The organism is Pseudomonas sp. ICMP 3272 (assembly GCF_001466905.1).
Classification (GTDB): domain Bacteria; phylum Pseudomonadota; class Gammaproteobacteria; order Pseudomonadales; family Pseudomonadaceae; genus Aquipseudomonas; species Aquipseudomonas amygdali.
This window is the reverse complement of the sequence record NZ_LKEK01000047.1, coordinates 56,467-97,760: the sequence shown is the minus strand read 5'-3', so window position 1 is coordinate 97,760 and position 41,294 is coordinate 56,467. Positions and strand designations below refer to the sequence as shown.

Here is a 41,294-nt window from a genome sequence, read left to right as displayed (position 1 = left end):
GCGGAGCGTCGCACGATAGTGAAATGCGCAAGCAGTCTGCTTTGATCCAGGCGTTGCGCAGAACATCACACGATAGTCGGGATTATCGTTCCCTACGCTCCAGCGTGGGAATGCAGTTCTAGACGCTCTGCGTCGCAAGTTACGCGGAGCTTCGGATCAGCTATCTTCCAGCCAGAAGCGCAACGGCTTGCCTTGGGCTGGCCACAGGCGCAGTTGCTCGATGGGCGAGATGTCCCAGCGTTGCACGCTGCTGATGGCTTTGATGAAGCGTTGTTCCTGCTCCATCAGCGCGGGGGCGCACATCTTGCGGGTTTTGCCCACCGGGCCGAAGCTGATGCTGTGGTCGTTCAGCGTATAGGGCGCGAACCAGTGGTTGCAGCCTGCATTGCCATACGCGCGGCCATCGGCACCCAGGGTCATGGTCAGGCGGCTGTTGTCGATCAGCGGACGTTCGCCGATCCACTCCGTTACATAACTGTGATCCTGCTGGATCGACAGCGGGTCAGCGGTACAACCGGCCAGCAGCGCGCCGCCGATCAGGCTCAGGAGCGCAAACTGTTTCATGCCGCTTTCTCCTGGCACTTCTTGCAGAGGTGCTTCTCGCCTTCGGTTTTCCAGCCCAGCTCCGCGATGCGCGCGATGGCGGCAGGTTTCTGCGCCTTGACGCCCAGCTTGCTCTCTACCATGAACTCGAAGTTCAGTTCGGCGGCGCAGCTGTCGCAATTCACTTTCCACTGATGAATCGCCAACTCATCGAACACCGGCCCTTTGGCCACTGCAATCCATTGGCCCGGCGGGTTGATCAGGTGCCGGACTTTTTCGACGGTCAGGCGCATGTGCAGGCTTTTGCTGCCTTTGATCGTCACCAGCAACTGGTCGTTGTCATGAATCGAGCCGCCGTTACCGGTGACTTGATAGCGACCGGGTGCCAAAGTGCGGCATTCGGTCAATGTGTGCTGCGGGTTGAGCATGCTGTAGCGAAAATCGTGTTCGACCATGGGTCCTCCAAAATTGCGCGCATCCTATCATGCTCCACGCCTTCAGGATCGGACGCAGGGCACCCGGAACGGCATTGCTGCGCTGGAGTGTGAGGAGCAAGCGGTGCCATCACGCTGTCACCCGTGCCTCGGCTTCCAGACGAATGATGGCTTTGTCCAGATCGTCCAGAGCCGCTTCGGTGTGCGCGGCGTTCTGCTTGAGCAGGGTCTCGGCGCGTTGACAGGCGGTGCGCAGTTGCGGGACGCCGCAGTAGCGCGTTGCGCCGTGCAGACGGTGAATGCGCTCGATCAACGCCTGTACATCCTGGTTGGCCCGCGCCACACGGATGGCCTCGCGGTCGGCGGCCAGCGAGGCCAGCAGCATGGCCAGCATGTCGGCGGCGAGGTCCGCCTTGCCCGCAGCCAAGCGCAGCCCTTCCTCATGATCGAGCACCAGCGGCCCGACGTGCACGTCAGGTGCTTCGTTCTGGCGTTCCGGCGCCGGGTTGCGCAGTGCCAGCCCCGTCCACTTGAGGACCACCTGCGCCAGCTGTCGCTCGCTGATCGGTTTGGTCAGGTAGTCATCCATGCCACTTTGCAGCAGCGAGCGTTTTTCATTGGCCATCGCGTGGGCGGTAAGTGCCACGATCGGCAGAGAGCTCTGGTTGCGTTCAGCTTCCCAGGCCCGAATCGCCTCGGTGGCCTGGCGCCCGTCCATACCAGGCATCTGCACGTCCATCAACACCAGATCGAACGCTTCCTGCTGCACTGCATTGACCGCTGCATAGCCGCCCTCGACAGCGACCACTTCTGCGCCCATGTCTTCGAGCAAGGTCTGCACCAGCAGCAGGTTGGCCGGGTTGTCATCCACGCACAGTACCCGCGGCGCGCGGCTCGACAGCGGCGGACCAATGTCGGCGCGGATCGCCCGCGGCGCGATCAGTTCGGACAGCGCTTTTTGCAGTTTTCGGGTGCAGGCGGGTTTGGCTTGTAACTGGGTATAGACATCGTGGACCGCCAACTGGAACAGCGCGTGCTCGGTGGTTGGGCACAGCACCATGACTTTGCAGTTGAGGTTTTCCAGGTCCCAGATGTGCTGGCGCAGCCGTTCCGGGGATATTTCCAGCGCGGTCACGCCGAGTACCGCCAGATCGATAGCCAGCGGGGTCTCGTGCGCCGCCGTCACCCCGTTGAGCAGGTTTTCCAGGTTGTTGAACACGATGGTTTGCAGGCCGCAGTCTTCCAGCTGATGCTCCAGCGCCTGCCGCGCCAGGTCATGGTGTTCAAGCACTGCTGCGCGTAGTCCTCCCAGCGGGATATTGAACGATTCTTCCTTGTCTTCGCGGGCCTTGGGCAGTTTCAGACTGATCCAGAATTCCGAACCTTCGCCCGGCGTGCTGTCGACACCTATTTCGCCGCCCATCTGTTCGATCAGGCGCTTGGAAATCACCAGGCCCAGACCCGTGCCGCCCGGCTGGCGGGAGAGCGAGTTGTCGGCCTGGCTGAAGGCCTGGAACAGCGCCCGAACATCCTGACTGGACAGGCCGATGCCGGTGTCCTGCACGCTGATGCGCAATTGCGCGTGCTCTTCGGTTTCGTCTTCAAGCATGGCGCGGGCGACGATGGTGCCTTCGCGGGTGAATTTGATCGCGTTGCTGACCAGGTTGGTCAGAATCTGCCGCAGGCGCAGCGGGTCGCCGGACAGCGCCAGTGGCGTATCGCGATACACCAGACTGACCAGTTCCAGCTGTTTGGCGTGCGCCGCCGGGGCGAGGATGGTCAAGGTGTCCTGCAACAGGTCGCGCAGGTTGAACGGGATGTTATCGAGCACCAGCTTGCCAGCCTCGATTTTCGAAAAGTCGAGAATCTCGTTGATGATGCTCAACAGGTTGTCGGCCGACTTCTCGATGGTGCCCAGGTAGTCGAACTGGCGCGGCGTGAGCTCGCTTTTTTGCAGCAAATGGGTGAAACCCAGAATGCCATTGAGCGGCGTGCGGATTTCGTGGCTCATGTTAGCCAGGAATTCGGACTTGATCCGGCTTGCTTCAAGGGCTTCCTTGCGCGCCAGGTCCAGCTCGATGTTCTGGATCTCGATGGTTTCCAGATTCTGCCGTACATCCTCGGTCGCCTGATCGATGCTCAGTTGCAGTTCTTCCTGCGCGTTCTGCAAGGTCGCCGCCATGCGATTGATGCCAGAGGCCAGCTCGTCCAGTTCCCGACTGCCCAGCGGCGGCAGGCGGGTTTCGAGATTGCCGTCTTTGAGCTGCGACACTGCCTGTTTGATCTGGCTCATCGGCCCGTTGATGGTGCGGCTCATGCGTACTGCAAGAGTCGCGGTGCAGGCCAGCCCGGTCAGGATCAGCAGCAGGCTGGCAAACAGGCTTCGATAGCCGCGCAACAGCGTGCCGTTATGGGATATTTCAAGTTCGACCCAGCCCAGCAGGGTGTCGGCTTCGGCCGGAATGATCGGGCTGGTCAGGTGGCGTTGATTGCCGAATACCGGGAGCAAATAACGCGTCGCGTCGGTGCCGGTCGAATTGAGCAACTGCGAGCCGCTGCCGATCGGCGACGGGCTGATCATGGTCGGCCCGGCATGGGCCAGTGGCGTGCGATCGGCATCGAGAAACGATACGGCGCGCACGTCGGTCTGCTCCAGGGTCTGGGTCGCGATGCGGCTCAGCAGGACCTTGTCCTTGCGACCCAATGCGTTGGCGGCCAATGGCGCCAGGTCCTGAGCGATCATTTCGCCGCGCTGCAGCAACTGGCTTTGCAGTTCGCTCAACTGCATCCAGGTGAAATAACCACCGAGCATTGCGGCCATCAGGCTGGCAGGCAAAATAGTCAGTAGCAGCACACGGCCTTTTATACCCAGCTTGGTCAGCACGCTCGTTCTCCGGCAACACGTATCAGTCCGTCGATAACAGGCATCGGCTGCCTGGCTGTATCGGCACAAGGGGTTGAGTTTAGCCATTTACCGTCAGCATGGGCACCTAACTCTCTGTGCAGGACGGGGGCGCAGTGGAAAAATCAGTGTTTATTCTTTTTGGGAATAAGCAGCGCACTTTGCGTGATATGGGCTTTGGCCGTTTGCCGTTATGATAGGCACCCCCCGCAGTCTGGATTGCGAAGACGCCATGACCCTGCAGTATCAAACCATTGCCGATTGCGTCGGCAACACTCCGCTGGTGCGTCTGCAACGCATGGCGGGTAATACCAGCAATACCCTCCTGTTGAAGCTTGAAGGTAATAACCCCGCTGGCTCGGTAAAAGACCGTCCGGCCCTGTCGATGATCACCCGTGCCGAGTTGCGCGGCCAGATCCATCCGGGTGACACGCTGATCGAAGCCACCTCCGGCAATACCGGGATCGCGCTGGCCATGGCCGCAGCGATAAAGGGTTACCGGATGATTCTGATCATGCCGGACAACTCCAGTGCCGAACGCAAGGCCGCAATGACCGCATACGGTGCCGAGCTGATTTCGGTCAGCAAGGACGAGGGCATGGAAGGTGCCCGTGATCTGGCCGAGCGCATGCAGGCCGAAGGCCGCGGCAAGGTGCTCGATCAATTCGCCAATGGCGACAACCCCGAGGCGCACTATACGTCCACCGGTCCGGAAATCTGGCAGCAGACGGCGGGCACCATCACCCATTTCGTCAGCTCGATGGGCACCACCGGCACCATCATGGGCACCTCGCGCTACCTCAAGGAGCAGAATCCCGAGGTGCAGATCGTCGGTCTGCAACCGATGGAGGGTGCTTCGATCCCCGGCATTCGCCGCTGGCCGCACGAATACCTGCCGAAGATTTACCAGTCGGACCGCGTCGATCGCATTATCGACATGAGCCAGACCGAGGCCGAAGACACCATGCGCCGACTGGCGCGCGAAGAAGGCATCTTCTGTGGCGTGTCGTCCGGTGGCTCGGTCGCCGGGGCGTTGCGTATTTCCCAGGAAGTCGAAAACGCCGTGATTGTGGCGATCATCTGTGACCGAGGCGACCGTTACCTGTCGACCGGCGTCTACGATTCGCCCAACTGATGGCCAAGCACGAAAGAGGTTTGCGCTTTCAGCCTGCGGGCGGCGTTAAAACCGTACAGATTCCTGCCGGTAAAAAGCAGCGGTTGACCATCGAGCGGCTGTCCGACGACGGTCGCGGTATCGCTTTTCTCGACGGCAAGACCTGGTTTGTCGCCGGCAGTCTGGCGGGCGAGGAGGTCGAGGCGCGCGTGCTCAACGCGCGCGGCAAGGTCGTCGAGGCGCGCACCGAGCGGGTCTTCACCGCCAGCACCATGCGTCGCGCTGCGGCCTGTGAGTATTTCGGCCGCTGCGGCGGCTGCAGTGTTCAGCATGTGCCCCACGAAGAACAGCTTGCCCTGAAACAGCGCATGCTTGCCGAGCAACTGTTGCGGGTGGCGAACGTGGTGCCGGATGAATGGGCTGCGCCGTTGAGCGGTGCCGAGCTGGCCTATCGCCGACGCGCGCGGGTCGCGGTTCGCTGGGATGCCAAGGCCAAAAGGCTGGACGTGGGGTTCCGCGCAGCCGCCAGTCAGGACATCGTCAGCATCGAACACTGTCCGGTGCTGGTACAGGCCTTGCAACCCATCATGAATGAGTTGCCTGGCATGCTGAAAAACTTCAGCAAACCGCAGGCGCTGGGTCACGTCGAGTTGTTCAGTGGGGTTGCGACTGCCGTGTTGTTGCGCCACACCGCGCCGCTTGCCGAGGCCGACCTGGCGATTCTGCAGGCGTTCTGCTCGAAGCACCGCGCGCAGCTGTGGCTGCACGGCGAGGGCGAGCCCCAACCGGCCAGCCCCGGCGATACGCTGGGTTACCGGCTGGAGCCGTGGAACCTGCAACTGGCCTGGCGACCGGGAGATTTCATTCAGGTCAACGCGGCGGTCAACACCGCGATGATCGAGCAGGCCCTGCAATGGCTGGCGCCTGCAAAAGACGAACGTGTCATGGACCTGTTCTGTGGTCTGGGCAATTTCGCCTTGCCGCTGGCGGGTCTGGCCAGGGAAGTGGTGGCGGTCGAAGGCGTTGCGACCATGGTCGAGCGTGCAGCCGTCAACGCAATGAGTAATGATCTGCACAATGTGCAGTTTTTTCAGGCGGATCTTTCCCAGCCGCTGACACATGCCGACTGGGCGGCAGAAGGGTTTTCTGCGGTACTCTTGGACCCACCGCGTGACGGGGCTTTTGAAGTGGTTCGCCAGATCAGAAAAACGGGTGCCCGGCGACTGCTTTATGTTTCATGCAACCCGGCAACTTTGGCTCGTGACACGGTCGAACTGATCAGTCAGGGCTACCGATTAAAACGTGCCGGAATCCTCGATATGTTTCCACAGACGGCGCATGTCGAGGCGATGGCTTTATTTGAAATGAGTAAGTGAGCAGCGTTCATTGGATCGAGGTCGCTGCTGACAAGGAACCTCATTTAATCCGACTGGCCCGCGAATGCCGGTCCTTGCTTGCCCGGCAAGTGGCATTCGCTCAGAAGGCTGGCGACTGATGGCGCTATTCATCGCGCCGTAGGGAAGGTAAGCAGCATGGTACAGGTGAGAGCGAACCAGCCGATAAACACAGACGGCAGTATCAATCTCGACGCGTGGCTCGATCATATTGTCAGCGTCGACCTGGTCCTGGACCGGGAAGTCATGAAACAGGCCTGTGAATTCGCCCGGCAAGCCGAGCAGAACGACAAGGTCCACAAGAATCATTGGGCAGAGGGCACCTCCAGTTTCCAGACCGGTCTGGAAATCGCGGAGATCCTGGCTGACCTCAAGCTGGATCAGGACTCGCTGGTTGCAGCGGTCATTTACCGCGGCGTGCGCGAAGGCGTCATCCCTTTGCCGGAGGTCGAGCAGCGTTTCGGCGCGACGGTCGCCAAACTGATCGACGGCGTGCTGCGCATGGCCGCGATCAGCGCCAGTCTCAGCCCTCGTCAATCTCTGGTGCTGGGCAGTCAGGCGCAGGTTGAAAACCTGCGCAAGATGCTCGTGGCGATGGTCGACGACGTTCGCGTTGCGCTGATCAAACTGGCCGAGCGTACCTGCGCGATTCGTGCGGTGAAGAACGCCGACGACGAGAAACGCAACCGTGTGGCACGGGAAGTATTCGATATCTACGCGCCGCTGGCCCACCGTCTGGGGATCGGGCACATCAAGTGGGAGCTGGAAGACCTGTCTTTCCGCTACCTGGAGCCTGATCAGTACAAGCAGATCGCCAAGCTGCTGCACGAGCGCCGGCTGGACCGCGAGCGCTTCATCAGCGACGTCATGTCCCAGCTCGACAACGAACTGCAAGCCACCGGCGTGACGGCTGACATCAGTGGCCGAGCCAAACATATCTATTCCATCTGGCGCAAAATGCAGCGCAAAGGCCTGGCATTCAGCCAGATCTATGACGTGCGCGCGTTGCGTGTACTGGTCCCGGAAATGCGCGATTGCTATACCGCTCTGGGCATTGTGCACACCTTGTGGCGACATATTCCCAAAGAGTTCGACGATTACATCGCCAACCCCAAGGAAAACGGCTATCGCTCGCTGCACACCGCCGTGATAGGGCCGGAAGGCAAGGTGCTGGAAGTGCAGATCCGCACCCACGCCATGCATGAAGAGGCCGAACTGGGTGTTTGCGCGCACTGGCGCTATAAGGGCACCGACGTCAAATCCGGCTCCAATCATTACGAAGAGAAGATTTCCTGGCTGCGTCAGGTGCTCGAATGGCATGAAGAGCTGGGTGACATCGGTGGGCTGGCAGACCAGCTGCGGGTTGATATCGAGCCTGACCGCGTCTACGTCTTCACCCCTGACGGCCACGCCATCGACCTGCCCAAGGGCGCGACACCGTTGGACTTTGCCTATCGGGTGCACACCGAAATCGGCCATAACTGCCGTGGTGCGAAGATCAACGGCCGCATCGTACCGCTCAACTACAGCCTGCAGACCGGTGAGCAGGTCGAGATCATCACCAGCAAGCACGGCACGCCGAGCCGCGACTGGCTGAACTCCAACCTGGGTTACATCACCACCTCGCGGGCGCGGGCGAAGATTGTTCACTGGTTCAAATTGCAGGCCCGCGACCAGAACGTTGCTGCCGGTAAAACCCTTATCGAGCGCGAACTGGCGCGTCTGGCATTGCCGCAGGTCGACTTCGACAAGCTGGCGGACAAGGCTAATCACAAGACCGCCGACGACATGTTTGCCGCCCTGGGCGCGGGTGATCTGCGTCTGGCGCAGCTGGTCAATCTGGCTCAGCAGCAGGTGGAACCTGATCGCGTCAATGAACAGCTGGAACTGATCCCGCGCAAGGCTACGGGCTACAAGCCTGGCAAGCGTGGCGATATTCAGATTCAGGGCGTCGGCAACCTGATGACACAGATGGCCGGTTGCTGCCAGCCGCTGCCGGGCGATGCGATCGTCGGTTACATCACCCAGGGCCGTGGCGTCAGCATTCACCGTCAGGATTGCGCTTCGGTGCTGCAACTGGGCGGTCGCGAGCCCGAGCGGATCATTCAGGTCAGTTGGGGGCCGGTGCCGGTGCTCACGTACCCGGTGGACATCATCATCCGCGCGTACGACCGTTCCGGCCTGCTGCGTGACGTCACCCAGGTGCTGCTCAACGAGCGTATCAACGTGCTGGCGGTCAACACCCGCTCGAACAAGGAAGACAACACAGCGCTCATGTCGCTGACCATCGAGATTCCGGGTCTGGACGCGCTGGGACGGTTGCTGGGGCGTATTTCCCAGTTGCCGAACATCATTGAAACGCGCAGGAACAGGACGCCATAAGCGTTGCCTGCGCTCACAGGGAGCCCCATGCATACAGTTCAAGACCTGCTGAACCTCATGGCGCGGCTGCGTGATCCGCAGTCTGGTTGCCCGTGGGATCTGAAGCAGACCTACGCCAGCATCGTGCCGCATACGCTGGAAGAAGCCTACGAGGTGGCCGATGCTATCGAGCAGGGCGACCTCGACCATCTGAAGGGTGAGCTGGGAGACCTGCTGTTTCAGGTGGTCTTCTATGCTCAGTTGGCCAAGGAAGAAGGCCGGTTTGAATTCGACGACGTCATCGACGGCATTACCCGCAAGTTGCTGCGTCGCCATCCGCACGTGTTTCCGACTGGCGAGCTGTATGCGCCGGCAGAAACGCCGCGCCTGACCGACGAGCAGGTCAACCAGCGTTGGGACGAAATCAAGGCCGAGGAGCGTGCCGAAAAGTCTGGCGCGCCCGAGCAGTTGTCGTTGCTCGATGACGTGCCGGTGGCCTTGCCTGCGTTGAGTCGTGCCGCCAAACTGCAGAAGCGTGCTTCGCAGGTCGGCTTCGACTGGCCTGCAGCGTTGCCGGTGGTCGACAAGGTGCGTGAAGAACTCGATGAAATTCTTGAAGCCATGGTCGACAATGACGCCGAAGGCATTGCCGAGGAAGTCGGCGATTTGCTGTTCAGCGTCGTCAACCTGGCCCGGCACCTTAAAGTCGACCCGGAAACTGCGCTACGCTCGGCTAATAGCAAGTTCGACAGACGCTTCCGATTCATTGAACAGGCATTGCGCCACATCCAGCGTCCTATCGAATCGTGCACGCTCGAAGAAATGGACGCATTGTGGGGCGAAGCCAAACGTCAGGAAAAGAGCACGCCCGGCTGCGGCTGAGTGTGCGGTAACGGTATAAGTGAGTAGACAATGAGCCTTTCCCTTCGCGATCAGTTGCTCAAGGCAGGTCTGGTCAACCAAAAGCAGGCCAAGCAGGTCGGCAAAGAAAAGCAGAAAGAGCAGCGTCTGGTGCACAAGGGTCAGGCTCAGGCCGACGACTCGCAAAAACGTGCGGCTCAGGAAGCCATGGCCGAGAAGGCCAAGCGTGACCAGGAGCTCAACCGCCAGCAGCAGGAGAAGGTCGAGCAGAAGGCCCGCGCCGCTCAGGTCAAACAACTGATCGAAGTGTCGCGCCTGCCCAAGCTGATTACCGAGGATTACTACAACTTCGTTGACGACAAGAAGGTCAAGCGGATCTCGGTCAACGCGCTGGTGCGCAACAAGCTCAGCAGCGGTTCGCTGGCCATTGTTCACCACGGCGGCGGTTACGAGATCATTCCGCGTGAGGCTGCGCTGAAGATCCAGGAGCGCGACCCGCGCCGTATCGTGTTGCTCAACACCCCGACCGAAGCGCCGGATGCTGACGATCCGTACGCTGCGTATCAGGTGCCTGACGACCTGATGTGGTAACTCGCTGACCGGTCAAAACAAAACCCGCATTCAGCGGGTTTTGTCGTTTATTGTTCTGGGGTTTTCTGGTTCAGGGAAGTTGCTTAGTGGTTGCCCTGGCTTTCCAGTGCTTCCAGCTCTTCCTTGTAGCGTAGAGCATCGGACTCTACGTGAAACATGCCTACAAGTTGGTCCTGTTGATGCACGTCCCAGATCTGGATGCCGTCGGCAACGGCTTCGTGAGAGAGGTGGGCGTCGTCGCGTTCAGTAACTCTGACAGTCATAGTAGTAAGCTCCTGACTTTGATGGCCTGAGTGGTTAGGCCTCTGGATACTGCGGCGATGTGTCGCAGGACTCTTTTATAGAATTTGTTAGCTCCCTAAGTAAATAGCCTGTTCAGGTTCCCGAGCGATCAAAAAATGGTCGTTCGCCTACAGCCCTTGCATGGCGAGGCCTGTAGCGTGGAAACGGCAAGGTGAAGGATTTTTCATGTGCCTTTAGCGGTGCAGAAAGATGACGCGGAGCGTCAAGAACGGCATTCCCACGCGGAGCGTAGGGAACGATAGGTGTCCTTATTGCGCGAGGTTCGGCGTCGGCATTCCCACGCGGAGTGAAGGGAGCGCTAGGTGTCCTGGAGAGCACCGCCACTATCGTGCGACGCTCTGCGTCGGCATGCCGTTCTGGACGCTCTGCGTCCTCTTGTTTGCAGCCAATAAAAAGCCCCGCTAATAAGCGGGGCTCGGTGCTACGGGCGGTCAGGGCAATCAGCTGCCTTTGACAGCCTTGCCGTTCACGGTGCCGTCGAGCAGCACGATGTTGTATTCCTTGCCGTCGGTTTCGACCTGTTGCAGGCGCACGAGCAGGTAATCCCAGTCCTTGGCGAACCACAGCACGGTGGTGCGCTTGCTTTGTGTCGGGTCACGTACGCGCTCGACCTTGATCGCATCGACCTGGCCAGTCTTGGTGGTGACCTTTTCCGAGCCCAGTACGCGGAAGTCGTAGGTGTCTACTTCATCACCGTCGACCACCTGGTAGCTCATGCTCTTCTTGCCATCAGCGATGTCGTGTTGCAACGCCAGCTGATACGTGGACTTGTCGAGGATGCCACGGTTGAGCGGCAGCTTGATCGCATCGCCACGGTCGGTGCCGGTGACGAACTTGGTGTTCCAGTCGAACGCCAGATCAACCTTCTTGGATTTGCCCAGGCCGCTTCGCTCGAAGCTGTAGGTCTGTGGCAGCAAGGTTTCCTTGTCGACCTTCAGCGTGCTGACTTCAGTCAGGCTGGCAATCATCATCGAGGCCTTGAAGCTCAGGGTCCAGGTGCCATTGGCACCGGCTTCCAGGCTGCGTTCAGCCGTGCCGCTCATGGGCAGCTGTTTCCAGTCGGCGGTGTAGCTGGCGGAGAAGGGTTGAAGTTCTGCGGCCTGTACGGCAGGCAATGCGAGCAGAGCGAAAGCGAAGAGCAGAGCGCGACGCATAATATCTCCTAATGTCGAATCAGATGGCCGCTGGCCGGGAGTAACTGGCTATCCAGTAACGCACCTTGTTCACCAAGGCTCAGTCGGCCCTCGGCAAACCAGCGAATGGCCAGTGGGTAAATACGGTGCTCTTGAACATGAACCCGTTGCGCGAGCGTTGTGGGCGTGTCGTGCAACTGTACCGAAATAACTGCCTGTACGACCAGTGGGCCGCCATCGAGTTCCTCGGTGACGAAATGCACGCTGCAGCCATGCTCGGTGTCACCAGCTTCCAGCGCACGCTTGTGCGTGTGCAAGCCTTTATACCGCGGCAGCAGGGAAGGGTGAATATTCAGAAGGCGGCCATGGAAGTGGCGCACGAAGCCTGCGCTGAGAATGCGCATGAATCCGGCCAGTACCACCAACTGTGGCTGGAAAGTGTCGATCAGTTCGATCAGCGCTGCATCGAAGGCTTCACGGCCTTCATAGGCAGTGTGATCCAGCACGCAGGCTTCGATGCCTGCGTCCCTGGCGCGTTGCAGACCGAACGCATCTGCGCGGTTGGAAATCACCGCGCGGATGCGGACCGGGCTGGACCCGTCCTTGAAACTGTCGATCATCGCTTGCAGGTTGCCGCCGGTGCCGGACAGCAGCACCACGACATCGCAGGTGGCTGGCATCAATGCGCCTTGAGGTTTTTCAGCTCGACTTGTGCTGCACCTTCGGCAGCGGTGGCGATCTGACCGATCACCCATGGCTGCTCGCCAGCTTCGCGCAGAACCTTCAGCGCGGCTTCAACGTGTTCCTGAGCAACGCAGATAACCATGCCGACGCCGCAGTTCAGCACGCGGTGCATTTCGTTTTCAGCGACGTTGCCTTGCTGCTGCAGCCAGTCGAAAACGGCCGGACGCTGCCAGCTGGCGACGTCGACAACGGCCTGAGCGCCTTGCGGCAGAACACGCGGGATGTTGTCGAGCAGGCCGCCACCGGTGATGTGGGCCATGGCCTTGACCGCGCCGGTTTCCTTGATCAGCTTGAGCAGCGGCTTGACGTAGATGCGGGTGGGCGCCATCAGCAGCTCGGTCAATGCCTTGCCGTCCAGCTGAATGCTTTCGATATCGGCACCGGCCACTTCGATGATCTTGCGGATCAGCGAATAACCGTTGGAGTGCGGGCCGGACGATGGCAGGGCGAGCAGGGCATCACCGGCAGCGACTTTCGAACCGTCGATGATCTCGGCCTTTTCCACGACGCCGACGCAGAAGCCAGCCAGATCGTAGTCTTCGCCTTCGTACATGCCCGGCATTTCAGCGGTTTCGCCGCCGACCAGCGAGCAGCCAGCCAGTTCGCAGCCAGCACCGATGCCGGTGACGACCTGAGCAGCGGTGTCGACGTTCAGCTTGCCGGTGGCGTAGTAATCGAGGAAGAACAGCGGCTCTGCACCGCAGACCACCAGGTCATTGACGCACATGGCGACCAGATCGATGCCGATGGTGTCGTGCTTGTTCAGGTTCAGGGCCAGACGCAGCTTGGTGCCCACGCCGTCGGTGCCGGAAACCAGGACCGGTTGCTTGTAGCCGGCCGGGATTTCGCAGAGGGCGCCGAAGCCTCCCAGGCCGCCCATGACTTCCGGACGCTTGGTGCGCTTGGCGACGCTCTTGATGCGTTCGACCAATGCTTCACCGGCGTCGATGTCTACACCGGCGTCTTTATAGCTCAGGGAGGGTTGCTTGCTCATAGAAAATCCAGGCCTTTAGGGGGGATTCGGAGGTATCGACCGCTGCGTTGGGACCCGTTCAGCACCGCGCTGTCATGCGGTGGTAATGTTGGGCCGTGGCGATTGCCGGTCTGCGAAGGCGCGCGATTTTATCAGGCTTGCTCCCCAGGGGCCATCCTTGCGCCGACAACAGGGCGGTGTTGCGCCAAATAAACCTGATCCGGCGCCTCCCGTCAGTGCGAGTGCCGCCGTTTAAGGTGTACTTTATGCGCAAATTGAATGATTGGTGGTTCAAGGCTGTCCCAGACTTGTACACCTCCTGAAACAGCTTCTTTTTACTTTTTTCCGTTCGGGAACTGTCCATGCGTTTTTCCAGAGTTCTTCTAGTCGGCTGTCTGTCCCTGATCAGCCTCCCCAGTCTTGCCGAAACGGTCAGCAACCTTTATCAGGTCCGCGAGCCGGTTGCTGGTCAGTCGCCCGATGAGCGCACACGGGCCACCCAGGCCGCGGTCGAAACGCTGGTGCTGCGCCTGACCGGTGACGCCAAGGCCGCGCAGGGTTCGGCCATCGCCGCGCTGCGCAAAGATCCGCAACAAATCATCAGCCAGTACGGCTATGAGGCCGGTCCGCCGGAAACCCTGCTGGTGGACTTCGATCCGGCGACCACAGACCGTGCGTTGCGTGATGCCGGCCTGTCGATCTGGGGCAGCAATCGCCCGTCGATCCTCGGCTGGTGGCTGAACGACTCGGTGGAAGGCTCGAATCTGGTCGGTGACGGTCAGGCTGCCGCCGAACCGCTACGCCGCGCTGCGCAACACCGTGGTTTACCGCTGCGTCTGCCGCTGGCGGATTTGAGCGAGCAGGGCATCGGTAACGCCAAGGCACTGGAAGGCACTGATGCCGCGCCGCTCAAGGAAGCTTCCGAGCGTTACGGTGCCGACGCGATACTGGCGGTGCACGCCAAGGAAGACGCAGGCCAGTGGCAGGGCAAATGGCGCTTGTGGCTGGGCGATCAGCGCGAGCAGGGCACCGCGACCGCGGCTAGTTCCGAAGCGTTGGCCGATGCGGTGCTGCTGTCGGTCAGCCAGCGTCTGGCCCCACGTTTTGTCGCCAAGCCCGGTGCCTCGACGGGCCTGTTGGTGCAGGTTCAGGGCATGACACTGGAGCGCTATGCACAACTGCTTCAGTTACTTGATCCGTTCGGCGTGCGTCTGAGTTCTGTCGACGGCGATAAAGTGGTGTTTGAGGTCAGTGGCAGCACCGATCAGCTACGCTCGCAGTTGTCGCTGGCCAAATTGCAGGAAGTGCCCGCAGCCGAGGCAGCCGCTGCCGCAACGCCGCCTGCTGCGCCTGTCGATGCGACTGCGCCGGTTGCGCCAGCCAATGGAGCTGCTGCTGTTCCGGCACCTGCGTCCGCACCGATGATTGTTCCGGCGTCCGCGCCACAGCTTTATTTCCGCTGGTAATCCGGCAAAGCGCTTTTCCATTGGGTTGAGGGATGTTGATGACTGATACACGGCGTTGGTTCTGGATCGGCGGCCTGGCCTTGCTGGTCGCATTCGTGGTGCTGTTGCACACGATCCTCACCCCTTTTCTGGTAGCGCTGCTGCTGGCCTACATGGGCGATCCGCTGGTGGATCGTCTGGAGCGCGCCGGGCTGTCCAGAACCTTGAGCGTGGTGGCGGTGTTCGGTCTGTTCACGCTGGTGCTGATGGCTTTGCTGCTGGTGCTGGTGCCGATGCTGGCCAAGCAGTTGTTTCGTCTCTATGAGCTGGCCCCGCAGATCCTCGACTGGCTGCAACACTCGGCGTTGCCGTGGGTGCAGGCCAAGTTCGGGCTGGCAGACGGGTTCTGGAAGTTCGACAAGATCAAGGCAGCCATCTCCGAACACATGGGGCAGGCCGGGGATATCGTCTCTGTGGTGCTGTCCCAGGCTACGGCGTCGAGCCTGGCGCTGATCGGCTGGCTGACCAATCTGGTGCTGATTCCGGTGGTGTGTTTCTACCTGTTGCGTGACTGGGACATCATGACCGGCAAGATCCGCGGTCTGCTGCCACGTCAGCGTGAAGGTCAAATCGTCAAGCTGGCGGGCGAGTGCCACGAGGTGCTGGGCGCGTTCATACGCGGGCAGTTGCTGGTCATGGTCGGTCTCGGGGTGATCTACGCGGCCGGTCTGATGCTGGTCGGGCTGGAACTGGGCCTGTTGATCGGGGTGATCGCCGGTCTGGCTGCCATCGTGCCTTATATGGGCTTTGTGATCGGCATTGGCTCGGCACTGGTCGCCGGGTTGTTCCAGTTTGGTGGTGACCTGTACCCGATGATGGGCATCGTTGCCGTATTCATGATCGGTCAGGCCCTCGAAGGGATGGTGCTCACGCCATTGCTGGTAGGGGATCGCATCGGTCTGCACCCGGTGGCGGTGATCTTCGCGATTCTGGCGGGTGGCGAGCTGTTCGGCTTCACCGGCATTCTGCTGGCGTTGCCGGTCGCTGCGGTGATCATGGTGCTGGTGCGCCACATGCATGACGTTTATAAAGACTCGGAAATCTATGCAGGTGCGGAAGATCCCGAGCTGTAAGGGCATCGCACGCCTCTTCACTGCCCGGTGAAGAGGCTTGTGCAGGCAATGCATGCATTACGTCAAAACGCCCTTTCTCGACCCGCGCTTTACGCACCCTGACGCAAACCTTTGATTTTGCTTGAGGTCTGTCGCATTGTGCGACCCGCTTCACGGGTATAAACTTTGCGCTCTTTACACAGAGGCCCTTGACGGTTTGCATGAGCCGTTAGTCAGCATGAAACCGATTCAGCTGCCCCTGAGTGTGCGTCTGCGTGATGACGCCACTTTCGTCAATTACTATCCAGGCGCCAATGCCGCTGCACTCGGCTATGTCGAGCGGCTGTGCGAAGCCGACGCTGGCTGGACGGAAAGCCTCATCTATCTATGGGGCAAGGATGGAGTAGGGCGCACGCACCTGCTTCAGGCTGCGTGCCTGCGTTTCGAGCAACTGGGCGAACCTGCGGTGTATCTGCCGCTTGCCGAAGTCATCGATGAAGGTATCGAGCTGTTCGACCATCTTGAACAGTACGAACTGGTATGTCTGGATGACCTGCAAGCCATTGTCGGCAAGCCGGAGTGGGAAGAAGCCCTGTTTCACCTGTTCAACCGTTTGCGTGACAGCGGGCGTCGTCTGCTCATTGCAGCGTCCAAATCGCCCCGCGAACTGCCGGTCAAACTCCCCGATCTGAAATCCCGTCTGACCATGGCCCTGGTATTCCAGATGCGCGGGCTGTCCGACGAAGACAAGCTGCGTGCGCTGCAACTGCGTGCATCACGCCGCGGCCTGCACCTGACCGATGAGGTAGGTCATTTCATTCTGACGCGTGGTACGCGCAGCATGAGCGCGCTGTTCGAATTGCTTGAGCGCCTTGATCAGGCATCACTCCAGGAAAAGCGCAAGCTGACCATTCCCTTCCTTAAAGAGACGCTGGGGTGGTAGATCAGGCGCTGTTGATGCAAACGGCGGCAGCCTTGCGCCATGCACAACGGATTCTGGTAATCACCGGGGCAGGCCTGTCGGCTGATTCGGGCTTGCCGACCTATCGCGGCGTCGGCGGTCTCTACAACGGCAAGACCGACGACGGCCTGCCTATAGAAATGGCCCTGTCCGGGCCCATGCTGCGCCGTGACCCCGAGCTGTGCTGGAAGTACATCGCCGAACTGGGCAGGGCGTGCCTGGGTGGCGAGCCGAATATCGCGCATTACGCCATCGCCCAGTTGCAGCGCATCAAGCCCGAGTGCTGGGTGCTGACCCAGAACGTCGACGGCTATCACCGCGCCGCTGGCAGCCCGCCGGAACGCCTGATCGAAATTCACGGGCAACTCTCGCCACTGTTTTGCCAATCCTGTGGTGCTGAAGATCCGCAATTGAGTGAGCACTTGCAGCGTCCTTTGCCCCCTTTATGCCCGGCATGTAGTGGCGTTATGCGACCGCCCGTCGTTCTTTTTCAGGAAATGCTCCCTGAAAGAGCACTGGAAACACTGTATGAACAACTGGCTAAAGGCTATGACGCAGTCCTGAGTATCGGTACCACGGCAAGCTTCCCCTACATTCATGAACCGGTCATTCGCACCAGAGTTTCCGGGGGTTTTACGGCGGAAATCAATCCGCAGCCGACCGATCACAGCGCGCAGATGGACGTCTTTTTGCAGTGCCGCGCAGCACATGTCATGGCGGAACTCATAAGTCACATCTAGTTCGATTGAATTTGCAAATCACCTTCATAAAAGGCATAGTCTCGCCATCTTAACTAGTCAGCCACGGTTGTGCCCATGCAGGTTGTTCGCTTCGCACCCCTCGTGCCTCTCGCACTCGTTACATTCCTCTTCGGTTGCTCGGCCAATATGCCGGTCGCACAGCAAGAACAGGCTCAGCCCGTTGCGCGTTATCAGAACGCAGCAAATGCTCAGTCCGCAGCCCGTCGCGCCGACGCCGCAGCCTTGCAGGACGAGATTGCCACCGAAGACGAACTCGCTCACTTCGCCGACAACAAGTCCTACCAGCTGCCGGTTCTGGCCGACAGCATCCTGGAACGTGGCAAATCCCTGATCGGCACGCGTTACAAGTTCGGCGGCACGTCGACTTCCTCGGGTTTCGATTGCAGCGGCTTCATTGGTTATCTGTTTCGCGAAGAGGCTGGCATGAGCCTGCCGCGCTCCACGCGTGAAATGATCAACGTTGACGCACCGCTGGTATCGCGCAAAAACCTTCAGCCTGGTGATGTACTGTTCTTCAGTACCCGTGGCCGTGGTCGCGTAAGCCATGCAGCGATCTACGCCGGTAATCAGCAGTTCATTCACTCCAGCAGCCGTCGCAGTGGCGGTGTACGCATCGACAGCCTCGATGACGCCTACTGGAGCAAGACGTTTATCGAGGCCAAGCGTCCTCTGGCAATGGCGCCAGGTACGGTCGCGGTAAAGTCGACGCCTGATGCCGCGCAGACAACAGCGATGACTTCGACTACAGTCAAGACCGCGCCAAAGCGGCGTAAATAAAATAGAACGCGCAGAACAAGACCTTCGGGTCTTTCTGCGTTTTTGAGCTTCTCGGCAGCGTAAGCCGCATCCGGATAGGTTGTTGTGGTTATGTCGATTGCGTTGCGCCTGATAGTCATCTCTGTTGCTGCGTTGCTGGGTGCTTGCGCCAGCGCGCCGCCACCGCCCAAAGCTCCCCGGATCGTTCAGCGTCCGGTGGTCACTGCTCCCCCTCAGATTCTTTCTCCGGCTGCCGAAGACGTGCTGTTTCGTGCGTTGGGGCTGGTTGGCACGCCTTATCGCTGGGGCGGCAACACGCCTGACTCCGGTTTTGATTGCAGCGGTCTTATAGGTTATGTCTATCGCGATGCAGCGGGCATTTCCCTGCCGCGTTCCACGCGCGAGATGATCGTGATGGGCGTGCCGAATATCCGTCGCGAGCAATTGCAATCAGGGGATCTGGTGTTCTTCGCCACCTCGGGCGGCTCGCAGGTGTCCCACGCGGGCATCTACGTCGGCGAAGGCCGCTTCGTGCATGCCCCGGCCTCCGGCGGCACGGTCAAGCTCGACAGCCTCGACAAGCCTTACTGGCAAAAAGCCTACCTCAACGCCAAGCGCGTCATTCAACCAGCAAATCTGGCGCAGATTCGGCCATAGCGCTTCGCCTGCTCGCGGTCTGCCTGGAACCAGCAGCACAAAACNCTTTGACGACAGTGAGCTTGAACTGCTCTGAATACTTACCCATTTGAACACCCCCATGAGGTCGGATTGGTGTCCAACTTCTTGGGGGCAGTTCACTGGAGCGTAGGGAACGATAATCTCAACTACCGTAAGGCGCNAGAACTGCATTCCCACGCTGGAGCGTGCGGAACGATCAACCCGACTATCGTGCGGCGCTCTGCGTCGCATGCCTTTCTGGACGCTCTGCGTCCTCTTGCGACGCAGAGCGTCGAGAACTGCATTCCCACGCTGGAGCGTAGGGAACGATCATCTCAACTGCCGTACGGCGCTCTGCGTTGACATATCGANGCGCTCCGCGTCGACATGCCGTTCCGGACGTGCGGAACGATAACTCAACTAACGTCCGACGATCCGCGTCAAACCTCTGCGCTCGGCGTTATTGAGCTGCCTTGGCCGAGGTCACGCGCCAGATCTTGTTGCCGACATCATCTGCCACCAGCAAGCCGCCGCGTTGATCATTGACCACGCCAACCGGGCGGCCCATGGCTTTTTCGTCTTTGTTGAGGAAACCGGTCAGCACATCGACCGGAGCGCCGTTGGGCTTGCCGCCGCTGAAGGGCACGAACACCACTTTATAGCCGCTGTGCGGTTTGCGGTTCCATGAGCCGTGCTGGCCAATGAACAGGCCTTCGTTGAACGGCGCCGCCAGCGTCTTGCCATCGGCGAATACCAACCCTAACGAGGCCGTATGCGGGCCGACTGCGTAATCCGGTGCGATGGCCTTGGCGACCAGTGCCGGGTTCTGCGGTTTGACGCGCTCGTCGACATGCTGGCCGTAGTAGCTGTAGGGCCAGCCGTAGAAAGCGCCATCCTGAACCGAGGTCACGTAGTCTGGCACCAGGTCGCTGCCGATTTCGTCACGCTCGTTGACCGCCGTCCACAGCTTGCCGGTTTTAGGCTCCCAGTCCATGCCGTTGGGGTTGCGCAGGCCCGAGGCGAAAATGCGGTGATTGCCGGTGGCAGCGTCGACTTCCCAAATGGCTGCACGACCTTCTTCCTTGTCCATGCCGTTCTCGGCCACATTGCTGTTGGAGCCTACTGTGACGTACAGCTTGCTGCCATCCTTGCTGGCAATGACGTTTTTGGTCCAGTGGTGGTTGAGCGTGCCGCCCGGCAGGTCGACCACTTTGGTCGGCTGCGCGCTGATCGAGGTCTGACCCGCTTCATACGGGAAGCTGATCAGGCGGTCGGTGTCGGCGACATACAGCTTGTTGCCCACCAGGGTCATGCCAAACGGCGAATTGAGGTTTTGCAGGAACACGGTGCGGGTCTCCGCGACGCCGTCCTTGTCCACGTCGCGCAGCAGAGTAATGCGGTTGGCGCTTGGCACGCCCGCACCGGCGCGGCCCATGACTTTTTCCATTACCCAGCCACGAATACCCTTGGAATCATCCGGTTTGGCCGGCGAATTGGTTTCCGCCACCAGCACGTCGCCATTGGGCAATACATACAGCCAGCGCGGGTGGTCCAGGTTTTCGGCGAACGCTGCCACCTGTGTGCCCGGCGCGGCGACCGGTTTTGCGCCTTTTTCCCAACCTACGGCGGGGGCGATGTTGACGGTCGGGATCAGCGTCTTGTTGGGCTCCGGCAGTTTGGGCGAGGGGCCTGTTCCATCCGAGACTTGCAGGGTCGAAGACTCGCCGCAGGCAGCAAGGCCACCGGCAACCAGAAGCAACACTGCGTAGTGGGGTCTGAGTCTGAACATGGTGAATCTCCATAAACAAGGGCGTGGTCCGATAATTGATAGAGGCACTGCGAACCGTCTGGGTTCAATCACGTTTCACAGCGTCGGTGTCGATTGACGCTCCCAGCCCAACCCTCTACCCTTCGCGGTTTGTTTCAGGTGCTCTGCAATCCTTGATTGGCAGGGTGAAACAGGGAAGCCGGTGTGGATCAATCGATCCGATCCCGGCGCTGCCCCCGCAACGGTAAATGAGTCAAGGCTGTGCCTGACGCCACTGTGTTTCGACATGGGAAGGCGCGCAGCCGGGGGTAACCCGCTCATGAGCCCGGAGACCGGCCTGAACCACTCAATGGCATCACGGAGGGTGATGCTCTGTGCAGGGCGTTGCCGTGCTGTCCAGTGCTGTCCTTCCGTCTGTTGTCGACTGCCACGAGCGGAGAACCCGGATGAACGAATCCCCCGAACGCGACGAACGCCATCTGGCGCGCATGCTGCGCAAGAAAGCCGTGATGGACGAGCGCATTGCCAACTCACCCAACGAGTGCGGCCTGCTGCTGGTCTTGACCGGCAATGGCAAAGGCAAGAGCAGCTCGGCATTCGGCATGCTTGCCAGGGCCATGGGCCACGACATGCAGTGCGGCGTGGTGCAGTTCATCAAGGGCCGCAACAGCACTGGCGAAGAAATGTTTTTCCGCCGTTTCCCCGAGCAGGTGCGCTATCACGTGATGGGCGAGGGCTTCACCTGGGAAACCCAGGATCGCCAGCGTGACATCGCCGCCGCCGAAGCCGCCTGGGCCGTGTCTCGGGAAATGCTTCGCGATCCGGCCATTGGTCTGGTGGTGCTCGACGAACTGAACATTGCCCTCAAGCATGGCTACCTCGACCTTGAACAGGTGTTGAGTGATCTGCAGGCCCGCCCGCCGATGCAGCATGTGCTGGTGACCGGCCGCGGTGCCAAACCCGAATTGATCGACCTGGCTGATACGGTTTCCGAAATCGGCGTGGTCAAGCATGCGTTTCAGGCCGGTATCCGGGCGCAGAAAGGTATCGAGCTTTGAACCCTTCATCATTGAGCGCACTGCAATGAGAGCTCCGCGCGATTGCCCGGCGGTTTTGATCGCCGCGCCTGCCTCCGGGCAAGGCAAGACCACCGTCACCGCGGCACTGGCACGTTTGCACCGCAATCAGGGCCGCAAGGTTCGGGTGTTCAAATGCGGGCCGGATTTTCTCGACCCGATGATTCTCGAGCGGGCCAGTGGCGCACCGGTCTACCAGCTGGACATGTGGATGGTCGGTGCCGACGAAAGCCGTCGCCTGTTGTGGGAAGCCGCAGATGAGGCGGACCTGATTCTGATCGAAGGGGTCATGGGGCTGTTCGACGGCATGCCGTCGAGCGCCGACCTGGCCCGGCATTTTGGCGTGCCGGTGTTGGGGGTGATCGACGGCACTGCGATGGCACAGACGTTTGGCGCGCTGGCGCTCGGGCTGGCGCGTTATCAGCCGGATCTGCCGTTTGCCGGCGTGCTGGCCAATCGGGTTGGTACGGTACGCCACGCGCAGTTGCTGGAAAACAGTCTGACCGAAGGCCTGCGCTGGTATGGCGCACTGTCCCGGGAAGTCGGTTTCGAATTGCCCAGCCGCCATCTGGGGCTGGTCCAGGCCAGCGAACTCAATGATCTGGATGTGCGGCTGGACATGGCTGCCGCCGCGCTGGCCAGCACCTGCGAAGTGGCCTTGCCGCCAGCCGTAACCTTTACCGCGCCTGACCCGGTTCAGGTCGAGCCGTTGCTCAGCGGTGTGCGCATCGCCATTGCCCGCGACGAGGCCTTTGCCTTTCTGTACGGCGCAAGCCTGGACTTGCTGCGAAACATGGGCGCAGAGCTGAGTTTCTTCTCGCCGATCCATGATCGTGAGCTGCCCGACGCCGACAGCCTGTACCTGCCGGGTGGCTACCCGGAGCTGCATCACGTTGCGCTGGCGGAAAACCTGACGATGCAGGCGTCGATCAGGGCGCACCATATTGCTGGCAAGCCGATTCTGGCCGAGTGCGGCGGCATGCTTTATTTACTCGAAGCGCTGACCGATGTGGAGGGTGTGCGCGCCGAACTGGTCGGCTTGCTGTCCGGTGAGGCGGTCATGCAGAAGCGTCTGGCGGCGCTGGCCTTGCAAGCGGTTGAATTGCCCGAGGGCACGCTGCACGGCCACACGTATCACCATTCGCTGACCAGCACCGAGTTGCAGCCGATTGCCCGTGGCGTCAGCCCCAACGGCGGGCGTGGCGCAGAGGCAGTCTATCGCCTGGGTCGTCTGACCGCGTCCTACGTGCATTTCTATTTCCCTTCCTGCCCTCAGGCGATTGCGGCGCTGTTCAAACCATGACCGAACAAGCGTTCAGCCCTGAAGAGCGGGCTGCGGTGTACCGGGCCATCGCCGAGCGTCGCGACATGCGCCACTTCGTCGGCGGCACGGTGGCCCCCGAGTTGCTGGCGCGCTTGCTGGAAGCCGCACACCAGGCGCCCAGTGTCGGGCTGATGCAGCCGTGGCGCTTCATTCGCATCAGCGATCCGGCGTTGCGCGGAAAAATGCAGGCGCAGGTAGAAGAAGAGCGTATCCGCACTGCCCAGGCGTTGGGTGAGCGCACCGACGAGTTCATGAAGCTCAAGGTCGAAGGCATCAACGACTGCGCAGAAGTGTTGGTCGCCGCACTGATGGAAGGCCGTGAACAGCATATTTTCGGCCGCCGCACCTTGCCGGAAATGGACATGGCCTCGTTGTCCTGCGCCATCCAGAACCTGTGGCTGGCGTCGCGTGCCGAGGGGCTGGGTATGGGCTGGGTGTCGCTGTTCGACCCGGAGGCGCTGGCCGAACTGCTGGGCATGCCTGACGGCGCCAAGCCGCTGGCGATCATTTGCCTGGGGCCGGTTAAGGAATTTTATCCTGCGCCCATGCTGGTCATGGAAGGCTGGGCGCAGGCGCGTCCGCTGCATGAGTTGCTGTATGAGAATCAATGGGGAGTGAGTCAATGAGTGTGGCGCTGTTGAGCGTCGCCGGGGTCGCGCTGGACGCGCTGCTCGGTGAGCCAAAACGATGGCATCCGCTGGTGGCGTTCGGCAACTTCGCCAGCCGGGTCGAGCAGCGTTTCAACAGTGGCGGCCGTGGCTGGCGCAGTCACGGCGTCACCGCCTGGGTCATCACCGTTGTGCCGCTGACGCTGCTGGCCACGCTACTGAGCTGGCTGCCCGGTATTGGCTGGCTGGTCGAGGTTCTGGCGCTGTATTGCGCGCTGGGCATGCGCAGCCTGGGTGAGCACGTTCAGCCGGTGGCGCAAGCGCTGCGCAGTGACGATCTGGTCGAGGCACGTCAGCGGGTCGGTTATCTGGTCAGTCGCCAGACCAGCGAACTGGATGCCACCGAAGTGGCTCGCGCGGCGACCGAGTCAGTGCTGGAGAACGGCAGTGATGCGGTGTTCGCCGCACTGTTCTGGTTTGTCGTGGCCGGTGCGCCCGGCGTGGTGCTGTACCGGCTGAGCAACACGCTGGACGCCATGTGGGGCTACCGTAACGAGCGCTTCGAGCGTTTCGGCTGGGCTGCGGCGAAGATCGACGATCTGCTCAACTACCTTCCTGCACGCCTTGTGGCGTTGACTTACGCCTTGCTGGGCAAGACCCGATTGGCGCTGCGTTGCTGGCGCACGCAGGCTCCGGCCTGGGACAGTCCGAATGCCGGTCCAGTGATGGCCGCTGGCGCAGGCGCGCTGGGTGTCGAACTGGGCGGGGCGGCGATCTATCACGGCGAGCTGCATCAGCGTCCGCAACTGGGTGAAGGTGCGCCTGCCGATGCGGATTCCATTGATCGCGGCTGGCAATTGGTGCAGCGCGGCGTCTGGTTGTGGTTGCTGGTCATATGCGTGGTAGCTGAATTCTATGCTTGAGCACGGCGGTCGGTTGCGCGCCGCAGCGCAGCATTACGGTATCGAACTGGCCGACTGGCTGGACCTGTCCACGGGCATTGCACCCTGGTCGTGGCCTGTGCCGCAGATCCCGATGCACGCCTGGGCGCGTTTGCCCGAGACCGATGATGGCCTGGAAGCAGCGGCCTGCCGTTATTACGGCGTGCCTCGCTTATTGCCGGTGTCCGGCTCGCAGGCCGCGATTCAAGCGTTGCCGCGGGTACGCAGCGGAGGTCGGGTTGGCGTGCTGTCGCCATGCTACGCCGAGCATGCACATGCATGGCGCAAGAACGGCTTCGTGGTCCGTGAGGTCAGCGAGCAGGAGGTCGAATACTTTCTCGACACTCTTGATGTGCTGGTGGTGGTAAACCCGAACAATCCGACCGGTCTGCACCTGAGCGCCGAACGCCTGCTGGAATGGCATGCGCGACTGGCCGAGCGCGGTGGCTGGCTGGTCGTCGATGAAGCGTTCATGGATAACACGCCGGGCCTGAGCCTGGCTGCCGAGACGTGGCGCACCGGGCTGATTGTGCTGCGCTCGTTCGGCAAGTTTTTTGGCCTGGCCGGTGTCAGGCTCGGTTTTGTCATGGCCGAACCGGTATTGCTGAGGATGCTGGCGCAGGAAATCGGCCCTTGGTCGGTCAGCGGGCCAACACGGATCATCGGTCAGGTGTGCCTCAATGATCAGGAAGGGCAGGCCCGTCAGCGTGAACGCAGCGAGCAGGCTCGCGAGCGTCTGGTGGCCTTGCTCGACCAGTACGGTCTGAGCCCGCAGGGCGGCTGTGCGCTGTTTCAGTGGCGCATGACCCCTGAAGCGCAAACGCTCTACGAGTTCTGTGCGCGACGTGGCGTATTGTTGCGTCTGTTCCAGGGCGGCACACCCGAGTCCGCCAGTCTGCGCTTCGGTCTGCCCCGCGACGAGGCCGACTGGCTGCGCCTGCACACTGTTCTGCTTGAATACCGCAAGGAATACCCATGAGCACGCTGATGGTACAAGGCACCACCTCCGACGCCGGCAAAAGCACACTGGTGACGGCACTGTGCCGCTGGCTGACTCGTCAGGGTGTCAAGGTCGTGCCATTCAAGCCGCAGAACATGGCGCTCAACAGCGCGGTGACGGCAGACGGCGGCGAGATCGGCCGCGCTCAGGCCGTGCAGGCGCAGGCGTGCTTTCTGGAGCCGCACACCGACATGAACCCGGTGCTGCTCAAGCCCAACAGTGATACCGGTGCGCAGGTGATCATTCACGGTCGCGCCGTCACCACTATGAACGCGGTGGCTTACCACGGCTATAAAGAGATCGCCATGCAGGCGGTGCTGGAGTCGCATCGGCGGCTGGGCCAGAGCTATCCGGTGATCATGGTAGAAGGCGCGGGCTCTCCGGCCGAGATCAACCTGCGCGCCAACGATATTGCCAACATGGGCTTTGCCGAGGCGGTCGACTGCCCGGTGCTGTTGATTGCCGACATCAATCGCGGCGGGGTCTTTGCCCATCTGGTCGGCACGCTGGAATTGCTGTCGCCCAGCGAACAGGCGCGGGTCAAGGGGTTCATCATCAACCGTTTTCGCGGCGACATCGCCTTGCTGCAACCGGGCCTGGACTGGCTGGAGGCGCGCACCGGCAAACCGGTGGTTGGCGTGTTGCCTTATGTAATGGACCTGCACCTGGAGGCCGAAGACGGTCTCGATCAGCGCCAGACCGACAAGGTCGAGCAGGTCCTGAACGTGGTGGTGCCAGTGCTGCCGCGCATCAGCAACCACACCGATTTCGACCCGTTGCGCCTGCATCCTCAGGTCAACCTGCAATTTGTCGGTCCCGGTCAGGACATTCCTCCTGCTGACCTGATCATTCTGCCCGGCTCGAAAAGCGTGCGCAGCGACCTGAAGTACCTGCGCAGCAACGGCTGGGAAACCGCCATCGAGCGGCATTTGCGCTACGGCGGCAAGCTGCTGGGTATCTGCGGCGGTCTGCAAATGCTCGGCGAGCAGGTGCACGACCCGCTGGGGCTGGAGGGCGCAGCCGGTTCCAGCCCCGGTCTTGGTCTGCTGGCGATGAGCACGGTGCTGGAGGCGGAAAAACAATTGCGCAATGTGCGCGGTCGTCTGACCCTGGAAGACGCCGAGGTCAGCGGCTACGAAATTCATGCCGGGGTAACGACAGGGCCGGCGCTGGAGCAGGCTGCCGTGCAACTGGACGACGGGCGTTGCGATGGCGCGCAGAGTGTCGACGGGCAGGTGCTCGGGACTTACCTGCACGGCCTGTTCGAATCACCTGCGGCCTGTAGCGCGTTACTGCGCTGGGCGGGGTTGGCGAACGTGCAGTCCGTCGACTATCACGCCCTGCGCGAGCGCGACATAGAACGTTTGGCGGACCTGGTGGAAAAACACCTGGACGGCCCATTGCTTCGCGAATTGTGCGGCCTGGAGGCAAACTGAAATGCTGCAACTGATCCTTGGCGGCGCACGTTCCGGCAAGAGCCGACTGGCTGAGAAACTGGCCGCCGACTCAGCGCTGAAGGTGATTTACATCGCCACCAGCCAGCCTCTCGATGGCGAAATGAACCAGCGCGTCGCCAGCCATCGCGCCCGTCGTCCCGAGCACTGGGGGTTGGTCGAAGAACCGCTCGAGCTGGTGCGGGTGTTGCGCGAAAATGCTGCGTCAGACCGCTGCCTGCTGGTCGATTGCCTGACCCTCTGGCTGACCAATCTGCTGATGCTCGACGACCCAGAGCATCTGCTCCAGGAGCGAGAAGCCCTGCTCGACAGCCTGGCCGGTTTGCCGGGCGAAATCATTTTTGTCAGCAACGAAACCGGGCTTGGCGTCGTGCCGCTGGGTGAGCTGACGCGCCGCTATGTCGACGAAGCCGGTCTGTTGCATCAGGCACTGGCCGAGCGTTGCCAGCGTGTCGTGTTGACCGTTGCCGGCTTGCCCCTGACTTTGAAAGGAACCGCGCTATGAGTAATTCCTGGTGGCTCAAGCCCGCACAGGCTATCGATGTACCAATGCGCGAGGCGGCACTGGCCCGTCAGCAACAGTTGACCAAGCCTGCGGGTTCGCTGGCGCAACTGGAACGGCTGGCGGTGCAGCTCGCCGGCCTGCAAGGGCGCGAGCGTCCGTCTGCCGACAAGCTGTGGATCGCGATCTTTGCCGGCGATCATGGTGTGGTGGCCGAAGGTGTATCGGCCTATCCACAGGAAGTCACCGGCCAGATGCTGCATAACTTCGTCAACGGCGGCGCAGCGATCAGCGTGCTGGCGCGTCAGCTCTCGGCGCAGCTGGACGTGGTGGATCTGGGTACCGTGTCGCCTCTGGATTTGCCGGGCGTGCGTCATTTGCGCATCGGCGCGGGCACCGCCAATTTCGCCCACGGGCCAGCCATGAGTGCTGAACAGGGGCTTGCTGCTCTGCAGGCCGGGCGCGACAGCGTGTTGCGCGCCAAGGCGGTCGGCACCGAGCTGTTTATCGGTGGCGAGATGGGCATCGGCAATACCACGGCGGCCAGCGCCGTCGCCTGCTCGGTGCTGGAATGTGCCGCGCCGTTGCTGGTCGGTCCCGGTACCGGGCTGAACGCCGAAGGTATCGAGCACAAGACCCGTGTCATCGAACGCGCACTGGTGCTGCATGCCGAGCACGCGGGCGACCCGCTGCATAGCCTGTTCTGCCTGGGTGGTTTCGAGATTGCCGCGCTGACCGGCGCTTATCTGGCCTGTGCGCAGGAAGGTATCGTGGCGCTGGTCGACGGTTTCATTTGCAGCGTGGCCGCGTTGGTGGCGGTGCGCCTGAATCCGTCTTGCCGCAACTGGCTGTTGTTCGGCCACCGTGGCGCCGAACCGGGCCACCGGCACTTGCTGGAAACGCTACAGGCCGAACCATTGCTCGACCTCGGCTTGCGTCTGGGTGAGGGCAGTGGCGCAGCGCTGGCGGTGCCGCTGGTGCGTCTGGCCTGCGAGCTGCATAACGGCATGGCAACGTTTGCCGAAGCGGCAGTGGCGGATCGCCCCGCATGACCTTGCGTCTGGACTTGCTGCGCCATGGCGAAACAGAGCTGGGCGGTGGTCTGCGCGGCAGCCTCGACGATGCTCTTACAGAACTCGGCTGGCAGCAGATGCGTGCGGCGGTGGTTGATGGCGGTCCCTGGGAACGAATTGTCAGCTCGCCCTTGCAGCGCTGTGCACGTTTTTCCGAAGAGCTGGCGCAGCGCCTGTCGCTGCCCATGCAACTGGAGCCGGGTTTGCAGGAGCTGCATTTCGGCGACTGGGAAGGCCACAGCCCTGCGCAGCTTATGGAGACCGATGCCGAAGGCCTTGGCCTGTTCTGGGCTGATCCCTACGCCTTCACGCCGCCCAATGGCGAGCCAGTGATCGACTTTTCGACACGGGTGCTGAATGCGGTGGAGCGTCTGCATCAGGCGTATGCCGGTGAACGCGTGTTGCTGGTCAGTCACGGCGGTGTGATGCGCCTGCTGCTGGCGCAGGCGCGTGGTCTGCCGCGCGAGCAATTGTTGCAGGTAGTGGTCGGCCATGGCGCACTGCTGTCGATTCAGGTCGCCGCTGATGGCGTACTCACGGAGGTCTGAGATGCTGCCGTTCTGGATCGCCCTGCAATTTCTCGGCAGCCTGCCGATTCGTCTGCCCGGCATGCCGCGCCCGGAAGAGCTTGGGCGTTCGTTATTGTTCTACCCACTGGTAGGGGTGGTATTCGGCACGCTGCTGCTGGGTTTCAGTGCGCTACTCAATGGTACGCCGCTCATGCTGCATGCCGCGCTGGTGCTCACTGCCTGGGTGCTGCTCAGCGGCGGGCTGCATCTGGACGGTCTGGCCGACAGTGCCGACGCCTGGCTGGGCGGTTTTGGTGATCGCGAACGCACCTTGCAGATCATGAAGGACCCGCGTAGTGGGCCGATTGCCGTTGTCACGCTGGTGCTGGTGCTGCTGCTCAAGTTTGCAGCGATTCTGGCGCTGATCGAAAGTCACAGCAGTATCGGGCTGTTGTTGGCGCCGCTGATCGGACGCGCGGCCATGCTTGGGCTTTTTCTGGGCACACCTTACGTGCGTTCCGGCGGACTGGGGCAGGCTCTTGCAGATCATCTGCCGCATGGTCCGGCGCGTAAGGTGTTGTTGGCCAGTGCGCTAGCGTGCGTGCTGCTGGCCGGTTGGTCAGGCGTCGCGGCGCTGCTGGTCTGTACGGCGTGTTTCTTGTGGTTGCGGCACATAATGATGCGCCGTCTGGGCGGTAGCACGGGCGACACCGCCGGGGCGCTGCTTGAACTGTTGGAGCTGGCAGTCCTGCTGACGCTGGCGCTGCTTTAACAGCCTTGCCAATGCTTTGTTGACAGCTTTTACCGGCAGCGCGTAGCTTCGCGATTCACAGGTAAAACCATGTAACAAAGTGCAGGGAGCTTAACCATGACATCGATCTGGCGTACCAGCGGCTGGGTTCTGCTGGGCAGTGCGTTGATCCTTGCGCTTTCGCTGGGCACGCGGCACGGTTTCGGCCTGTTTCTGGCGCCCATGAGCGCGGATTTTGGCTGGGGGCGTGAGGTGTTTGCCTTTGCCATCGCCTTGCAAAACCTGATGTGGGGCCTGGCGCAGCCGTTTGCCGGGGCGCTGGCAGATCGATTTGGCGCGGCCAAAGTCGTCTTCGTCGGCGGTGTGCTGTATGCCGTAGGGCTAATGTGCATGAGTATGGCTGACTCGTCTCTCAGCCTTTCCCTGAGTGCTGGTTTGCTGATCGGTATTGGTCTGTCCGGCACGTCTTTTTCGGTCATTCTGGGTGTCGTCGGGCGTGCGCTGCCTGCGGAAAAACGCAGCATGGGCATGGGTATCGCCAGCGCGGCGGGTTCATTCGGCCAGTTCGCCATGTTGCCCGGCACATTGGGCTTGATCAGCTGGTTGGGCTGGTCCGGTGCGTTGCTGGTGCTGGGCGTGATGGTGGCGTTGATCCTGCCCTTGGTGGGCATGCTCAAGGATACGCCGAGCGTGTCTACCGGTATCGAGCTGACGCTGGGCGAGGCGCTGCGTGAAGCCTGCTCGCATTCGGGGTTCTGGCTGCTGGCACTGGGTTTCTTCGTCTGTGGCTTTCAAGTGGTGTTCATCGGGGTGCACCTGCCAGCCTATCTGGTGGATCAACACTTGCCTGCCAAGGTCGGTACAACGGTGCTGGCCTTGATCGGGTTGTTCAATATCTTCGGTACCTACACCGCTGGCTGGCTGGGCGGGCGCATGTCCAAACCTCGATTGTTGACCGCGCTTTATCTGTTGCGCGCGGTGGTGATCGTGTTGTTTCTGTGGGTCCCGTTGAGCCAGACCACTGCCTATCTGTTCGGCGTAGCAATGGGCCTGCTGTGGCTGTCCACCGTGCCGCTGACCAACGGCACGGTTGCGACACTGTTTGGTGTGCGCAACCTGTCGATGCTGGGCGGTATCGTCTTCCTGTTTCACCAGTTAGGCGCATTCCTCGGCGGCTGGCTGGGCGGGCTGGTGTATGACCGCACCGGTAACTACGACCTCGTCTGGCAAGTTTCGATACTGCTGAGTCTGCTGGCCGCCGCGTTGAACTGGCCGGTGCGTGAGCGCCCTGTGGCCAGGTTGCAGGCGCAGGGCAGTCTGGCATGAGCCGTCGCTGGCCTCTGCTGGCGGCGTTGCTGGCAGGCGCGGTGGTGTTGGGGCTGGTCTGGTGGGCCTGGCAGCACGTTGGACTGGCTGCGTTGCAACTGGGAATGGGCGCTTGCTAGGCAGACAGCCCGGCATGGGGTAGCGTGTCGACAAACGACAACGCTATCCAGGGCCGCCATGATGAACATTCGCTTTGTTTCGATTCCTCTTCTGCTGCTGGCCATGAGTGGCGCTGCAATGGCTGCCGACTGTCCGCCGTTGCTGCAGGGCGAGTTGCCCAAGCTGCGTGCCAAGGAAAACATCGACCTGTGCAAACGCTTTGCCGGCAAGCCGCTGGTGGTGGTCAATACCGCCAGTTTCTGTGGCTTTGCCCCACAGTTCAAAGGGCTTGAAGAGCTGAGTCAGCGCTACAAGGGGCAGGGGCTTGAGGTATTGGGCGTGCCGTCCAATGACTTCAAACAGGAAGCCAAGGATGGTGAGGAGACCGCCAAGGTCTGCTACGTCAATTACGGCGTGACCTTCACCATGACCGAGCCGCAGGCCGTACGCGGCGATGATGCGACCCATTTGTTCAAGGTCCTGGCCGAACAGAGCAGTGCGCCGCGCTGGAACTTCTACAAGTACGTGGTTGATCGCCAAGGTAAGGTCATTGCCAACTTCTCCAGCATGACCAAGCCGGATGATCCTGAGCTGATCGCAGCCATTGAAAAGGCGATTGCGTCGAAGCCTTAGGGGGGGCTTGAGTGTTGTCTGAATCTGCCTGACATCGCAGAAGCCTTGTGTGACGCGGAGCGCCACAAAGAGGACGCAGAGTGTCCAGAACTGCATGCCGACGCGGAGCGTCGGCACGATAGTCAGTCAGTGAGGCGGAGCATCAAAAAGCCCGCAACCATTACTGGTTGCGGGCTTTTTTCAGCCTGGCAGTTGCTATCAGAAGCGATAGGTAACCGAAGTGCCCAGGCCGTGAGCGGTGTTGCGGTAGTCGGCGCTGTACGAACCTTTGGTCGCGCTGGAGTCGCGGATCTTGGTTTCGTCTTCACGCAGGTACGAGTACGCCACGTCGATGGTCAGGTCGTCGGTCGGGCTCCAGCCTGCACCGAAGCTGATGATCTTGCGATCGCCAGTCGGGATGCGTGGGGAGCGGTTGACGTTGTTGGTCGGCGACTGATCAACGGAGAAACCGGTGCGCAGTGTCCACTCTTTGTTGACCTTGTACGAAGCACCGATGGCGTGTGCCCAGGTGTCGTGCCAGTTCTGTTCTTCGGTGATGGTGCCGATCGGGCCGGCAGAACCGCCCAGCAGAGCAGGGACGCCATCGTTGTTGACGGTGATGTCTTGCAGACGGCTCCAGCGAGTCCAGGTACTGCCTGCGTAAACAGTCCAGTTTTCGTCGAGTTGCTGGGTGATGGAGAAGTCCACCGACTCAGGCGTGGAGATGTCCAGCGAAGCATCGTACTTCTGACCGGAAAATCCGCCGAAACCTGAGCCTTCGATCTTGGTTTTGCCCTTGAGCTTGTAATCGACCTTGGAGTGGTATGTCAGGCCCAGGCGAGTGGTGTCGGTAGCCTGCACCAAAATGCCGGCATTGAAGCCGATTGCGGTGTCATCGCCTTCGATCTTTACCTTGCCGTCGTTAGTGCCTGGGCTTCGGCCGTTCAATGTTGCCGAGGTCAGTTCACCGTCGATGCGGTTGATCGTCGGGCCGAAACCGATGGAAACCTTGTCATTGAATGCATAGCTGACAGTTGGCTGGAAGGTCACGACCTGCACGTGACTCTTGTCGCCCCAGTAGCGGCCGGCGAAGCCTTTTTCGTAATCAGTGACCAGGCCGAACGGTACGTACACGCCCAGACCAAATGCCCAGTGATCATCGATAGGTTTGACGTAATAGCCCATTGGCACGCCGACCACCGGAACCATGTCACCGTCGTTGCTGCCGCCGAATGTGCCGCGACCGTTGTCGATGTCGGTCTTGGCGATCACGGCTGCGGCGCCGACGCTGATTTGTTCGCGTTTGATTCGGGACATACCGGCAGGGTTGCCGAATACGGTGCTTGCATCATCGGCTGACGAGGAGCGACCTGCAAAGCCTGTGCCCATGCCGCTGATGCTTTGTTCATTGAGGGCAAAACCGGCTGCAAGCAGTTGAGAAGAAGCCAGACCCAGGGCGAGTCCAAGTGTTGTCCGGTTCAGTGCTTTTGTCATTATTTTCATTATTAGAACTCCTTGTTGTTCACCGGTCGAAAATTACCAACATTTTCGATGGCGCGCTATAGGCTGAGGAGCCCGATTTAGAGCTATTCTTGTAGGACAATCTTGATAATGCTGTAGGAGTTGCAATTTAGACAAAGTTCCAGTGCCGCACACTGGTCAATGTCGTCAATAAATAGCGGGCATAAAAAAGCCCCGCTTTGCAGGGCGGGGCTTTTTGGCGTGCGATGAATCGTTTGCGTCAGGCGATGAGGGCCTGACGGGTACGCTCGATCACGGCTTGCAGCGGTTCGGCGCTTGCGTACTGATCGGGGTACAGGCGTTCGCTGTGACGGGCGATGCCGTGTTCGTTGACGATGGTGAAACTGAAGCAGCCTTTGCGAGCGGCCATGATCAGGCAGTTCATCGGGGCAAAAGCGTTGGTCAATGTGTGAATTGCGTGTTGGGTTTGAGTATTCATATTCAAGGTGTTTCCTGAAACAACACGGAACAATACCGTGCATAAATAAAGATTCCAGTAAACGCGGGCCGACATTTGATACAAAAGCCTGGCTGGGCGGAGAACCTGACTGGAATAGAGACAGGCAGTTGAAGCGCGCTTTATCGTATGGCGCTCTGGCTGACCGGTAGGTACTTAGGAGGGCAGGCAACACAACAGGAGCAAAGGTTCGACGCTCCGGGTGAAGATCCTGATCAATTGCAGGCTGGTTGAAGCAGACCATGAGAGCCATGACTGCACTGTCACCCCAAATGGTGCATCAGCGCGAAAGGTTCATGTCTGGAAACCATCGAGGTGGTCGATCCCTTGTTGCCAACATTCTCGTCTCATGGAGGAGTGTCTGTCGGGGGACTTGTCGACCGGAATTGATTTTCAGCTTGGTACTAACGGTGGCAATGCTACCCGTCATGTCGAAGCATTGCAAGCGGCGCTGAATAAATTTTACCAGTGCCCGACCAGGCGGTAGATCAGCACGGTCACGGACGCGACCATCGAGCAGCCGAGCAGGTAGGCAGCGATGGTCAGGCGCAGGGACTTGCGGCTTTCAATGGCGCGCATGATGTCGCCTGCCTTGTTGATACGTCCATTACTCAGGTCGCTGCAGATGATCAGCAGCAGTGCAATTGCCGACAACAGCACGCTATAGGCGAAGACGCCGCCGTCCGGCGGTGGCAGGACAATACTGGCCGCGAGGGCGACGATGCAGACGGCCAACAGCAGCAGGAAGAACTTCACTATCTCCTTCATGGGCCTTCACTGAATCCTTGGTGGCTGATATTTGGTCTTTTTTGGCAGTGGTTGGACCGCGAGATGCACGATTTGTCGCCCTCATTGTTTTCAAGGTGTCTGGTGAGGTGCGGGCTTCGTTGGTGGCAGGCCGATTCCAGCGGCTGAAAGGCTGCTGAAAGCCACGTATTCATTGAGAATAAGATGCAATCGAGCAACAATCATATGATGCCCGAAATGGCTGAAAAGGGCCCCGGCAAGGAGTTGTGCACATTAGCTGAACAAGCTGCCACATCACTGTCACAAGCGTTGCTAAGGGTTTGATTTATGGTGGTGAATTATTAAGTCAATGAAAAACATCGTTTTTTTTAGTTGGTGAAAAAATCGTCAGTTTGAGCGCAGGCCGCATCCTGCTTGCGTTTGCGAGAGTTAAAGGGGGGTTGTCCACTGAGTTATCCACAGCTTCTGTGGATTGTCCCGGCTGAAATGTCCCGGAAATGGGGGCTGTGCACGTTGTAGAAAGCGCGTACAATCCGTTCCCCCGATTTAACCCCCGCCTGTTGATCTTGCCTCGCCCAAGACGACGTTTCTGCTGCACTATCACGCGCTTACCCACACTGCCGCTGGCGATGATTCAGCCTGCATGGAGTCTTTATGGCACTGGACCTGAACAGCCTGTTACTGGGGCTCGCTGCAGCTGCTGTGCCCTTGCTGGCATTGCTTTGGCAGTTACAGCGTCGTCTGGCGCTTCGTCAGGCCGAGAGCGCGCTGCTGGACGAGCGTCTGAGCATGGCGCAGATGGCGCAGGAAGGCCTCAATGCGCAACTGGATGCCTGCCGCGACGAGGTCAGTGACCTCAGCCAGGCCAATGCGGCCAAACAGGCCGACCTTGCAGCGCTGCGGCGCGAGGTCGAGTTGCTGCGTCAGGAAAGTGATAGCGCTCGCGAAACGGCGCATGCCTGGAATCGTGAGCGTGCCGGCAGAGAAGCCGAGTTGCGTCGTCTGGATGCGCACTGCGCAGCATTGAACGCTGAGCTGCGTGAACAGCAGGACAGCCATCAGCAGCGCCTGAATGATCTGCAGGGTTCCCGGGATGAGCTGCGTGCGCAGTTCGCCGAGTTGGCAGGCAAGATATTCGATGAGCGTGAGCAGCGTTTTGCCGAAACCAGCCAGCAGCAACTGGGGCAATTGCTCACGCCGCTCAAGGAACGTATCCAGTCGTTCGAAAAGCGCGTCGAGGAAAGTTATCAGAACGAAGCCCGTGAACGCTTTTCGTTGGCCAAGGAGCTGGAACGTCTGCAGCAGTTGAATCAACGCTTGAGCGATGAAGCCACCAACCTGACGCGCGCCCTGAAAGGGCAGAAGACCCAGGGCAACTGGGGTGAACTGATTCTTGAGCGAGTGCTGGAGCATGCCGGGCTTGAAAAGGGCCGTGAATACCAGACGCAAATAAGCCTCAAGGGGCCGGACGGCGAGCGCTTTCAGCCTGATGTACTGATCATGCTGCCCGGTGACAAGCAAGTGGTGGTCGATGCCAAGGTCAGCCTGACGGCGTATCAGCAGTACGTATCGGCTGATGACGACGTTATCGGTCAGGCTGCGCTCAAGCAGCATGTGCTGTCGCTGCGCAATCACGTCAAAGGTCTCTCGGGCAAGGATTACAAGCGCCTTGAAGGGCTGCACAGTCTGGATTTCGTTCTGCTCTTCGTGCCTATCGAAGCGGCTTTTTCTGCAGCCTTGCAGGCGGAGCCGAATCTGTTTCAGGAAGCTTTTGATCGCAACATCGTGATTGTCAGCCCCACCACACTGCTGGCCACCTTGCGGGTCATCGACAGTCTGTGGAAGCAGGAACGTCAGAGCCAGAACGCACGCGAGATTGCCGAACGGGCAGGTTGGCTATACGACAAGTTTGTGTTGTTCATTCAGGATCTGGACGAGGTAGGCAACCGTCTGCAGCAACTGGACAAGGCCTACTCGGCGGCGCGCAACAAGCTGACGGAGGGGCGCGGCAACCTGATCAGCCGCAGCGAGCAACTCAAACTGCTGGGCGCGCGTGCCAGCAAGAGTCTGCCGGCGGACTTGCTTGAACGGGCGATGACTGACAATGACGGCCTGATCAGTCCGCCTGAATGATCAGTTTGCTTGGTCGGCGCAACGTTCAGTAACAGGCCGTCCGTCGCAAAGACTAGAAGCGATGCTGCACAACTGTCACATTGGCTCCATCGGGAAAATTGTTTCTCGTTGCACTCGGCTAACAGTTCATTTGCTTCTATGATCTCTAGTGAGTGATGAGTACGGATTGACTGCCGGGTATTTCCCTCAAGGGGGCTCTATGAATAGCAAACTGCAAGAATGGCTCCACGATGTAGGCGTTGCACTGGGTCTGATAGAACGCCCAAAACTGCAACCCATTCCGGTTCGTGCCGACGACGATCGTCGCCGTCAACGCCGGTAAGCCTCTCGCCTGATCCTGGCCACAGGGTAGTGCGCATGTTGAATTTCGTCGGGGCGCACAGGGCGTCCCGATACAAGAGCCGGCGTTAGTGCTGATGCCCGGGCTCGTTCTTCGGCTCTATCGAGCCCTTTTCCGTCTCCTGCAATAAAATCAGTCCTATGATCCTGTGCAACGCAAGCTGTCCTGGGCTGGCGATTACCGCTGTCCTGATGGTTTCCGTGAGTGTGAAGCCGAGGGCTTCCTTCAGTTCGAGGAAAAACAGCTCGATATCATCGTCATCAAGGGCCAGATCGGCGAGCGTGGCGTCATCCTGAATCGCACTCTTGTCCACTAGAATGATGCCTAGGGCGTTGAATACCTTTTGCCTGATCTCTTCGCGATTCATGAAAGCCCCTGATGTGGATCTTGTCAGATACAACAGGCGTACTTCATTTCTCCAGCCCAGACCCATGAGGCTAGCTCAAATCGCCGTTGCGGCTGTGGATTGCCCCGCCGTTATGGTGCCGATTTGTTTAAAATGCAGGGCTGTTCGACAGGCGGTTGGTGGCAACGCTGATTCGTTGTGCTGTGCAGCACCTTTAACCTTGTGAGATTGACCGAGTACTGATCCATGTCCCGCGCCCGTTGTGAGCGTTGTCTGCGTCCTGCCACGCATTGTCTGTGCGCCCTGATTCCGCAACTGGACAGTCGCACGCGAGTGTTGATCCTGCAGCATCCCGATGAAGTCAGCCACGCGCTGAATACGGCGCGACTGGCCGCACTGGGTCTGGTCAATGCGCAGTTGTTGGTGGGCGAAGTGTTCGACGATCTGCAAGAGATTCTGAATCCGCCCGGCTATCAGCCTCGATTGCTGTTTCCGGGTGAGGCTGCGCAGACGCTGACGCCTTATGCGCAGAATTCGCTGCCCATGCTGCTGGTCGTGCCGGATGGCACCTGGCGCAAGGCGCGCAAACTGCTGCATCTCAATCCCTTGCTTGCTGAGCTGCCAAGGGTCACACCAGGCACTGTGCCGGTTTCGCGTTATCGCTTGCGCAAAGCGCCGGGCCCGGACGCCTTATCGACGCTTGAGGCTATCGTTCATACCTTGCAGACGCTGGAAGCGCCACGCTCTTTCGAGGCGCTGCTGAAGCCTTTCGACGCCTTGATCGAAGGTCAGATTCAGGCCATGGGCAGTGAGACGTATCAGCGCAATCACGGCGGTCAGGGGTAAAGAACACAATTGGTGGCGTTAACTGCGCCCAGCTGTAACTGTTGCTTTGCCGATCAGCGCCTAGAATGAGTAGCTTGTTCTATCTCTTGCGGAAGGTTCAATGCACATCTCGTCTGGTCGCTGGGTCTATGGCCTTTGTCTGTCGCTGTTGACTGCGTTGCTCTGGGGCATTCTGCCAATCAAGCTCAAGCAGGTTCTGCAGGTGATGGACCCAGTCACTTTGACCTGGTTTCGCCTGTCTGTTTCCGGCGCGCTGTTGTTCATCTGGCTGGCGTCGGTCAAGCGCCTGCCCAGCTTCAAGGTGCTGGGACGCAAGGGCCAGATACTGGTGGGGCTGGCGGTATTCGGCCTGGTCGGCAACTACGTGCTGTACCTCATCGGCTTGCGGCTGCTGAGCCCCGGTACCACGCAATTACTGGTTCAGGTCGGCCCGATCTTCCTGTTGATCAGCAGTATCTTTTTGTTCAAGGAACGTTTCAGTCTGGGGCAGGGCATTGGTCTGGTCGTCCTGCTGATTGGTTTCGGCTTCTTTTTCAATCAGCGTCTGGTGGAGCTGTTCACCTCCTTGGGCGATTACACCCTTGGTGTGCTGGTGGTGCTCCTGGCCTCGACCATCTGGACGTTCTACGGGCTGAGTCAGAAGCAGCTTCTGACGGTATGGAATTCGCTGCAGGTGATGATGGTGATCTACCTGTTTTGCGCGCTGTTGCTCACGCCTTGGGCGCACCCTGCCGAGGCGCTATTGTTGAGCCCGTTGCAGGGCTGGCTGCTACTCGCTTGCTGTCTGAATACGCTGGTGGCCTATGGTGCTTTCGCTGAAGCGCTGGCACATTGGGAGGCGTCACGGGTAAGCGCGACGCTTGCGTTGACGCCGCTGGTCACGCTGACCGCCGTGGCTGCCGCCGCGTGGCTATGGCCTGATTATGTGCAGGCAGAGGAATTGAACGTGCTGGGTTACGGCGGCGCGATGCTGGTCGTAACGGGGTCGGCGCTGACCGCGCTTGGCCCTTCACTGGTCGCCGGCCTCAGAGCGCGCAAGGCAAGGCTGGCTCAGGCCTGAATTCGCTGCCCGAACAGGTCAGCGCTTGCCCAGTGCCTGTGCCTGTAGAATCCATTCCTGGCGTTGCTGTTCGCTGGCGCTATGCACCGGGGCAAATTCGCTAAGGCGTTTGGTCTTTATCCCGCAAAAGCCCAATATCGTCCGCACCATCTGCCGGTGAGCCGGCGCGCCGTAAATCCAGTGAAAGTAGCGTGGCGGCGTGTCCATGGTGACCAGCAGCTCCGCCGTCCGTCCTCGGAGCAGCTCATTGGAGGATTGCTTGCGGCCGTGAGTTTTGAACGCAAAACCGGGCGTCAGTACCCGGTCGAAAAAGCCCGTCAGTAGCGCCGGCAAGCCGCCCCACCAGACCGGATAAACGAATACCAGATGCTCGGCCCAGTGAATCTGGCGCTGGGCTTCGAGCAGGTCCGGTTCAAGTGTCTGGGTCTGATCGTAGCCATTGTGCAGAATGGGGTCGAAATCCAGCTCACCCAGCTTGAGTTCCCGCACCACATGCCCTTCACTGCGCGCAGCCTGTGCATAGGCTTCGCCCAGGGCGTGGCAGAGACTGATGGCTTTCGGCGTACCGTAAACCATCAGAATCCGTTTGCCGTTACCTTCCAGTGGCGTTGCGCCGCTTCTGGCATCAGCCATTACTGCCTGCCTCGAGCATTTTGTCCGGACGCACCCAGGCGTCGAACTCCTCATCGGTCAGATAACCCAGCGCCAACGCGGCTTCGCGCAGGGTCAGCCCCTCGGTGTAGGCTTTCTTGGCAATCTGCGCCGACTTGTCATAGCCGATATGCGGATTAAGTGCAGTAACCAGCATCAGGCCGCGCTCGAGGTGCTCAGCCATTTTTTCAGCATCCGGCTCCATGCCCGCGATGCAGTGCTCGTTGAAATTGCTGCAGCCATCGGCCAGCAAGCGGATCGACTGCAGCACATTGTGAATGATCACCGGTTTGTAGACGTTGAGTTGCAGGTGGCCCTGGCTGGCGGCAAAGCCGATGGTCACGTCGTTGCCCATGACCTGGCAGGCCAGCATCGACAAGGCCTCGCACTGGGTCGGGTTGACCTTGCCGGGCATGATCGAACTGCCGGGCTCGTTGGCGGGCAGTCTGACTTCGGCCAGCCCGGCACGCGGGCCGGAGCCCAGCAGACGCAGGTCGTTGGCGATTTTCATCAGGGTTCCGGCCAGGGTCTTCAATGCGCCGGAAAGCGCTGCAAGCGGCTCGTGACCGGCCAGTGCGGCGAACTTGTTGGGCGCAGTGACGAACGGCAGCCCGGACAGTGCAGCAAGCTCTGCTGCAATGGCCTCGGCAAAGCCTTTCGGTGAGTTGAGCCCGGTACCGACCGCAGTACCGCCCTGGGCCAGCTCATAGACGGCGGGCAGCGCAGCGCGAATGGCCTTTTCTGCGTAATCCAGTTGCGCGACGAACCCCGAAAGCTCCTGGCCAAAGGTGATAGGGGTCGCATCCATCATGTGCGTGCGCCCGGTCTTGACCAGTTTCATGTGCCGCGCAGCCTGCTCGGCCAGTCCGCTGGAAAGCTCGGCGATGGCTGGCAGCAGCTGTGCCTTGACCGCCTGAGCAGTGGCGATGTGCATGGCGGTCGGGAAGCAGTCATTGGAGCTTTGCGAGCGATTGACGTGATCGTTGGGGTGGACCGGCGATTTGCCGCCACGGCCTTGGCCAGCCAGTTCGTTGGCCCGGCCTGCGATCACTTCGTTGACGTTCATGTTGCTTTGCGTGCCACTGCCGGTCTGCCAGACCACCAG

The 41,294-nt window shown here is 60.4% G+C and carries 42 protein-coding genes and 1 riboswitch (1 of these 43 running past the window's edge); of the genes, 28 read left to right on the top strand and 14 right to left on the bottom strand.

All coding sequences use genetic code 11. The features are described from left to right. Nucleotides 1-156: 156 nt before the first annotated feature. The 3 genes from AO068_RS11595 to AO068_RS11585 all read right to left on the bottom strand — a co-directional run bounded on the left by AO068_RS11595 (nt 157) and on the right by AO068_RS11585 (nt 3,861). Nucleotides 157-564 carry an META domain-containing protein gene (locus AO068_RS11595; RefSeq protein ID WP_005755237.1) on the bottom strand — a complete coding sequence of 136 codons (408 nt, stop codon included), beginning with the start codon at nt 562-564 and terminating at the stop codon, nt 157-159. Beyond that, nucleotides 561-998 (bottom strand): hypothetical protein, encoded by a 438-nt coding sequence (locus AO068_RS11590; protein WP_002554619.1) that lies wholly within the window; start codon nt 996-998, stop codon nt 561-563. Before AO068_RS11590 ends, AO068_RS11595 begins: the two co-directional genes overlap by 4 nt. A gap of 109 nt (nt 999-1,107) precedes the next feature. Then, complete coding sequence (locus AO068_RS11585; protein WP_058408419.1) at nt 1,108-3,861, bottom strand: response regulator; 2,754 nt, start codon at nt 3,859-3,861, stop codon at nt 1,108-1,110. Nucleotides 3,862-4,111: 250 nt separating this feature from the next. On the opposite strand from AO068_RS11585, the gene cysM reads away from it, so the two are divergent. The 5 genes from cysM (at nt 4,112) to AO068_RS11560 (ending at nt 10,200) form a co-directional block, all read left to right on the top strand. After that, nucleotides 4,112-5,014, top strand: a complete 903-nt coding sequence (gene cysM, locus AO068_RS11580) for a cysteine synthase CysM (RefSeq protein ID WP_058408418.1) — start codon at nt 4,112-4,114, stop codon at nt 5,012-5,014. Beyond that, the gene (rlmD, locus tag AO068_RS11575) at nt 5,014-6,369 is read left to right on the top strand and encodes a 23S rRNA (uracil(1939)-C(5))-methyltransferase RlmD (RefSeq protein WP_058408417.1); all 1,356 of its coding nucleotides are present in this window, start codon (nt 5,014-5,016) and stop codon (nt 6,367-6,369) included. Before cysM ends, rlmD begins: the two co-directional genes overlap by 1 nt. Before the next feature lie 156 nt (nt 6,370-6,525). Further along, the gene (relA, locus tag AO068_RS11570; RefSeq protein WP_058400182.1) at nt 6,526-8,769 is read left to right on the top strand and encodes a GTP diphosphokinase; all 2,244 of its coding nucleotides are present in this window, start codon (nt 6,526-6,528) and stop codon (nt 8,767-8,769) included. Nucleotides 8,770-8,796: 27 nt separating this feature from the next. Further along, nucleotides 8,797-9,630 carry a nucleoside triphosphate pyrophosphohydrolase gene (mazG, locus tag AO068_RS11565; RefSeq protein WP_058408416.1) on the top strand — a complete coding sequence of 278 codons (834 nt, stop codon included), beginning with the start codon at nt 8,797-8,799 and terminating at the stop codon, nt 9,628-9,630. 30 nt (nt 9,631-9,660) lie between these two features. Next, entirely contained in the window at nt 9,661-10,200 is a 540-nt protein-coding gene (locus AO068_RS11560) for a DUF2058 domain-containing protein (protein ID WP_005755227.1), read from the top strand. An 83-nt stretch (nt 10,201-10,283) separates the two neighbouring features. On the opposite strand, the gene AO068_RS11555 is transcribed toward AO068_RS11560, so the two are convergent. The 4 genes from AO068_RS11555 to purM all read right to left on the bottom strand — a co-directional run bounded on the left by AO068_RS11555 (nt 10,284) and on the right by purM (nt 13,374). After that, entirely contained in the window at nt 10,284-10,463 is a 180-nt protein-coding gene (locus tag AO068_RS11555) for a hypothetical protein (RefSeq protein ID WP_002554613.1), read from the bottom strand. Nucleotides 10,464-10,943: 480 nt separating this feature from the next. Continuing rightward, nucleotides 10,944-11,657, bottom strand: a complete 714-nt coding sequence (locus tag AO068_RS11550; protein ID WP_002554612.1) for a DUF3108 domain-containing protein — start codon at nt 11,655-11,657, stop codon at nt 10,944-10,946. Nucleotides 11,658-11,665: 8 nt separating this feature from the next. Further along, the gene (gene purN, locus AO068_RS11545; RefSeq protein ID WP_058400184.1) at nt 11,666-12,316 is read right to left on the bottom strand and encodes a phosphoribosylglycinamide formyltransferase; all 651 of its coding nucleotides are present in this window, start codon (nt 12,314-12,316) and stop codon (nt 11,666-11,668) included. Then, a complete protein-coding gene (gene purM / locus AO068_RS11540; protein ID WP_058408415.1) occupies nt 12,316-13,374 on the bottom strand; it encodes a phosphoribosylformylglycinamidine cyclo-ligase in 1,059 nt (352 codons plus the stop codon). Before purM ends, purN begins: the two co-directional genes overlap by 1 nt. A gap of 341 nt (nt 13,375-13,715) precedes the next feature. On the opposite strand from purM, the gene AO068_RS11530 reads away from it, so the two are divergent. The 6 genes from AO068_RS11530 to AO068_RS11505 all read left to right on the top strand — a co-directional run bounded on the left by AO068_RS11530 (nt 13,716) and on the right by AO068_RS11505 (nt 19,045). Further along, nucleotides 13,716-14,819 (top strand): DUF2066 domain-containing protein, encoded by a 1,104-nt coding sequence (locus AO068_RS11530; RefSeq protein ID WP_058408414.1) that lies wholly within the window; start codon nt 13,716-13,718, stop codon nt 14,817-14,819. Nucleotides 14,820-14,857: 38 nt separating this feature from the next. Further along, nucleotides 14,858-15,931 (top strand): AI-2E family transporter, encoded by a 1,074-nt coding sequence (locus AO068_RS11525; RefSeq protein WP_002554608.1) that lies wholly within the window; start codon nt 14,858-14,860, stop codon nt 15,929-15,931. Nucleotides 15,932-16,148: 217 nt separating this feature from the next. Further along, complete coding sequence (gene hda, locus AO068_RS11520) at nt 16,149-16,853, top strand: DnaA regulatory inactivator Hda (protein WP_002554607.1); 705 nt, start codon at nt 16,149-16,151, stop codon at nt 16,851-16,853. Beyond that, complete coding sequence (locus tag AO068_RS11515; RefSeq protein WP_058400187.1) at nt 16,847-17,611, top strand: NAD-dependent deacylase; 765 nt, start codon at nt 16,847-16,849, stop codon at nt 17,609-17,611. The genes hda and AO068_RS11515 overlap by 7 nt, the downstream gene beginning before the upstream one ends. Nucleotides 17,612-17,686: 75 nt before the next feature. After that, nucleotides 17,687-18,409 carry a C40 family peptidase gene (locus AO068_RS11510; RefSeq protein ID WP_058400188.1) on the top strand — a complete coding sequence of 241 codons (723 nt, stop codon included), beginning with the start codon at nt 17,687-17,689 and terminating at the stop codon, nt 18,407-18,409. A gap of 90 nt (nt 18,410-18,499) precedes the next feature. After that, nucleotides 18,500-19,045: a C40 family peptidase gene (locus tag AO068_RS11505; protein ID WP_058400189.1), complete on the top strand. Its 546-nt coding sequence runs from the start codon at nt 18,500-18,502 to the stop codon at nt 19,043-19,045. Nucleotides 19,046-19,505: 460 nt separating this feature from the next. On the opposite strand, the gene AO068_RS11500 is transcribed toward AO068_RS11505, so the two are convergent. Beyond that, nucleotides 19,506-20,834, bottom strand: a complete 1,329-nt coding sequence (locus AO068_RS11500; protein ID WP_005782621.1) for a PQQ-dependent sugar dehydrogenase — start codon at nt 20,832-20,834, stop codon at nt 19,506-19,508. Nucleotides 20,835-20,953: 119 nt separating this feature from the next. Further along, nucleotides 20,954-21,168, top strand: a riboswitch (cobalamin riboswitch). 91 nt (nt 21,169-21,259) lie between these two features. On the opposite strand from AO068_RS11500, the gene cobO reads away from it, so the two are divergent. The 13 genes from cobO to AO068_RS11440 all read left to right on the top strand — a co-directional run bounded on the left by cobO (nt 21,260) and on the right by AO068_RS11440 (nt 32,109). Then, nucleotides 21,260-21,871: a cob(I)yrinic acid a,c-diamide adenosyltransferase gene (cobO, locus tag AO068_RS11495; RefSeq protein ID WP_058408412.1), complete on the top strand. Its 612-nt coding sequence runs from the start codon at nt 21,260-21,262 to the stop codon at nt 21,869-21,871. Nucleotides 21,872-21,896: 25 nt separating this feature from the next. Beyond that, nucleotides 21,897-23,192 (top strand): cobyrinate a,c-diamide synthase, encoded by a 1,296-nt coding sequence (locus tag AO068_RS11490; RefSeq protein ID WP_058408411.1) that lies wholly within the window; start codon nt 21,897-21,899, stop codon nt 23,190-23,192. Next, a complete protein-coding gene (gene bluB, locus AO068_RS11485; protein WP_058401250.1) occupies nt 23,189-23,839 on the top strand; it encodes a 5,6-dimethylbenzimidazole synthase in 651 nt (216 codons plus the stop codon). The genes AO068_RS11490 and bluB overlap by 4 nt, the downstream gene beginning before the upstream one ends. Continuing rightward, nucleotides 23,836-24,744 carry an adenosylcobinamide-phosphate synthase CbiB gene (gene cbiB, locus AO068_RS11480; RefSeq protein WP_058408410.1) on the top strand — a complete coding sequence of 303 codons (909 nt, stop codon included), beginning with the start codon at nt 23,836-23,838 and terminating at the stop codon, nt 24,742-24,744. The genes bluB and cbiB overlap by 4 nt, the downstream gene beginning before the upstream one ends. Further along, nucleotides 24,737-25,741 carry a threonine-phosphate decarboxylase CobD gene (cobD, locus tag AO068_RS11475; protein ID WP_058408409.1) on the top strand — a complete coding sequence of 335 codons (1,005 nt, stop codon included), beginning with the start codon at nt 24,737-24,739 and terminating at the stop codon, nt 25,739-25,741. The genes cbiB and cobD overlap by 8 nt, the downstream gene beginning before the upstream one ends. Further along, nucleotides 25,738-27,198, top strand: a complete 1,461-nt coding sequence (locus AO068_RS11470; protein ID WP_058408408.1) for a cobyric acid synthase — start codon at nt 25,738-25,740, stop codon at nt 27,196-27,198. The genes cobD and AO068_RS11470 overlap by 4 nt, the downstream gene beginning before the upstream one ends. 1 nt (nt 27,199) lies before the next feature. Beyond that, complete coding sequence (gene cobU / locus AO068_RS11465) at nt 27,200-27,721, top strand: bifunctional adenosylcobinamide kinase/adenosylcobinamide-phosphate guanylyltransferase (protein ID WP_058408407.1); 522 nt, start codon at nt 27,200-27,202, stop codon at nt 27,719-27,721. Then, entirely contained in the window at nt 27,718-28,770 is a 1,053-nt protein-coding gene (gene cobT / locus AO068_RS11460; protein ID WP_058408406.1) for a nicotinate-nucleotide--dimethylbenzimidazole phosphoribosyltransferase, read from the top strand. The genes cobU and cobT overlap by 4 nt, the downstream gene beginning before the upstream one ends. Next, complete coding sequence (gene cobC / locus AO068_RS11455; protein ID WP_058408405.1) at nt 28,767-29,339, top strand: alpha-ribazole phosphatase family protein; 573 nt, start codon at nt 28,767-28,769, stop codon at nt 29,337-29,339. The genes cobT and cobC overlap by 4 nt, the downstream gene beginning before the upstream one ends. 1 nt (nt 29,340) lies before the next feature. After that, entirely contained in the window at nt 29,341-30,072 is a 732-nt protein-coding gene (locus AO068_RS11450) for an adenosylcobinamide-GDP ribazoletransferase (RefSeq protein WP_058401257.1), read from the top strand. Between the two features lie 96 nt (nt 30,073-30,168). Continuing rightward, entirely contained in the window at nt 30,169-31,377 is a 1,209-nt protein-coding gene (locus tag AO068_RS11445; RefSeq protein WP_057403447.1) for an MFS transporter, read from the top strand. Beyond that, nucleotides 31,374-31,496 (top strand): hypothetical protein, encoded by a 123-nt coding sequence (locus tag AO068_RS29440; RefSeq protein ID WP_044318071.1) that lies wholly within the window; start codon nt 31,374-31,376, stop codon nt 31,494-31,496. Before AO068_RS11445 ends, AO068_RS29440 begins: the two co-directional genes overlap by 4 nt. 61 nt (nt 31,497-31,557) lie before the next feature. Continuing rightward, complete coding sequence (locus AO068_RS11440) at nt 31,558-32,109, top strand: glutathione peroxidase (protein ID WP_002554590.1); 552 nt, start codon at nt 31,558-31,560, stop codon at nt 32,107-32,109. Nucleotides 32,110-32,307: 198 nt separating this feature from the next. Here the strand turns inward: AO068_RS11440 and AO068_RS11435 are convergent, their stop codons facing one another. From AO068_RS11435 to AO068_RS11425, 3 genes are all read right to left on the bottom strand, one after another. Further along, on the bottom strand, nt 32,308-33,591 hold the full coding sequence (locus AO068_RS11435) for an OmpP1/FadL family transporter (RefSeq protein WP_080394843.1): 1,284 nt from the start codon (nt 33,589-33,591) through the stop codon (nt 32,308-32,310). Between the two features lie 238 nt (nt 33,592-33,829). After that, nucleotides 33,830-34,048 (bottom strand): hypothetical protein, encoded by a 219-nt coding sequence (locus tag AO068_RS11430; protein WP_002554588.1) that lies wholly within the window; start codon nt 34,046-34,048, stop codon nt 33,830-33,832. A 480-nt stretch (nt 34,049-34,528) separates the two neighbouring features. After that, the gene (locus tag AO068_RS11425; RefSeq protein ID WP_058401259.1) at nt 34,529-34,834 is read right to left on the bottom strand and encodes a hypothetical protein; all 306 of its coding nucleotides are present in this window, start codon (nt 34,832-34,834) and stop codon (nt 34,529-34,531) included. A 747-nt stretch (nt 34,835-35,581) separates the two neighbouring features. On the opposite strand from AO068_RS11425, the gene rmuC reads away from it, so the two are divergent. Further along, on the top strand, nt 35,582-36,946 hold the full coding sequence (gene rmuC / locus AO068_RS11420) for a DNA recombination protein RmuC (RefSeq protein ID WP_162839825.1): 1,365 nt from the start codon (nt 35,582-35,584) through the stop codon (nt 36,944-36,946). A gap of 199 nt (nt 36,947-37,145) precedes the next feature. Continuing rightward, nucleotides 37,146-37,268 carry a PA1414 family protein gene (locus AO068_RS29435; RefSeq protein ID WP_003418154.1) on the top strand — a complete coding sequence of 41 codons (123 nt, stop codon included), beginning with the start codon at nt 37,146-37,148 and terminating at the stop codon, nt 37,266-37,268. Between the two features lie 85 nt (nt 37,269-37,353). Here the strand turns inward: AO068_RS29435 and AO068_RS11415 are convergent, their stop codons facing one another. Beyond that, the gene (locus AO068_RS11415) at nt 37,354-37,653 is read right to left on the bottom strand and encodes a hypothetical protein (protein ID WP_057403442.1); all 300 of its coding nucleotides are present in this window, start codon (nt 37,651-37,653) and stop codon (nt 37,354-37,356) included. A 225-nt stretch (nt 37,654-37,878) separates the two neighbouring features. Between AO068_RS11415 and AO068_RS11410 the strand changes: the two genes are divergently transcribed. After that, nucleotides 37,879-38,478 carry a tRNA-uridine aminocarboxypropyltransferase gene (locus AO068_RS11410; protein ID WP_058408404.1) on the top strand — a complete coding sequence of 200 codons (600 nt, stop codon included), beginning with the start codon at nt 37,879-37,881 and terminating at the stop codon, nt 38,476-38,478. Between the two features lie 100 nt (nt 38,479-38,578). Next, nucleotides 38,579-39,538 (top strand): DMT family transporter, encoded by a 960-nt coding sequence (locus AO068_RS11405; RefSeq protein WP_058408403.1) that lies wholly within the window; start codon nt 38,579-38,581, stop codon nt 39,536-39,538. A gap of 18 nt (nt 39,539-39,556) precedes the next feature. Here the strand turns inward: AO068_RS11405 and AO068_RS11400 are convergent, their stop codons facing one another. Further along, complete coding sequence (locus AO068_RS11400; protein WP_058408402.1) at nt 39,557-40,171, bottom strand: NAD(P)H-dependent oxidoreductase; 615 nt, start codon at nt 40,169-40,171, stop codon at nt 39,557-39,559. Continuing rightward, a protein-coding gene (locus AO068_RS11395; protein ID WP_054096977.1) for a class II fumarate hydratase crosses the window boundary here: on the bottom strand, nt 40,164-41,294 show its 3' portion. It continues 264 nt past the right edge of the window; only the last 1,131 of its 1,395 coding nucleotides appear in the window; the start codon falls outside the window, past its right edge; the stop codon is at nt 40,164-40,166. Before AO068_RS11395 ends, AO068_RS11400 begins: the two co-directional genes overlap by 8 nt.

Coding starts and splice junctions, on each gene's coding strand:
- AO068_RS11595 (WP_005755237.1), bottom strand. CDS start 564: ATGAAACAGTTTGCGCTCCTGAGCCTGATCGGCGGCGCGCTGCTGGCC.
- AO068_RS11590 (WP_002554619.1), bottom strand. CDS start 998: ATGGTCGAACACGATTTTCGCTACAGCATGCTCAACCCGCAGCACACA.
- cysM (WP_058408418.1), top strand. CDS start 4,112: ATGACCCTGCAGTATCAAACCATTGCCGATTGCGTCGGCAACACTCCG.
- rlmD (WP_058408417.1), top strand. CDS start 5,014: ATGGCCAAGCACGAAAGAGGTTTGCGCTTTCAGCCTGCGGGCGGCGTT.
- relA (WP_058400182.1), top strand. CDS start 6,526: ATGGTACAGGTGAGAGCGAACCAGCCGATAAACACAGACGGCAGTATC.
- mazG (WP_058408416.1), top strand. CDS start 8,797: ATGCATACAGTTCAAGACCTGCTGAACCTCATGGCGCGGCTGCGTGAT.
- AO068_RS11560 (WP_005755227.1), top strand. CDS start 9,661: ATGAGCCTTTCCCTTCGCGATCAGTTGCTCAAGGCAGGTCTGGTCAAC.
- AO068_RS11555 (WP_002554613.1), bottom strand. CDS start 10,463: ATGACTGTCAGAGTTACTGAACGCGACGACGCCCACCTCTCTCACGAA.
- AO068_RS11550 (WP_002554612.1), bottom strand. CDS start 11,657: ATGCGTCGCGCTCTGCTCTTCGCTTTCGCTCTGCTCGCATTGCCTGCC.
- purN (WP_058400184.1), bottom strand. CDS start 12,316: ATGCCAGCCACCTGCGATGTCGTGGTGCTGCTGTCCGGCACCGGCGGC.
- purM (WP_058408415.1), bottom strand. CDS start 13,374: ATGAGCAAGCAACCCTCCCTGAGCTATAAAGACGCCGGTGTAGACATC.
- AO068_RS11530 (WP_058408414.1), top strand. CDS start 13,716: ATGCGTTTTTCCAGAGTTCTTCTAGTCGGCTGTCTGTCCCTGATCAGC.
- AO068_RS11525 (WP_002554608.1), top strand. CDS start 14,858: ATGACTGATACACGGCGTTGGTTCTGGATCGGCGGCCTGGCCTTGCTG.
- hda (WP_002554607.1), top strand. CDS start 16,149: ATGAAACCGATTCAGCTGCCCCTGAGTGTGCGTCTGCGTGATGACGCC.
- AO068_RS11510 (WP_058400188.1), top strand. CDS start 17,687: ATGCAGGTTGTTCGCTTCGCACCCCTCGTGCCTCTCGCACTCGTTACA.
- AO068_RS11505 (WP_058400189.1), top strand. CDS start 18,500: ATGTCGATTGCGTTGCGCCTGATAGTCATCTCTGTTGCTGCGTTGCTG.
- AO068_RS11500 (WP_005782621.1), bottom strand. CDS start 20,834: ATGTTCAGACTCAGACCCCACTACGCAGTGTTGCTTCTGGTTGCCGGT.
- cobO (WP_058408412.1), top strand. CDS start 21,260: ATGAACGAATCCCCCGAACGCGACGAACGCCATCTGGCGCGCATGCTG.
- AO068_RS11490 (WP_058408411.1), top strand. CDS start 21,897: ATGAGAGCTCCGCGCGATTGCCCGGCGGTTTTGATCGCCGCGCCTGCC.
- bluB (WP_058401250.1), top strand. CDS start 23,189: ATGACCGAACAAGCGTTCAGCCCTGAAGAGCGGGCTGCGGTGTACCGG.
- cbiB (WP_058408410.1), top strand. CDS start 23,836: ATGAGTGTGGCGCTGTTGAGCGTCGCCGGGGTCGCGCTGGACGCGCTG.
- cobD (WP_058408409.1), top strand. CDS start 24,737: ATGCTTGAGCACGGCGGTCGGTTGCGCGCCGCAGCGCAGCATTACGGT.
- AO068_RS11470 (WP_058408408.1), top strand. CDS start 25,738: ATGAGCACGCTGATGGTACAAGGCACCACCTCCGACGCCGGCAAAAGC.
- cobU (WP_058408407.1), top strand. CDS start 27,200: ATGCTGCAACTGATCCTTGGCGGCGCACGTTCCGGCAAGAGCCGACTG.
- cobT (WP_058408406.1), top strand. CDS start 27,718: ATGAGTAATTCCTGGTGGCTCAAGCCCGCACAGGCTATCGATGTACCA.
- cobC (WP_058408405.1), top strand. CDS start 28,767: ATGACCTTGCGTCTGGACTTGCTGCGCCATGGCGAAACAGAGCTGGGC.
- AO068_RS11450 (WP_058401257.1), top strand. CDS start 29,341: ATGCTGCCGTTCTGGATCGCCCTGCAATTTCTCGGCAGCCTGCCGATT.
- AO068_RS11445 (WP_057403447.1), top strand. CDS start 30,169: ATGACATCGATCTGGCGTACCAGCGGCTGGGTTCTGCTGGGCAGTGCG.
- AO068_RS29440 (WP_044318071.1), top strand. CDS start 31,374: ATGAGCCGTCGCTGGCCTCTGCTGGCGGCGTTGCTGGCAGGCGCGGTG.
- AO068_RS11440 (WP_002554590.1), top strand. CDS start 31,558: ATGAACATTCGCTTTGTTTCGATTCCTCTTCTGCTGCTGGCCATGAGT.
- AO068_RS11435 (WP_080394843.1), bottom strand. CDS start 33,591: ATGAAAATAATGACAAAAGCACTGAACCGGACAACACTTGGACTCGCC.
- AO068_RS11430 (WP_002554588.1), bottom strand. CDS start 34,048: ATGAATACTCAAACCCAACACGCAATTCACACATTGACCAACGCTTTT.
- AO068_RS11425 (WP_058401259.1), bottom strand. CDS start 34,834: ATGAAGGAGATAGTGAAGTTCTTCCTGCTGCTGTTGGCCGTCTGCATC.
- AO068_RS29435 (WP_003418154.1), top strand. CDS start 37,146: ATGAATAGCAAACTGCAAGAATGGCTCCACGATGTAGGCGTTGCACTG.
- AO068_RS11415 (WP_057403442.1), bottom strand. CDS start 37,653: ATGAATCGCGAAGAGATCAGGCAAAAGGTATTCAACGCCCTAGGCATC.
- AO068_RS11410 (WP_058408404.1), top strand. CDS start 37,879: ATGTCCCGCGCCCGTTGTGAGCGTTGTCTGCGTCCTGCCACGCATTGT.
- AO068_RS11405 (WP_058408403.1), top strand. CDS start 38,579: ATGCACATCTCGTCTGGTCGCTGGGTCTATGGCCTTTGTCTGTCGCTG.
- AO068_RS11400 (WP_058408402.1), bottom strand. CDS start 40,171: ATGGCTGATGCCAGAAGCGGCGCAACGCCACTGGAAGGTAACGGCAAA.